Raw genomic sequence first — 57,117 nt, 5'->3', positions numbered from 1 at the left:
AGCCCGAGCCGCAAGCTCCTCCGGCCGCTGCGCCCGTCGCTGACGCGCCCAAGGCGGCGGCTCCCGAGGCCGCGAAGCCCGAGCCGCAAGCTCCTCCGGCCGCTGCGCCCGTCGCTGACGCACCCAAGGCGGCGGCTCCCGAGGCTGTGAAGCCCGAGCCGCAAGCTCCTCCGGCCGCTGCGCCCGTCGCTGACGCACCCAAGGCGGCGGCTCCCGAGGCCGCGAAGCCCGAGCCGCAAGCTCCTCCGGCCGCTGCGCCCGTCGCAGACGCGCCCAAGGCAGCGGCTCCAGCAGCAACGGTAGCCGCTACCAAAGCAGAAGCCCTATTTAAAGATAATTGCATGGCTTGCCACGGTGACCAATTGCAAGGCGGAATGGGACCCAACCTGACAAAAATAGGCTCTAAACGAACAAATGCCGAATTAGTTGCCAAAATTAACGATGGCGGAAAAGTGATGCCGCCTTTCAATGAAATGCTAAAAGCAGATGAAGTCGAAGCCTTAGCCGCTTGGCTCGCCACCAAAAAATAAACCATGGAGGCTCGCATGAGTTTTTTATCCATTCTGAATTATGCCCAGAAGCTGGTCGAACAGCGTCTCCTTCCCGGGGATATAGCCATAGATGCCACCGCTGGTAACGGCGGCGATACTGCCTTCCTCGCCAGGCTGGTAGGCACCCAAGGCGCAGTACATGCCTTTGACATCCAAGAGCAAGCCTTAATAGCAACAGAACAACGCCTCGCACAGACGCAGCCGGACTATTCCCATGTCCGGCTGCATTTGCGCGACCATGCGGAGCTGTATGATGCAGTTCCAGAGGCAGCAGAGCAACGGGTAGGAGCGGCCATGTTTAATTTGGGCTACTTGCCCGGCGGTGACCATCAATCTGTCACTGCCCCCCATTCCACCATCCCTGCACTCCAATCCGCTCTAACGGCTTTACGAAAAGGCGGTATCGTAACCATTGTCTTGTATACGGGGCATCCCGGCGGTACAGAAGAAGCTTCAGCTGTTCAATCATGGGTTGAACAATTGCCACAAAAACAGTATCAAGTGCTGGAATACCGCTTTTTAAATCAAAAAAACCATCCCCCTTACCTGATTGCAGTAGAAAAGCTCTAGCTGGATTGGTATAATTCTATTTAGAGTTATACCAATCTTGGAATAAGCAACCAACTAGAAAGTAGGGAATTTATTGAAACCATATCCTTTATTATTTCAACCGGAATTAAAAGAACGCGTTTGGGGCGGGCGGGCACTGGAACAGTTCGGGTTAGAGCTGCCAGAAGGTCCAATTGGCGAAGCATGGGCAATAGGCGATCATCCGAATGGCACCACGAAGGTCATTAACGGTGCCTTGGCAGGACTAGGCCTGGACGAGGTGCGCGAACAATATGGACAGGATTTTTTTGGAAGCAAGGGCTTTTCCGAGAAGAATGGCCGTTTCCCTTTATTAATTAAGCTGTTGGATTGCCAGGATGATTTATCCGTACAGGTTCATCCAAATGACAATTACCAAGGTTTGCCACAAGGCGAGCTGGGCAAAACAGAGATGTGGTACATCCTCGATGCCAAGCCTGGAGCCAAGATCATTTATGGAACCAATGATGGTGTCACCCGCGAGCAATTGGCGCTAGCCATTGAAGAACACCGAATTATGGATTGCCTCAATGAAATCACTGTAGAGACTGGCGATTCCTTCTACATTCCATCGGGTACTGTGCATGCACTCGGCGCTGGCGTGCTTGTTGCAGAGATCCAGCAAAACTCAGACAGCACATACAGGCTTTACGATTATGACCGGATGGGCCTTGATGGCAAGCCGCGTGATTTGCATATCGAGGATTCCTTGAACGTGATCGCTTATACGAATTCCGGTGCCACTTTTATGAAAACCGATTTGGAATCGACTAACCAATGGCTGACATTGGCCCATTCTCCTTTTTTCATTACGGAAAAAGGCAAGGTTGAGCAAACCTGGAAGCTGCAAACCACTCCGGCCAGCTTTATTATTCATGTCATTTGTGAGGGAACCGGAACGATTGGGTGGGGCGATGGGGAACAGCAGCCTGTCCAGCCAGGTGAATGCTATCTCATTCCAGCTAACCTGGGTGACTATACACTTACCGGATCCATGACAGTGCTTAGAAGCTATTTGCCTTAAGATCATTTAGACTATATCGTTATTGCTTTCTACACAACAAAAGCACCTAAACCCACCATGATGTGGTGGTTAGGTGCTTTTTCATTTTTGTTATATGAAGGATGCCTACCTTACATAGCTGCCGCAGATTCGAGTGAAAGCGTGAAATGCATCGCACGTGTCGAGGTATCCGGCGGGAAATAAATGATCAACAGCTGCTGCGAATCGGCGATAATTTCTGAAGTCTGCAAGTAAACATCCAGCCGGAATGGGACGACCTCAATCATCACATGCTTATGGATGTCCTTCTCGCCGATGCCAAGCGCTGCGTAAGATGCAGACACTTCTTCCGGATTATGGACAAGCCGACGGAAATAGTCGGTTTGGGCAGCCTTATTCAGCGTGAATTGCCACCATATTTTGCGAGGCTTGTACTTATGGTTAAGGAAATAATCCAGCTTCATTAGCCCCTCGATCACATCCATCCGCTTCGTTCCGCGATCGATCAGGAAAGCATGCAGCCTTGTGAATAAATCCTCCAGCTGATGGCCGATTTTTTGCCAACCCCGCGTTTCCCAGAAATCTCCAAACTGCTGGAAGAAATCAAAGGCTGACGGGAAATGCTCACGGATCAAATAAGTGACGGTATGGTCGAGCCGGTGCGAATTCCAATACTTCTCCAGCACATCCTCGACCCGCTTAATGCGAACCAGGTCAGAAAATGGCAAGATGTCATTGCCCAGAATTTCATAAGGCGCATTGTCCATATACATATAGCCATATTTCTCCGCGTCAGCGCGCATGCCCGTGCCACGAAGCATTTTCAGGAACCCGAGCTGAAGCTCCTCCGGACCTAATTCAAACACATCGTTGAAGGTTTTGCGGAAGGAGTTGTAGTCCTCCTCTGGCAAACCGGCGATTAAATCGAGATGCTGGTCGATTTTGCCGCTTTCCTTGACCATCGTGACCGTGCGTGAAAGCTTGGCGAAATTCTGCCTTCGCTTTACGATTCCGTTGGTCAAATCATTCGTCGACTGCACGCCAATCTCAAAGCGGAATACGCCCTTTGGTGCATGCTGCGATAAATACTCCAGTACCTCGGGCCGCATAATATCAGCGGTAATCTCAAACTGGAAGACACAGCCGCGGTGGTTATTAATTAAAAATTCGAAGATTTCCATCGCATAATCACGTTTAATATTAAAGGTGCGATCCACGAATTTAATCAGCTTTGCACCCGAATCGATCAAATAAATGATATCGCTTTTCGTCCGCTCAATGTCAAAATAGCGTACACCCACTTCAATCGACGATAAACAAAATGAGCAGCTGAATGGGCAGCCACGGCTCGTTTCGAAATAAACGACCCGATTCGCCAGGCTTGGGACATCCTCGGCAAATCGGTAAGGTGTCGGAATATCGCTTAGATTTAACTTCGGCCGAGACGGGTTAACGATCACCCTTCCCTCTTTGCGATACGCCGCTCCAAATACGCTGTAATAGGCGCGGTCTCCGCTAATTTCCTTCAACAGATGGTGGAAGGTTTCTTCCCCTTCGCCTACTACGATAAAATCAACCTGCGGTAGCCGATCCATCCAGTACTCCGTATCATAGGAGACTTCCGGACCTCCTAGCAAAATAATAAGCTGCGGGTTAATTTTTTTTAGCATGCTAATAACCGTAATTGTTTCTTCGATATTCCATATATAACAGGAGAAGCCGATCACATCCGGCTGGCGCTGGAATAAATCCGAGACGATATTCATCGCTGGATCCTTGATCGTATACTCCGTAATGTCGATGTCAAAATCATCACCGCAAAATGCTTTTAAATAACGCAAAGCCAGCGAGGTATGAATAAATTTGGCGTTTAAGGTGGATAGTACGATCTTCATGTTAGATGCCCTCATTTGCTTACAGAATCAATGTATCTTATTTTACATGGAAAAGATCGTAAACACAAAAAAAAGAAAATGGAACACCTCGTAAGGTTGATCCATTTTCCGCTACAAGCCTGCTGTATTTTGTTGCATGTCGCCAACCTCAGGAACCATCGTATGCAACATGAATGCATCGTTGCCGTCTTCAACCCAACAGTTAGCCTGTGTCATCAGCTGTGCTTCAACCTGTTCCTTCTGTGTCACTAACTGCTCGGCAACATCACCTTGCGACTGTTCGATCGTATGCTTTAGCTGTTTCCTTTGTTCCATTCGTTTGGCCATTTGATATAAAATCATGATCCTATCCCTCTTTTCCCAAGTTATAAGGTTAACCATACGCTACGAACATGAAGGCAAGATTAACGTAGCATCATTGGTTTGTTAAAAGTGCATGATTTAAATGAATTGGCTACTTTCTACTAGTATATTGCCCCGGTGAAGTTCATTATATGCACGACCTGAACTAATATATGCCAGAAAAAAAGAAAATCGACGGCTGTATTCCCATTGGGAAACCAACCATCGACATCCAATCCATCTTTTACAGCCATTACAGCCATTACAGCCATTACAGCCATTACAAGACCGTTATGAGTCTTGGGTTTGACCATAATTTGTTCTTATCAAGATCTACTCCCACTTAAACGTAAAGCTGGCGATAATAAAGGCGACCACCATCCAGCCCCCCAGCAGTGCCGCCTCGCTCCATACGACCGACAGGTCGGCTCCGACATTCATCACCTGCCGCAAGGCCGTCGTGAGATGGGCAATAGGCAGCAGCTTAATAATCGGCTGCAGAAATTCCGGCATGTTTTGGATCGGGAAAAACACGCCGCCCACGAACAGCATCGGGAACGATATAAACCCGGCGATTGGACCGGCGCTTTCCGGTGTTTTGGCAAGCCCGGCAATAATAAAGCCAATCGACATAAAGGCCAAGGTTCCCAGCACGACAAAGCCCAGCAAAAGCGCCCATGAGCCATTGATTTGTGCGTTAAAGAAGAAATGGCCCACCAGCAGTACGATCAAGGACTGCGATCCATTCAAGATTAGCCGTGCCGTAATTTGCGCAGCGATGAAGGTCGAAGCCTTCAGTGTCGTACTCTGCATCCTTCGCAAGATGCCCCGCTCCCGCCAAGCGGCAATCTGTCCGGCTACCCCGTTGAGATTATTCGACATAATCATCATCGCCAGTATACCGGGCACCAGAAAATCGATATAGGTAAGCTTCAACGATTGGACGCCTTCCGGCTGGATGGTGATAACCGGTACATAATTTACCCGTTTTTTATCGATGCCGTCAATGACCTGCCCCACCGCCACCAGGCCAATCTGCGAGGCCGTTACATTCGTTTCATCATAATACACCTTCAGGCTTGTTGAAGTGGATGCTTTGCCGGTATCCACCGCTTGCCCGTAGCCTTTGGGGATCGCCACGACCATCTGCTGGTCGCCTTTCTTCAAGGCTTCCAAGGAAGCATTCAACTCCCCTGCTGGCTGAAGCTTCAGGATGGGATCCTGCTGCAAGGACTCCGCCAGCGACTGCGAAGCCGGTGATTGGTCCAAATCAATAACCATTCCTTTAAGCGATACATTGCTTCCATTACCGAGAAAGGAGCCCAGCAGCACCATGAAGAAAATCGGAAAGAGCAGCGTCCAGACCAGCACCTGCCGATTACGGATAAACAGCCTTAATTGTGCCAGCGTCAGCTGAATATAAGCATTCATCTTCATGCTTCTCTCAGGCTCCTTCCCGTCATATGAATAAACACATCCTCCAGTGTCGCGGTTCGTGTCTGCAGGTCAACAATCTGCCATTGCTCTGCTTCCCCGCGCTGAATGAGATCAATGAGTGTAGCTTGCAAATAATCGGTGTATAACACGAACACCCCTTGCCGCCAATCGACCTGCTTCACCTTTTGCAACAGCTTCAATTGCTCCAACAACGCCGCTTGATCCGTTTCGGACAGCTTGATCCCTTCAGGGAGCCGAAACTCAATCGCGCTGTCGGACTGCAGGCTGCTGACAAGGTTACGCGGTGTATCCAAAGCGATCACCTCACCGCTGTCCATCAAGCAAATGCGATCACAAAGAATATGTGCTTCTTCCATATAATGTGTGCTGAGCACGACCGTTTTTCCGCGCTTTTTCAGCCCGAGAATAATGTCCCACAGCGTTCTGCGAGCCTGCGGGTCCAAGCCCGTCGTCGGCTCATCCAGAAAAATAACCTGCGGGTCATTGACCAAGGCAAGCGCTATGGCAAGGCGCTGCTTTTGTCCGCCGGATAAATTTTTGACACGATCGTTCATTTTTTCCCGCAAAATCATATCGTCCAGCAACGGCTCAATCGGCACCGAATCAGGATAGAAGCTCGCGTACATCCTCACAATTTCATGCACCTTCAGCAAATCAAACAATGAGGTCGACTGTAGCTGCACACCGATGACCTGCTTGACCTTTTTTAAATCCTTTTGTGTATCATAACCTGCTACACGTGCCGTGCCCCCATCGGGCCGACGCAAGCCTTCGATCATTTCCATGGTCGTCGTTTTCCCGGCTCCGTTGGGACCGAGCAGTCCAAATACCTCGCCTTTGTACACCTCGAAATGAACACCTTTGACTGCCATGAAATCGCCATATTGCTTTTTCAACCCTTTTACTTCAATAATAGCCTGCGGTGCCTCCAACAGCCCCACCTCTTCCTTTTGACAATTCCGTTTTACTTTTAACCGTATAGCCTTGTAAATGCCCTTAAGCAGGTTCTGTGCTGCGTTGCCCCTGTTCTTGTGCTGTTCCCTAGTATAACATTGTACCCAAGCTCATGCACAAATCCAATCGCCAGCCTTCCCACTTCTCCCACCCTCTGGAACATGGTATAGTAAGGGATATCAAAATCTAATTATCGGAGCGTCCTACCTAATGAGCAAATCTAAACCATCTAAACCTTCCAAATCACTTTCGGGCAAGAAACAAGCCCCTAGCAGCAATGCTACGAATCAAAAAAAGGGCAGCGCCTTCCGCCCTCCGGCCAAGCCAACCGTATTTACTGTTAAAGAGCCAGCCGAGCTGCTGACCTTTCTATTGGAACAACTGCCAAGCATGGGCCGCAACTCGGTTAAATCGCTGCTTGCCCGCGGACAAGTATCGGTAAATGACCGTAGTATGACCACGTACAATTACGCACTAAAGCCTGGACAGGTTGTGAGCATCAGCAAAGATAAGTCGTCGGAGCAGCCGCCGATCCTTGGCCTTACGATCCTGCATGAGGATGAAGATGTAATCGTCATTAAAAAGGATTCGGGACTCCTGTCCGTAGCTTCGCCTTCAGAGAACGAAATGACCGCTTACCGCCAATTAACCTCCCATGTCCGTTTAACCAATCCGAAAAACCGGATTTATATCGTCCACCGTCTGGACCGCGATACCTCCGGAGTGATGGTTTTTGCCAAAAGCGAAAACGTCCAGCAAATTTTGCAAAACTCGTGGCAGGATATGGTCAAGGAGCGCTCCTATACGGCTCTGGTGGAAGGAAAGGTCAGGAAAATCGAAGGCACGATATCCTCTTGGCTGAAAGAAAGCAGCACACTCAAAATGTACTCCAGCAGCTACCCCAATGATGGACAGCATGCGGTTACCCACTACAGATTGATTCAAACCAATGGCAATTTCTCTTTGCTGGACATCCATCTTGAAACTGGACGCAAAAACCAGATTCGTGTCCATATGGAGGACATCGGCCATCCCGTGGTTGGTGACAAAAAATACGGCTCCAAATCGAAAATTATTAACCGGCTTGGGCTGCACGCACGTGTACTGGCTTTTATCCACCCTACTAGCGGCGAGCTGCTGCGTTTTGAAACCGAAATTCCCAAAATGTTCATGCACCCTTTCCGCGCCGCGCCTACGAATAACCAATAAGCTTATGATGTGGAGCCCCTGATGGGGTTCTTTTTTTTATGCCGGGACAAAATCGTCCATCCAAATAGACAAATTAAGACATGTACAAACTTTGTTATGAACCTTATTATTGATAAGAAATAATGATAATCATTATCAATAGGATTAGATATGGAGGTTGTACAATGCTGGAAACAACGGGTATACAACGCGCAGGCACCCTGGCTGAATTAATAAAAGCAAGACGCACGGTTCGGTTATTCAAAAGCGACCCCGTTCCGATGGAGCTGTTGGTGGACTTGCTTAATATCGCTGCGTGGGCACCTAATCATGGAGCGAGAGAGCCTTGGAGGTTCATTGTTTATAAAGAGGAAGCGAGAAAAGCCTTGGCCGCGGCGATGGTTGCCACCTACTCTGCTGAAGATAAAGAAAAATATGGAAAGGCAAAATGGGCTTATTTTACGCATGTTCCCCTTCATCTGCTTGTCGTTATGGGTGAGGACCCGAGACAAAAGCAATGGGATGAGGATTATGCCGCTGTCTGCGCCTGGATCCAGACCTTCCAGCTTGCGGCTTGGGAGGAGAACTTAGGTGTCGTATGGAAAACGAACAATTTCGTTTATCATCCTGGCTTCCGCGAAGCCGTGGGCGTGCAACCAGGGGAAAAGATCGTCGGCCTGCTGCATATTGGCTACCCGGAGCAAATTCCCGCTCCGCGTCCACGAACCGATGCCCGGGAATTCCTGACTGTACATGACAAGCTATAATGGAATGACCGCCCGAATTATAAGAATGCTAGCAAATAATGGAGTTGAACAAAGGAGAAAACCATGAAAAAGATACATTTATTAGTCGTGTTGGCCATTTTACTAATCACCGCAGGCTGCGGGACGGCCGGCTCTAATCCAGGAAGCGCTTCGGCACCTGCATCGACTGCACCGGCTACACCAGCTACACCAGCCAAAGAAGGAACAACACCCACAGCTGCCCCTGCTGCATTTAACAAAACGATTACGCATACGATGGGAACCGTTACGCTGACGAAAGTGCCCGAACGTGTCGTTGTATTATTCAACGGAATGGTTGACATTACGGCTGCTTTGAAGGTCAAGCCTGTTGGTGCGGTACAATCCTGGGATGAGTTGCCTTGGTACAAATTTCTAAGAGCCGATATGGAAGGCGTCAAAAATCTCGGTGATGAGGATCAACCGAATATAGAAGCGATCCTGGCGCTGAAGCCTGATCTCATCATTGCAGCCAAAGGACGGCATGAAAAGCTTTATCCACAGTTGAACTCGATTGCCCCAACCATCATGGTTGCCGATTTGTTCACTTGGAAGGAAAATTTGAAAGTTGCTGGAGAAGCACTTAACAAACAGGATGAGGTAACGAAGATTATGAAAGAATGGGATACTCGTGTTGCCACATTTAAGCAAAAAATGGGCGACCGCCTCGGCAAATCGGAAGTATCCATTATCCGCTTTCAAAAGGACAACAGCTCCCGGATTTATGTAACAGGCTTTGCGGGTACGATCTTCCAAGAGTTAGGATTACCGCGGCCAAAGGCGCAGCAAGCCGAAGGCAAATCCGTTCTCAACCTAACCTCGAAAGAGCAAATACCACAGATGGATGGCGACTATATTTTTGACATTACACAATTGAACGACGGAACGAATTCATTAAAAAATTCAGAGGAGTGGCTCTCTCACCCGCTCTGGAAGGACCTCAAGGGTGTCAAGGCTGGCAAGTACTTCAAGGCTGACCCTATTACGTGGAATTTGAGTGGAGGAAGTATAGCGGCCAAGATGCTATTGGACGATCTTTACAAGTACTTCGATATTCAACCATGATCGGACACTTATATAGAGCAGCTGGGCTTGTTGCCGCTGCTCTTTTCCTGCTTATTTGCCTGGGCTCAAGCATCATATTCGGAGCAACGAACTTCGACCTGCACACGGCTTGGGAGGCTTTCATCCACTATGATGAAAGTGTCCGTGAACAGGTCATACTGCGTACGACCCGCATGCCCCGAGCATTTATTGCCGCTGCCATAGGCGCAAGCTTAGGCGTAGCCGGAGCGTTGATGCAAGCGTTAACCCGCAATCCGTTGGCTGCACCAAGTGTGCTTGGTGTTAACGCGGGAGCCACTTTTTTCATCCTCTTAGCATCGATGGTCTTTTCCCTGTCCTCGATGCAGGTGTTGATGTGGATTTCATTCCTGGGCGCAGCTATAGCTGCAGCGATCGTCTACATGCTCGGCTCCATGGGGCGTGACGGATTGACGCCGATCAAAATCATACTCGCAGGCTCGGCGATGACGGCGCTGTTCTCCTCGTTCACCCAAGGCTTGCTGGTGGTCAATCAGCAAGGGCTGAACAGTGTGCTATTCTGGCTGACAGGGTCGATCGCCGGGCGTTCGCCGGACATGCTGCTTGCTGTACTGCCTTATATGGCCGTGTGCTGGATAGCGGCTTTGATCATTGCAAGAGACATCAATTTGCTAATGATGGGCGAGGATACCGCCAAAAGCCTGGGGCAAAGAACGGCCCTCGTTAAGATCGTGTCCGCTATCATCATTGTCGTGCTGGCCGGCAGCTCGGTGTCCATAGCCGGGCCCATCGGTTTTATTGGTATCGTCATTCCCCATGTTTCACGCTTCTTTGTCGGCATGGACTACCGCTGGGTTCTGCCCTACTGCGCCTTGCTTGGTGCCATCCTGCTGATCACCGCTGATCTCGTCGCCCGATTTATTATGATCCCTGAGGAAATGCCCGTAGGTGTTATGACCGCGATTATCGGTGCACCATTTTTCGTTTATATTGCCAGAAAGGGGATTACCAAAACATGAAGTCTTACCTCCCTTTTCGTACCAGCCGCTTGTCTTTTTTAATTCACAAAAAAACCGTGCTTGTCACCGCTGTGCTGCTGGGCGTGTGTGCCGCTTTTGTCATAATTAGCACGGGATCAGGGGAAATGCAGATTTCCCCCATCGATGTAGTCCGTAGCCTATTCGGCATAGGTGCAGAGGACCACACGATGGTGATCCAGAAGCTGCGCCTCCCTCGCATTATAGTTGCGCTGCTGGCTGGCGTTTCGCTGGCTGCCTCGGGAGCGATCCTGCAGGGGATGATCCGCAACCCGATGGCTTCCCCCGATATATTGGGCGTTACGGGAGGCGCCGCCGTAGCAGCCGTTGCCTTCCTCAATTACTTTGCAGGTACGGTAAGCATCCGCTGGCTTCCGGTATCGGCCATGCTTGGTGCGGCAATCGTCGCCAGCATCCTTTACCTGCTTGCCTGGAAGAAAGGCATCACCCCCTTCCGGCTTGTTCTGGTAGGGGTAGGCATCTCCTCACTGATGTCGGCCATGACAACAATGATGCTTATATTCAGTCCCAAAAATGATCCCGGTCAAGCTTACACGTGGCTAACCGGATCTGTGTATGGCACCAATTGGGAGAATGTATGGACGATCCTGCCTTGGAGCGTTTTATTGATTCCGCTTGCCTTCCTCGGAGCCCGCCATATCAATATCCAGCAGTTGGGTGACGAAATAGCCGCCAGCTCTGGAAGCTCCGTCGAATTTAATCGCTTGCTGTTGCTATTGCTAAGCGTTGCTCTAGCCGGATCTGCCGTTTCGGTTGGCGGTGGCATCGGCTTCGTAGGTTTGCTCGCTCCGCATATGGCGCGCAAGCTGGTGGGCTCAAGCTTCGGCAGCGTGCTTCCCGTCGCCGCTCTGCTAGGAGCGATTGTTGTCGTAGCTGCTGATCTCGTAGGCCGGACGTTTTTCCTGCCCTTGGATATTCCTGCAGGGGTATTTACAGCAGCCGTAGGTGCGCCCTTCTTTATCTATTTACTTTATACAAGGCGTAATGCCGTATAATGCTCATTGTACTTTTAGGGCATACAACCGATATAATCTAAATCATTTATAAAAATCTCCGGCGTCCGGCTTCTTTCTATGGAAAGAGGCTTGGCGTCTTTTATTGTTGCTACTTTTGCCAATTAACAGCTCATTAGCGGTCGCTCCTCTCATTGTTGACCGGCCGTTACTGTCCTTAGCCTGTTACTAGATGGATTGACAAATACAACGATCCTTGCTTTAATCATGGTATTGAGAATCATTATCGGCTTTATTATTTTTCGTACCATGGATTGGAGACTCGCTTAATGAAACCTATGCTGGACTCACCTACAAGCTATTCACTTTGCTGCCTCACCTCAATCCGCCATCGACGCCACCACCAACAAAATGTATTGTCCTATACTAAGATTCCTGCCTCCATGCTAATCTTTATTACGGAAGGCACGGGCTCTTTGCTGATCAATAATGAATGCTTTGATTTTGAACCCTTACAGCTTTATTATTTAACGCCGGGAATGCAAATAGATGTATCGTTGGGCTCCGAATGCTTGGCTTATTACTCACTGCAATTGGCGTATTATGGCGGAGCTGCCGGAGAAAGCAATGGCGACTCTATTCATTTACATAACAAGGAGCTGCCCCTTTTTACTTCGGGGCGTGTGCAGGTCACAAATGCCCGCCCTCTCTTGAAGCGTATTGAGCTACTTTATGACAATAGCGTAAGTCAAACGCCGACCTTCCAGCATCACCTGCAATTCCAGGAGTTGCTCTATTTCATTATGCAGGAGGGCTCCAAAAAGCTGGAGGAGTCCTCTTCATTACAGGGCATTCAACAAGCGGCTGCCTACATACAAGCACATTTTCATGAGCAGTTGGAGATGAAAACCTTAGCGGTAATGGCAGGGCTCACCCCCAGCTCATTCTCGCGCTTATTTAAGAAAATGATGGGCGAATCCCCCCTCGCTTACTGGGTTCGATTGCGGATGGAAAGCGCCAAAGAGCTACTGTCGCATAAGGACTGCAGGATTAAAGAGGTTTCTGCCTCCGTCGGCTATGACGACGAATTTTATTTCAGCCGTGTGTTTCACCGTACCGTTGGCATTTCCCCTTCGTTTTATATGAATCGTAAAAAAATGAAAATTGCTGTAGTCTCCTGTACACTTCTGCAGGACAGCTTGCTGTCGCTTGGGATTGAGCCTGTAGCAGCCGTTAATTGCTGTAGATATCCAGGCATGGACGATGCCGAATACGAGCAATTGCTTGCCAACAATTGGGCTGAGCTGCAGCATGCCCAGCCGGACCTTATTATTGGGGATGTCTACCACCAGCCGTTCTACCAGCAATTAAATTGCGTGGCTTCCTCGGTGATTCTGCTTACAGATACCGATTGGCTGGTCAATTATCGCAAAATGGGCGCGATGCTAGGGCAGCACCAGGAAGCAGCGTACACGCTGGGTCAATTGGCCTTACGTATAGCTGCTGCGCGGCGCATTCTAAACCATAGCATGAAAAATAAAACCGTGAGCGTGCTGCAGGTGAACCACCAGCATATAAGAATCCAAGGAACCATCAATCATCCGTTGAATGAATTGATTTACCAGGACCTAGGCTTAAAGCCGGGTCTAAATGTGCCGCTGCATACGAAAATCCTAGACCTCCCACCGGAATGGCTTCCTCCGTTGGAAGCCGATTATGTATTTATGCTCAAAAAAAATGCGGGCGCTGGCAGTGAAGCGATCTATGAGCGGATGCGCAAAACAGAAGCCTGGAAATCCATCCGTGCCGTCCAGAATGGCAAGGTTATGCTTATTCCCCAATGGATCCGGATGAGTTGGACACCTACAGGAAGAACAGCAATTATAGATGAGCTATTGAAAATGACCGACACCCGAAGCTCTCTTGTCAGATAGATCGCAGCCTGACTTTGATTGGTCTTTGGCATCAGGTCAATCGTTGATTCATCGGACTTACATAACAGCACAAAAAAACCTGGCACCCTCCACTCGGAGAAAACCAGGCTTGCTGTTTGCTTGCGCTACATGTGTTAAAAGACCCCGAAGCCAGGACCAAAGCCAGGGCCAAAGCCAGGACCAAAGCCAGGACCGAAGCCAGGACCGAAACCAGGACCGAAGCCAGGACCGAAACCAGGACCGAAGCCTCCAAAACCAGCAAAAGGTGCTGTGCCGATCGCCAATAGATCAAAAAGCACAAGTGGAATCAGCGCCGAAACCTTCACTTTCTTGCCTTTAATCGGAGCTACAATTAAACGATTTCCGCTAATGCGAACGAGCTTGCCGCTTACGGCAGTTCCATCTTTTTTAATTGCATAAATAGTTCGCCCTACTAGCTTCTGGACATCTTTTTTAACAATGGTTTGTCGCATATGCCTCCACCTCCATCCCTACGTTACCTGAGAACAGCTGCTTCACTAACACTCAGGACTACGCTATAGGATATGAGAGCTTACTCTGGATTGCGTGTATAGTTGTCCCTGTTAGACTTTGCGCAACCGCCCTAATTCCATCGTAATGGCTTCCATTTCACTAATGCTGAATTGTGATTTTCCTGCCACCATTTCATATATATCCTTTAAATCCTCATATTTTTCATCGTTTAGCTCCATCGCTTTCAAAGCGGCTCCCGTTGCCATCCGCAGCTTTGTTTTAATGGCTTCCATCATAAATTCTGTATTGGCTAAAGTATTTTCCGATAAATTCATTGCTCTCATCATCCTTTCGCGACAATTTCTGCCGATTGGCTGCATAGCCTATTATAATCATTCCCTTATTGTAACATGTTTTGTGATGATTCCGGCGATATATTATAATAGGATGAACAAGGAGGCGATTGTATTGATTCATACCCTGCATATTCAGACTAACCGTCGCGATGAAATGATCGATATTACCCAGCACATTGTTAAGCTCTTGAAGCAAGCATCGATGGAGGATGGAACCGCTACCATTTATTGCCCGCACACGACCGCAGGCGTCACGATTAATGAGAATGCCGATCCCGATGTGAAAGCGGATGTGCTTATGCGCTTAAATGAGGTTTACCCCTGGGAGCATCCACAGTACCAGCATGCGGAAGGCAACACTGCCGCGCATCTAAAAGCGATTACAGTCGGCTCCTCCCAAACCGTGCTTGTCGCAGGAGGGCGTCTTATTCTCGGACGTTGGCAAGGGATTTATTTCTGCGAGTTTGATGGTCCGCGGCAGCGTAACTGCCTGGTGCAATTTACGCATGGCTAAGTCTTCAACATTAGTGGGTAATCCCTAATAAAGCAAGCCTTCACTCAAAAATTTCACGTGCTGCTCGGCAAGCTTCTTGACATCCTCATAGGATTGCTGGTAGCGAATATTGTAAGAAATAAAGCCATGCATGGACATAAACAAGCTCCAGGGCAACGTGTACATCTTATGCTCATTGCCTGGATTACTCGCAATCACGGAACGCACGACCGTTGCGAATAACTCCAGGCATTGTGCTTGCTCAGTTCGGGAATACAACTGCAATTCCGAATTGTTAATCATGAACATAATCTCATAGTGGTAAGGATTCTCTAAGCCAAAGTGGATAAACTCCTGCATCAGCTTTTGCAATTGCCCCAGATCGCCCATGCGGGTACGGGCCAGCATCTCTCTTTGGCGGTCCAACAGCATATTAAAATCTCGATTGACCAAGGTGTAGAACAGATCCGCTTTTTCTTTAAAATGATAATATAAGGCTCCGTGGCTATAGCCCATGGCTTTTGCAATACTTCGCATCGTCAAAGCTTGATAGCCATGCTCAGCGAAGAGCAGCCTTGCCTCATCCAATATCCTTTCCCGACTCAGTTCCTGTACGACCGCTTTTCTGGCCAATACCATTCACTCGCTTTCCTGGTTTTATTTAAACAAGACCCGTTCGGGTAATTTGGCGTTGTTGCCTACCTCTGCGATATGTTTATGGTTTTGGTATAGGTAGGCGATCCTGGATTTATCACTATTATAGCACCTATGTTCGCTGTAAGGCTGACTTTATTCCTGCTAATTATTGTCTCCATTAGGCTGCCTTTCTGCATGCTCGATGTATTGCTCGGCTCCCAATGAAATCAAGCCCTGGCCTTGCGTAATGTCCCTCATTGCAGCTACAAATAGCTCCGCCTCACCGGCAATCGGCAAACAAACCATTGTTACTTTATCTGTAAACAACGTTTCACCTAGCAGCATCTTACGGCCACGCAGCTCGTTTTCTACTTTGCCATGCCACGTATAATCAATTTCAACAAGCACTTCACGGTGCAGCACCTGGTACACCGGCTCCGCAGCTGCAATGCCTGCAACGGCTGCATCGGTATAGGCACGCACCAATCCGCCAGCTCCTAGCATAATGCCTCCAAAATATCGGGTAACGACAACGGCTATATTTTTCAAGCCCTGGTGCTTAATGACCTCCATGATCGGCCTGCCCGCTGTACCGCTGGGCTCCCCATCATCCGACTGCTTCTGGATTTCGTCACGCTGCCCAACCATATATGCTGAACAATTGTGTGTAGCCGTCTTATGCTGCTGCTTGATGCTTTCAATAAATCGTGCTGCCTCCTCCTCAGTGGCCACCGGCTTGGCATGACCAATAAACCGTGATTTTTTGATGATGATTTCATCACTCCCGAGCCCTTTAACTGTCTTGAACTGATCTAGCATGAGCCGCCTCCTTGCTTATCCATTTGATGCAAAAAAAGCAGCACACCATCAAGATAAGGTGTACCGCTTTGTCTAGCTGCAATTACTTCGTAAGCCTTGCCTCAAGCTCAGCTTTCTCTGTCTCATAACCAGGCTTGCCCAGCAATGCAAACATGTTCTTCTTGTATGCTTCTACACCCGGTTGGTCGAACGGATTAACGCCTAACAAGTAGCCGCTGATTCCGCATGCTTTCTCGAAGAAGTAGACGAGGTAGCCAAACGTATAAGCGCTTGTATCGGGAATGGTCACGATCAGGTTCGGCACGCCGCCGTCTGTGTGTGCCAGCATGGTGCCTTCGAACGCTTTCTTGTTGACGAAATCCATCGTCTTGCCACTCAAGAAATTCAAGCCATCCAAATCGTTAGCGTCGGTTCCAATCGTAATCTGCTCTGCTGCCTCGGAAACCTGGATCACGGTCTCAAACAACGTACGATTGCCTTCTTGAACAAATTGTCCCATGGAATGCAAATCGGTCGAGAAATCGACAGCAGCCGGGAAAATCCCTTTATTGTCCTTGCCTTCACTTTCTCCGAATAACTGCTTCCACCATTCCGATACAAAATGCAGGGAAGGCTCGTAGTTGACCAAAATTTCCGTTGTTTTCCCTTTACGGTACAAGGCATTGCGTACAGCCGCATATTGATAGCTTTCATTTTCTTCAAGCTTAGGATTGCTGTATTCTGCCTTTGCATCTGCAGCACCACGCATAATCGCTTCAATATCGACACCAGCTGCGGCGATGGGCAACAAACCGACCGCTGTCAGCACGGAATAACGACCGCCTACGTCGTCTGGAATGACGAAGGACTCATAGCCTTCTGCGGTAGCCAGCTTCTTAAGAGCACCCTTTGAGTGGTCTGTAGTAGCGTATATCCGTTTGCGCGCTTCCTCGACTCCATATTTCTTCTCTAGCAGCTCACGGAAAATACGGAAGGCGATTGCAGGCTCTGTCGTTGTACCGGATTTGGAGATTACATTGACAGATAAATCTTTGCCTTCAAGCATCTCTAGCAAATGTGTCACATAAGTCGAGCTGATATTGTTGCCGACAAAATAAATCTCAGGCGTCTTGCGCTTGTCCTTAGGCAGCAAATTGTAGAAAGAGTGGGTTAACATCTCAATCGCCGCTCTGGCTCCTAGGTAAGAACCGCCAATACCAATGACGATTAAGACATCGGAATCGGAGCCGATTTTCTTAGCCGCTTTTTGGATGCGTGCAAATTCTTCTTTATCATAATCGACAGGAAGGTCGATCCAGCCCAAATAATCGGAGCCCGTCCCTGTTTTATTATGTAATTGATCATGCGCTAATTGGATGGGTGCCGCCAAATAGTCAACCTCATGCTGTTGTATAAAAGAAAGAGCTTTACTGTAATCAAACTTAAGCTTACTGCTCATTTGTCATCCTCCTGATAATCATTATCATGGCCAGCGCCACACAAACTTAGAATACTTTAATTCTCAACTTAAATGCAAGCCCCTCATTCCCAGTGTCTACCTAAAATGCTACAATAAGAGCAGAGGTGATGCGCTAATGAAGGTAGGATTTATTGGACTGGGCACAATGGGGACGCCTATGGTTATCAATTTGTTGAAGAGAGGGTTTTCTGTAACCGTCTACAACCGTACGGCTAGCAAAGCTGATGCGCTCGTTGTTCTCGGCGCCACTGCTGCAAGTACGCCGACCGAAGCGGCACAAGAAGCCGATGTCCTTATTACGATGCTAAGCGATGATGCCACGGTACAGGAGCTTATCCTAGGCAAGACCGGCATGCTCGATGGCTTGTCCGCAGGACAAACCGTCATCGATTGCAGTACGGTCTCCCCTGAGACGAGCCAACGTATTCACAAGGCGCTGCAGGAGCGCGCTATCGAATTCCTCGATGCCCCCGTCACCGGAAGCAAGCCTGGTGCGGAGAATGGCACCTTGGTATTTATGGTCGGCGGCAGCCAATCCGCACTGGACAAGCAACGGCCCGTATTCGAAGCGATGGGCACGAGAATCGTCCACATGGGCGCTTCCGGTTCCGGATCGGCTGCCAAGCTAGCCCACAATACAATCGCTGCCGTAAACCTGCTTGGCTTTATCGAAGGCCTATCGATGGCTACCAAGGCGGGCTTGGACCCCGAACGCTTTGTTGAGGTGGTGCTTGCCGGTGGAGCCTCCAGCAAGCAGGTGGAATCCAAAGGTGACAAAATCATCAACCGCGATTTCCGCAACCAGTTCTCGCTGCAATTAATGCTGAAGGACTTGCTGCTTGCCGGCGATTTATCCAACAGCTACCAGCTGCCCTTGCCCTTACAAAAAGCGGCGACCAGCATGTTTCAGATCGGGCTCGCCAAAGGGCTCGGTGACCAGGATACGAGCTCAATCATCCGTTGCTATGAGGATTGGATGCACACGGAAGTAACCAAGCAAGCTTCGGGGCAGGAGCGGCGGCGCAATACGCGTCTACACCTTAATATTCCCTTGCTGCTATCGGTTTATCAATGGGAGCAGGAAGGTGCATTTACCGGGCAAACGATCGAAGGCCAGCTGTTTGATTTATCTGAAACCGGCATCCAGATCGTCTCACCATTCCCACTGGCACAGGATATGTTCGTTGTGATCCATTTTCCGCAGGAGGCTGACCTTCCCCCTATAACGGCAAAGGTAATTCGCATCGAGAATGATAATGGCAATTTCCGTTACGGATGCATGCTGTCTGGACTGGCTCCTTATGTGCGCTTGAAGATCGAGGATTATATCGCCATTTATCCATTCATCTCTGGTGAGGACTACGAAACCGCCGAGAACCCCTATTAGAATTCCCTACTTAAGCCTTCAACTGCCTATTAACCTTCAACTAGGCTTAACCCATAATCCGGCAACACTGGCTTAAAGCTAAAAATACCCTGTCAAACCGCGTACATGCGTCCGACAGGGTATTTTCCATTGCAGTTATCCATCCTTAATTAGCTTGAACTGGATGCCTACTCTGCGATATAAGAGCAAATATAATCAGTTGCTGCGGTAACCTCTAGCTTGAACTTGGCATTGGCAGGCACGGTGAATTCTCCTGTACCGTCAATATGTAGCCATTCTTCTGCACCAGGAAGCAATACCTTCAGCTCCCCAGCTTGAATCTCCATAATTTCTTTGACATCCGTACCAAACTCATATTCGCCTGGTAGCATAATGCCCAGTGTTTTTTTCGTGCCATCCGCGAACACGATGGTACGGCTAGTTACTTTACCTTCAAAATATATATTCGCTTTCTTAACGGCCGAAACTTGATCGAACTGGGACATGGCTGTGTGCTCTCCTTTAGAGGAATTAAAAAGCTGATGCATGTTAAGGCGCTGATGCTTATTTCAACAATTGCTTAACGCGGGCTACAACATTTTCAACCGAGAAGCCGTACTCTTTGATGACCGTTGGTCCTGGAGCGGACGCACCAAAACGGTTAATCCCCAAGATGTCGCCTTGGTCGCCTACATAACGTTCCCAACCAAACGGGCTGCCCATTTCAATTGCAAGGCGTGCTTTAACGTCAGGAAGAATAACGGAATCTTTATATTCTTTGGATTGCTTGTCATAAAGCTCCCAGCTTGGCATGCTGATAACACGAACGGCAATGCCTTCTGCATTCAGCTGAGTTTGGGCAGCAATAGCCAGCTGTACTTCTGTGCCTGTAGCGATAATTTGCGCTTGCGGCTTACCGTTACCTGCATCGGACACCACATAAGCGCCACGGCTAAGCAAGGTTTTCGATTCTGCCGAGCCTTCAAGCTTCGCAGCTGATTGACGGGAGAAGATTAAGGCAACAGGGCCTGTCTTGTTCTCAACAGCATAACGCCATGCTGCTGCTGTTTCATTGCCATCAGCCGGACGGATAACCGTGATGCCTGGAATGATACGAAGCGCAGCCAATTGCTCGATCGGCTCATGCGTAGGACCATCTTCACCGACACCAATACTGTCATGGGTAAATACGTAGATCGCAGGAACACCCATAATGGCAGCCAAGCGAATCGCAGGACGCAGGTAATCGGAGAATACGAAGAAGGTTCCGCCGAACACTTTCAAGCCACCGTGCAGCAGCATACCATTAATGGCAGCACCCATACCGAATTCACGTACGCCGAAATAAATATTTTGGCCGTTATAATTTTTAGCTGTTACAACGCCAAGGTCTTTCAAATGCGTCATTGTCGACGATTCCAAATCAGCAGAACCACCCACGAGCCAAGGCACGTTTTTGGCAATTGCGTTCAATACAGTACCGGAAGCTGTACGTGTTCCCTTTTCGGCTGGTGCGCCTTCAGGAATATCCTTGTCCCAGCCTTCTGGAAGGTCGCCGCTAATGGCCAATTGGAATTGTTTAGCCAGCTCTGGATAAGCCACTGCATACTCATCGAACAACTTCTGCCAATTTTCGTTGGTTTGGATCCCTTTTTTCTTAATTTCTGCGAAATGCTCGGTTACTGCGGTTGGCACGAAGAAATCCTCATGGGCATCCCAAGCATAAAATTTCTTTGTCAATAAGACTTCATCAAGACCTAGCGGAGAACCATGGGGACCTAGATGTCCACCCTTGCCGCCTTTATTCGGGCTTCCGTATCCGATCACGGTTTTCACTTCAATTAAAGTAGGGCGATAATCCGTATGGGCTTGGTTAACTGCGTCATGGATCGCTGCCAGATCGTTGCCGTCATCAACACGAAGCACCTGCCAGCCGTAGCCTTCGAAACGGTCCATTACATTTTCCGAGAAGCTTAAATTCAATTCGCCATCCAATGAAATATCATTGGAATCGTACAATACGATCAGCTTGCCCAGCTTCAAATGTCCAGCTAATGAAGCAGCCTCGGAGGATAGCCCTTCCATCAAGTCGCCGTCACCGCAAATAACATAAGTATAGTGGTCAACAATTTCGAATTTTTCTTTATTGTACACGTCACCTAGCTGTGCTTCTGCCAAAGCCATACCTACAGCCATGCCCAAGCCTTGTCCAAGAGGACCAGTTGTAGCGTCTACACCCGCAGTATGTCCAACTTCTGGATGACCAGGTGTTTTGCTTCCCCATTGGCGGAATTTCTTCAATTCCTCCATTGGCAAATCGTAGCCACTCAAATGCAGTAAGCTATATAGCAGCATAGAACCATGTCCCGCCGAAAGTACGAAACGGTCCCGGTTAATCCATGTCGGGTTATCTGGATTATGGTTCATAAATTTCGTGAATAGCTCATAACCCATAGGTGCAGCACCCATTGGCATACCCGGGTGACCGGAATTCGCCTTCTCAATGGCATCGATCGATAGTGTACGAATCGTATCGATAGATAATTGTTCAATCGCTTTATTAATGACCGTCATTGATAGTACCTCCTAAATTTGTTGGGGCAGTTAACATTTCATACCATTTAATAAAAAATACAGGGTTTTGTTAACGTGTGCATTCAAAGCTTTTTCGAACAAAACTCACTTGCACCATTTTACCATTGTCCGTTTCAGTTTGCCAACTTAAAACCTACAATTAATAAAAAAAATCATTTCCTGGTTTATACATCCATCGCAAAGGAATTTCCTATTCTTTGGAGAATATGTATGATTCGGAATCGTTTTGGATCAATAGTCCTGGGACTACTGTAATTAGGATGGGTGGGAGTGGAAGATGAACCTTCTATTATTGGAGTTGGGCAGCAAACGCCACACTTATCGGAAATTGCTAGATTTATATTGGATCACCATCGTGCTCACCCTGCTGCTGGAATTTCTATTGCATCACCCGCAGGCATCGCCTGCTCCGCATTTGTTTTACTATTCGATGGTATTGCAGGCTCTGGGGCTCTCTGCCATCACCGGCATAGCCGAAATGCTCTACCGCTATCGCAAAATACATAATGATGACCTGTTACTTGTCGCTGGCATTATTTATGCTTCAACGATCATCTACATGAATCCGACCATCGGCATCGTACCTGCGATTTATATTTTCCCTATTTTGACGTCCGTGTTATCCTTCAGCAAAAACCGTATTTTTTTTGCTTATTTCCTGGTTATGGCCTGTTTTATGCTGTTATATATGTTTTCTCCGGAACTGCGTATCTCCATGCAGCCCCTTCATATCATAGGCATCCTATTTCTCTACATAGGTGTAACCGTTATTTCTTTGACTGTGACGACAAGTGGCATTGAGCTATTGCATAATCTGAACCAAGCTACCCAAACCAAGCAAGAGCTGCTCGTCCAAACCATTATTATGGACAAGCTCTCCAAGATGGATGCCTTGACCAAGCTTTATAACCATAAAACCTTTCATGAATACCTGGAAAAGCTAATTGAGCAAAATGAACGCAATAACCTGCCTTTGCAGCTAGCCATCATGGACATCGACAATTTCAAAAAAATTAATGATACCTACGGGCATTGGGTCGGTGATATTATTCTTCAGCGGGTGGCTCAAGCCATAAACGAAAGTGTGACCTCCAATGATTTTGTTGCCCGTTATGGGGGCGAGGAATTTGCGGTCATCTTCGCTGACAAAAGCTTGGAGCAATCCTATTTTATCTCCGAGCAAATTCGTGAAAAGCTTGCGCTGACGCTGCATCCGGAGCTGGACTTACAAGCCGCTACCTTAAGCATTGGCTTACAGGACTTTTCCCGGGGTGAAAGCAAGGAAGCACTATTCAAGGGTGCAGACGCTTCGCTCTATCTGGCCAAGCGCTCAGGAAAAAATCAAACTGCGATTAGTGCATAAAAAGCGGCTTCGCCCCGGAACAACCGGTTGGCGAAGCCGCTATTTGTTTTGTGGCAGCCTATGAGCCTGCCCTATAGTTCATGACACACAACTAATTAAACACGACCGTTTTATTGCCATGCACGATCACTCGATCCTCCACATGCCACGAAACCGCCCGAGCCAATACGATCCGCTCAATATGGCGGCCAATCCTCTTGAGGTCATCCACATTGTCGCGATGGCTTACACGCTGCACATCCTGCTCGATAATCGGCCCCCCATCCAGCTCCTCAGTAACGTAATGCGCAGTGGCCCCTATAATTTTCACGCCACGGTTATAGGCTTGCGCATACGGCTTGCCGCCAACGAAGGCGGGGAGAAAGGAATGGTGGATGTTAATGATCCGGTTGGCAAAATGCTCAATAAATTTGGGGGAAATGATTTGCATATACCTTGCCAGCACAACGGCATCCACCTTGTCGACCACAAGCTCTAGCTGGCTGCGCTCCGCTTCCGCTTTGGTATCGGCAGTGACCGGGATATGGTGGTACGGAATGCCGAATGATTCCACCAAGCCGCGCAGGTCATTATGGTTGCTGATTACCATCGCAATTTCCGCTTCCAGGTCTCCAGCCTGCCACTGCCATAGCAGCTCAAGCAGGGCATGGTCCTCCTTGGATACGAAGATCGCCAGGCGCTTCTTGCGTCCTGCCCGATTAATCGTCCATTCCATGCTAAAGCGGTCAGCCACCTTGGCAAACTCCGTTTTCAGCTGATCCCGCCGCGCATCCAGATTATCCAAATCGAATTCAAGCCGGATATAAAACATCCCGCCTTCCGGATCGATCGTATACTGGTCGGACTGGACAATGTTTGCTTCATGCTCAAATAAAAAGCGGGATACCGCGGCAACGATCCCCGGCTGATCCGGGCAAGAGACAAGCATCCTCGCACGGTTTCTTAATTCACTTCGACTGCCTTTTGGCGCTATATTCGGTGTCATGGTGCTGCTGGCTCCTCATCCTTTGAAATCGTGACTTACTTGGCTCCGGCAAACCAGCCTGTTAACCTTTGGTTAATCTCTTCCTCGTTTAACTCCGGGAACAAACCTTCTGCGATAACTGTATCATAAAGCCGCTCCATGGGCTCGCGTGCATCCGCTTTTTTGGCTTTGGCATCGGTCTTCAGCACCTCCCAGGTTTGCAGCACAAAATCACGGTGCTGCACATCCCGTTTGGCGAAAAAATGCTCCAGCCGCTCGATATCCTCCATAAAACCGGCACCAAACCGCTTCTCTGCTGTCCCGCTTAGCAGGGCAATTTCTGCCGCGTACATCGGCCGCTGTGTCCGATCTTCTTTACCAATCCAAGGTGTTTCCAGGATGAATGGCAGATGCTTCAGCTTATCATGGTGCACAATACGGTTCATCGCATCGAAGCCGATCCAGCCCGCACCTACTGGAGCATGGCGGTCCTTGCCGGCGCCTTTGGGATTTTTGCTGTCGTTTAAATGCACAACACCGATCCTGTTCAACCCAACCACCTTGTCAAAATGCTCCAGCACGGCATCCAGATTATTAATAATATCATAACCGGCGTCATGGATGTGGCAGGTGTCCATACATACCGATAGCCGGCCATTATCTTCGACCATTCCAATAATAGCGGCCAGCTCCTCAAAGCTTCGGCCAAGCTCCGTGCCTTTGCCTGCCATCGTCTCAAGGGCAATATTCACTTGCGTATCCTTGACGCCTGCTAAAACTACATTCAGCCCATCAGCAATCCGCTTTAAGCCAAACTCCGCATCCATCTCTGTGAAGGCGCCCGGGTGAAGCACGATCTGCCGAACACCCAAGTAATCCGTGCGGCGAATTTCCTCTTGCAGAAAACGAACCGCCAGCTCAAATGTATCTTCTTTATAGGAGCCCAAATTAATGATATAAGGGGCATGCACAATAATTTCGCCCATGCCATGCTCGTCCATGACGGCTTTACCCTCTTCAACGAACTGCTCCTCGATTGGCTTACGGCGTGTATTCTGGGGGGCACCCGTATAAACCATAAATGTAGAGGAGCCGTAGGAAGCCGCTTCTGTAGCCGCATTTAATAAACCTTTATCTGAAAACGATACGTGGGAACCGATTCTAGGCATCGTAAAACTCATCTCCTTTATTTCAGGCACTTTCTTATTTTACTAGGATTGTGACAATAAATCTAGAACACCTGCAGAAATTCATCACATCCGGTGAAAGCCACTTTTGATGGCTGAGAAAATAAGTTATACTAAGAAAGAGGTGACCAATACAATGAACACTTGGTTTATGTGGTTTATCATATTTTGGGTTTTCTTGCTCATTACTTTTATGTCCATTGGCGGCTTCTTTATGTTCCGCAAATTTATGAAGGTGCTGCCGAAGGCGGATGGCAAGTCCAAGCTCGATTGGCAAAACCACTATGTAGAAACATCCCGGCATTTATGGACGGATGAATCCAAAGAGCTGCTCAACGTACTTGTTGACCCGGTTCCTTCTCCGTTTCGTGATATCGCCCGCCACTCGATTGCCGCAAGAATTGCCCAGGTGGCACTCGAACGCAAGGCCAACTCGATTACGCAGGACCATTGCATCGAAGGCTATATCCTAGCTACGCCCAAACGCGACTACAACAGCCTAACGTCCTATTTGGACAAAAAGCAGATCGATTACAGTGCTTACAAGCATTTGCTGAACTAAAGGCAGCTAATGAGCTTCGCGCAAGGCTCTAAGCCTTCCTGGATAGTCGGTTATGATGCCCGACACACCGGTGGCTAGAGCTTTTTTTAGTTCGTCCTCGGCATTAATCGTATACGGATATACCCGCAGTCCGTTCTGCACGGCGTCCCCTACATCCTCCGCATCTATCAGCCGGTAAGCAGGATGCAACGAGTACACCTCGATTCCTGCCGATGCCGCCATCTGGCGGTGGCTTTGAAAGTTGGCGCTGTAGAGCAGCCCTATTTTAAGCTGCGGCTCCGCGCGCTTTAGCTTAACGAGAATTTTGTGGTTAAACGAAGAAACAACCACGCTATCCAAACGGTTATATTGCTCGATAAGCTGTAGCAAGCGTTGCTGAAGCCGATCACTATAGGCACATTTCACCTCTATATTAATCATAATTTCCGCTGGAACTAAAACGAATATTTCCTCCAAGAGCGGCAGCTTCTCTGCGGAAAAATGCGCAGCAAACCAGCTGCCCGCATCCAGCTTCCGCAGCTCCTCTACGGTCATCAAGCTAATTTCTCCGCTCCCATTAGTCGTCCGGTCTACAGTAGCATCATGGCATACGATAAGCTCGCCATCCGCCGATTCGTGAATATCCAGCTCCAAAGCCTCCGCTTTTTGCTCCAATGCGAGCTGGAACGACCCCAATGTATTCTCAGGCGCTTCTCCCGCAGCACCCCGATGGCCAATAATGATCGTTTTGTATGCATTCTGTTCCATTTATTTATTCCTCCTCGGTTCATATTAATGATGAAAAAGGGCAAAGCTCTGCGCATACAGATGCTTAACCCTACAGGGTGTGGGCTTTCAAATTTTAATATCCAATGTTTTACCCAAATGAGGATGCTGAGCCGCAGCAAAATCCTGCAGTAATGTTGCCGCTTGGGATGCTTGCAAATCCTTGGTTTTACCTAATAAGACAACACCAACCGTTTGCTTCAGCATGTCGGTGCCGCTTATAGCAGCCATAAGGCTAGCGTTGATTTCCATACCCATCACCCTTTTCTATATAGTGATCATGAAGCCCACTCTATACATATCGGTTAGGGGACAACCATATTTTAGCCCCTTTATTCCCTTAGTGCATCCCTCAGCTTGGTCGACATAAGGCTAGCGTCCTTATTGAAAATAAGCTCTCGGAGCCTTACCAGCTCCTGCTTTAATCGGGTATTTTCTTGCGTAAGCCTCTCTACCGTTTCCAGTAGCTGCGGCACATTTGGCGCCTCGTTGCTTGGGCTTGCCTGTAAATCGTCCATGATAACCCTCCCGTCCAATCGATGTTAACTATTATTTCCGTTCTAGCAATAGCTGCTTGATCTCAGCCAATTCGGCTCTCATTTCGCTTTTAAACGCCAAAAGCTCCACTTCAGCAAATCTCTGTTCCAGATGCGCTAAATGCTTTTGAATAGTATGTATCTCTTTCTCAGCTTTATAATTGATCGCATAGTCAATAATCGACTCATGCTTATCACGGGCAGATTGCCTGTTCTGCGACATCATAATAATCGGAGCCTGGAAGCCGGCCAGAAAAGACAGCACCAGATTCAGCAGGATAAACGGCGATTCGTCAAAATGAATGACCTTGGTCAAGGACAAGCTATTAAACACAATCCAAAAAATCAAAATCCCAAAAAATACATTGATGAATCTCCAGCTGCCTCCGAATTGGGCTATTTTATCAGCAAACTTGTCCGACCATTTCGTAGTATTGGCATAATTCTCATTCAAATGGGAAGTGACCTTAGCCTCAAAATCCTTGACAAGCCGATCAATCCTACCCTCACGGCCCCGATCGCTTGCTTCCTCAGGAGCATCGTGTTTGGTCATCGCTCATCTGCCCCTTTACCTGCGACTGAATCGTAGCCGGCAAGGGCTAGGAGCTCTGTGCTGTTTTCAACCTTTAAGGCATAGGCAAGGGAAGCTACAATCTCTCTGGATGGTTGGATTCTGCCATTTTCAATTGAATTCAAGATCGAATAGCTAATGCCCGCTTTCTCCCCGAGTTTACGCAATGAAATGTCTCTTAGCTGCCGCAATTCTTTAAGCTTAGTTCCAAATTCCATCGGTCGGGTCTCCTTTTATTGGCGATTATACAAATGATGATTCAGATGATGATTCAAGCGATGATTCCTATGTATTATACTATAGTTTTCAATGGTTTAAATACCCGTTTCCTTATGCGACAAGACAGATCTCTTCTTGCTTTCACCCATTGGGACTTGCACCCAAAATAGCGCCCCTGCTGGGCGCACCGCAAAAAAGGACCCTTCAGTTACTGAAAGGACCCTGTATCTTACATTGGTCAACCTTTCTTGCATAGACGTCAGCCTTTCACAGACCCAACCATAACCCCTTTGGCAAAATGCTTTTGCAGGAAAGGATAGATGAACAGGATGGGAAGAATCGCGAGGATGATCGCCGCTGAACGGACGGTCTCCGACGGGGGAGCGGAATCGCCAATGGAGGCTTCCATGCCGGAGGTTGAGGCGCGATTATCCAAAACCAATGATTTCACCAGTACCTGCAGCGTCCATTTTTTGGAGTCGGTCAAAAACATTAAGGCATTAAAATAGGTATTCCAATGAGCCACAGCAAAAAACAAGAAAAATGCGGCAAGTGCGGGCTTGCTAAGCGGCAATATAATGCGTCCAAAAACACCGAGGTCCGTACAGCCATCGATTTTGGCGGATTCAATCACTTCTACGGGCAATGAATCCATGAAGCTTTTTACAACAATCAGGCTCCATGCATTCGTCAGTGAAGGTAAAATTAGCGCCCAGTACGAATTCATTAAGCCCAGCTCTTTAACCAGAAAAAAGCTAGGGATTAACCCTGCGCTGAACACCAAGGAAAAAACGACAATCCCGTAAATCCATTTTCGGTGAGGCAATCTTTTCTCGGTCAAGCCGTAAGCCATGGTGAAGGTAAAAACCAAATTTAAAATCGAGCCTACGATTGTAATGAATAGTGTGCTGTTCAAGGCATTCAGGAAGCTATCGGATGATAAAATATAAGAATACGCAGCTAAAGATAATTTTTCTGGAATTAAATGGAACTCATAAGGGATATACACGGCTCTGTCTGTCAAGGACAAGCTGAGTACATATACGAAAGGAAACAGACAGGATACCGAGATGATCGCCAACAATGTATAATTCACAATATCGAATACTGTTATTTTTTTATGCTGCACAAAGCTCAATGTTGATTCCTCCTATCCGTTAGTAAATGCCTTCATGTCCCAGTTTTTTGACAATGTAGTTCGAGGCCATGACAAGCGCTAAACCAACCAGCCCTTTAAAAAATCCTACGGTAACACCCACACTATACATACCGCGTAGGATCCCATTGTTATATACATACGTATCGAACACATCGCCCACATTGCGAACCAATGGGTTCATCATCAGCAGCACCTGCTCGAAATTCACATCCGTAATATGGCCCAGCCGCAGAATTAACAGGATAACGATCGTTGGGCGTATGGCCGGTAAAGTTACATGCCAGATTTGTTTAAACCGGCTTGCCCCATCCACGACGGCGGCCTCATACCTCTCCGGGTTGACTCCGGCAATCGCTGCCAAGAAAATAATCGTGCCCCAACCTGCATCCTTCCATATACTTTGTACCGTGACCATTCCCCAAAATAGCTTGCTGTCATTTAAAAAAGAATACGGTTCGAGCCCAACCGCTCGAATAACCTTATTGATCAAACCAACATCCACGGATAACATGAAAAAGGTCAGGCTCGCGATAACGACCCACGATAAAAAATGCGGCATGTAGATTAAGGATTGATTGATCCTTTTGAATACCTCGTGACGAACCTCATTAAGCATAACCGCCAATAAAATAGGCAACGGGAAAAAGAAGACAAGGCCAAACACATTAATTAATAACGTGTTGCGCAGCATGATATAAAAATGCTCATCGGCAAACATTTCGTTGAAATGCTTCAATCCGACCCAAGGGCTGGCGGCAAATCCGTCGATAGGGCTGTAATCTTTAAAGGCGAGCAGCAGGCCCCACATCGGCACAATCTTAAAGACGGTAAAAAACAAAAATCCGGGTATGACCAGCAGATACATATGCCTGTATTTCACATATGGCGACCAAGGCAAACGCGATCGGGCTCGTTCCCGGGAGCTTGCAGCCTTTTTTAACGTTACCTTTTGAACATCCATCATCATGCTCCTTCCATTAAAAAGGGGAAGCCAACGGGGCAGATCGTAACGGATTGTGACAGTACGAGCAGCCATATAGCCGTACAAGCATCCATCCCATTGGCCTGTGTTAGATCATAAAATTTATTTACCAAAATATTCCTTATAGCTAGCAGCAAGCTCTACGAACGACTTTTTCAATACCGCATTGTTCCTTAAGCCCTCAATATATTGCTTGTATTGGTCCATCGTAATAATGCCCATAATCGCTTCTGTTCGTTTCTTCTCGAATTCATCGGCAAATTTTGGCCATTCCGCTGTCCAAGTGGTCGAACGGATAATCCGGAAAGGATCAACTGTCAGCTCATTATAAAGCGGCTTTACTTTTTCACGATTGGCTAAATCGACCTCAATGGGGGCTAGCGGGCTATCTACTTTATCCCACTCATTTCTTTTGATCGTAAACGGATCGTTGGTAAAGCTTTGAATTTCCTTGAGCCCAATTTCGGTCATGATATATTTTCCGTTCTCTACCTTATGGTGGATGCCTTCATATCCATAAAATAACGCCTTGGAATTCTCGTCGCTGGCTGCCATATTGAATACATCCAGTATTTTTTTCACCTTTTCTTCCGGTACTTTTTTCGAAATGAACAGGCCGCCCGTAAACCCTGGCTCCAGATAAGCGCTATAGCCGCCTGGCCCTTTAAGCGATGGAATGAGCTCTACGCTGGCTTTGGGGTTCACCTTTTTGTTTTCCTGGTCCATCCGGTATTGATGCCAGAAATTTTTGGTGTGGAAGATCGTTTTACCTGAACCGAAGAAATTATCCGGCTCTAGGCCCTTAACTGCGGAAAACTCCTTGGACATCAAGCCATCCTTGTACAATTTGGCATACCAATCCACCATACTCGTGTACGCATCGCTCAGCAAATTCCGGTACATACCGCCTTCTGTATTGTACTGTGGAGTGAACGTACCGAAGGATGAAGCAATCGATTCGAAAAACAACGTTCCGATCAGCTTATTTCCTGTATCCTTAGCTTTAATCTGCTTCAGCGCCGTATACAGCTCATCCGTCGTTTTGGGTAAAGGCAAGCCTACCTCATCCAGCAAATCCTTGCGGATCATCCAGCCTGTATTAATTTGCGAGCGGGCCCTCGGCACGAAGAAATACGTACCTTTATATTTTGAATATTTCCATGCGGCTTCAGGTATATTCTTTTTAAGATTCGGATATTTGCTTAAATCCCCCAGCAGCGGCCCCAAATCCCAAAAAACGCCCTTATCCACTGCGTTTAGGGTGCCGATATCGTGAGGGTTTTGCGCTGATATGACATCCGGTAATTCGCCCGTTGCCATCGCCAAATTCAGCTTGGTTTGAAATTCGACGTCCGGAATCCATTCAATAGCCAATTGCAGGTTGTTATCCTTCTGGAATTTGGTCCAAAACTGATTTTTCATATCGGGAACCGCAGCGAAAGTGGATACCATCGTACTGTAGGCAAAAGGCTTATTGTCCGCTACAGCCGGCTTGCTGTCTGTGCCTTTGGCATCATTGGCTGCTGGAGCGGCGGTACAGGCAGCGAGTGCAGATAAGGCCATACCTAGTGCTAGATACCCGGCTGTCTTTGACAACACTTTACTTGGCATTTTAATCATCCCCTCATTTATAAAAATCTTTGAACAGCATCATCAAAGCTTATACAATTGCTTGGCATTTGTGTTAAAGATCCTCTGCCATAAAGGCTCTGGCAATTTAGGAAATGCCAGCTTCGGGGAATCGAAATCCCAATGCGGGTAATCGCTCGAAAACATCAGCAGATGCTCGGCATCCATCATATCTAGCGTATTCAGCAGATGGCTGTCGTTATCGGGCCGCTCTAAGGGCTGCGAGGTTATCCGAACATGCTCGCGCAGGTATTCGCTTGGGCGTTTCTTCACCCAAGGCACCTCATAGCGCAGCGCTTTATATTCGGCATCAAGCCTCCACATTAATGCGGGCAGCCAGGATACGCCGCCTTCAACCAGCACAATTTTAAAGCCAGGAAAGCGTTCAAAAACCCCTTCTGTAATGAAGCTGACCAGATGCGCCTGAAAACCGAGCGAAAGGCAGGTATGCCATTCGATATAATGGGTCGGGTAGCCAGGTGTAGGCTGGATATTAATGCCCATACCGTCCGTACCTGGATGAATAGCCAAGGGCAATCCCGCTTCCGCGCAGGCCTCATAAATCGGGTAATACTGCCGTTGCCCGAAAGGCGCCCTTGCCCCCGAATCGGTCATCACTTGTACAAAATGAGGATGGCCGGCCCATCTCCTGATCTCTGCTGCTGCCGCTATTGGATCTTGATGGGCAATCGTAATCGATCCCTTGAATACACCGTCGCTATTGTATTTATCGAGCCAGGTATCTGCTAACCAATCGTTAAAGGCAGCAGCTACAGCAGTTGCGAAATCCGGATCGGGAAGCAAATTACAGAAGGCGCGGGGCAGTAAAATACAATGGTCGATCCCATACTTCCGAACATGCTGCTCTCTCAGAAATTCAGGATCAGAGCCGCTCGGTCCCCCTCCAGGCGGCTTGGCATCCTGCCGATCCCCATGCACGGGGTTGCCATAATGCCCTCTTCCCCCACTATTAAATCGTTCCCTCCAAGGCTGCTTCATATAGGACTGAATTTCTTCCTTGTTTTTCGGGTACGGATGCACATCACAATCAATAATACCCGTCTTGATTTGGCGTTTCTCCACGATGATAGAGCCCTCCCTACGACTTAAGCTGCTTGATTATGCACGTGATGTACGATACTTATCGCTTCTGCACGCACCCTTCGCGCACCTTATCTTTGCACGCCTATCTTTGCACGGATACCATGACCCGCTCCTCTTCAACACTAACCGGAAACGTCTCCAGCTTCGGCTGCTCCTCTTCCGGGAGCTCCACCTCGACCTCATAGGTTTTCACCCAGCAACGATTGGGGTCGAACAAAGAGTGACCGTTCGTAAGATCAAATTCCCAGCCATGCCATGGGCAGCGGAGGATTTCTCCCTCACGGCCATATAGAAATTCTCCGGGCTGGGAGGGAAGCGTCGTTCCCGATACTTTGCCTACACATAATGGTGCTTGTTGGTGGGGGCAGCTATTTTTCACAGCGTAGTACGTCCCGTTGACATTAAACACACCCATCGTAATGCCCTCTACCGTAATGATTTTCCTTTGACCGGGTAAAATCTCACTTGTAGCGCCAACCAAATGCTTGCCCATCTGGTATATCTCCCCTCTGTCCTCTAATCATCATCTAAATCTCTAACCCAACTTACTTTAATCCGTAAAACTCTTCCGCATTTTCGAAAAAGATCCGGTTATACAGCTTTTCTGGAAGCTTGGGAAAAGCAGACTTCGGATTGTCAAAATCCCAATGTGGATAATCCGAGGAGAACATCAGCAGATGCTCGGCATCCATCATTCTCAGCATATCCATAAAATCCTCATCGTTGCTGGGCCGCTCCAACGGCTGAGAAGTAATCCGCACATGGTCACGCAAATATTCGCTTGGCATTTTTTTGACCCATGGGATTTCGTGGCGCAACGCTTTATATTCCATATCTAGCCGCCACATCAGCGGTACAAGCCATGTCGAGCTACCCTCGACCAGCACGATCCGTAAATCCGGGAACCGCTCAAACGTTCCTTCTGTCAAGAGGCTGACCAAATGTGCCTGAAAGCTGAGCGACATACAGGTATGCCATTCGATATAATGGCTCGGGTTACCCGGCGACGGCAGGATGTTGATGCCAATCCCGTCTAAACCCGGGTGGAGCGCCAGCGGCAAATTGTGCCGGCAGCAAGCTTCGAATATGGGATGAAAATTCCGGTGTCCCATTAGAAATCTCGCCCCAGAGTCGGTAGTCACCTGGATAAAATGTTTGTGGCCTGCCCAACGGTCTATCTCCTGGGCGGCCGATATCGGATCGCTGTGGTTGATGACAATCGACGACTTGAACACACCGTCATGATTATCGCCAGGGCCGATCCATGTATCCGCGATCCACTCGTTATAGGCGGAAGCAATCGCATTGCCGTAATCCAGATCTGGAAATTGGCAGCTGTTCTCGCGCGGAATCAGGATCGCTGTTTTAATATGGTTGGGCTCAATCAGCTGCTTGCGCATAAAGCTTGGATCAGACCCGGCCGGTCCTCCGTCGGGAGGATGCGAATCCAGACGCATCCCATGTGAGGGATTACCGTAAAACAGCCCCCTTCCTCCCCCACGAAACCTCCCTTTCCAAAATTGGGGTAAGTACTCTCTAATTTGATCCATACTTTTGGGAATCGGATGAACGTCACAATCGATAATTCCGTGCTTCACTTTGTTCCGTTTCGTTCCGGCAATCTCTGAAGGTACAACCACTGTTGAATGCTCATTTGCTGGCATCTTATATCCTCCCTAGCTAAAAATGACTGCGATTGATATCCGCTTAAATGGCTAGCTGCTTACCGTGTCACTTGCTCGGGAGCGTTCTCTTTCAGCCAAACCTTCAGCGGCACTTCTTCATCCGTTGGGGTGTAGTACCCATTGCAATTAATTCCGTCACCTAGCAGCTGCCTCTGAATCGGATCACACTTCGGATACAATTCCTGAACCGTCATATCATCCTTCGTCCTTATCCAGCGGTAGCCGTAACCGTAGAAGAGCACCTTGCGCGTAATGTCCGACCAGTTGGGACTTGCCGCATGCCATAGCCGCCGATCGAAAAACACGGCCGTCCCCGGTTTCACACAAACAGGGATTGCTCCTTCAAGCTGGCCGTTCCCGTCCTCGGGCCTTACCATCGTATTCTTCAGGTGGCTGTTTGGCACGATCCAGAAATTGCCTCTTCCCGGTTCGGAAATATCGGATAAAAAATAGGCTACCTTCAACGACATACGAGGGCGCGGTTCGGATTCCATTTCAATATTCATGCGGCCGCTATCCTGGTGCCAGCCGAACGTTTTATCATTTTGCTGCGCCCCGCTTGGAGGGGTAACAATCATATGCGCATGATACAAATATATATTCCAGCCCATAATTCCCCAGACTTTAGGCAATACCTTCTCATAATCCAATAGGTCCAAGAAAAGCTTGTGGTCTGGAATAAAGTTAGGATGAAACAAAGCTTTAGTGGTATCATGACCAGCCTTTACCTTCGTATCAAATATATGGTCAACCTCTTTAGTAAGCGCTGCCACTTGCTCGGGGGATAGGACATTCTCCAGTATCAAGTACCCCGTCTCATTAAAGGCTTTACGCTCTTCTTCCGTTAACGCATACTGCAAACTCGATGGCTCCATTGATCATTTCCTCCATTCAAATTATCGTTGCCGCTTCGGCTGTTGCCGGCGTGGAAGCTTTCTACTCCCTAATCCAGCATATTCCCTTTCTTCCTTTGGCACCATTAACAATACCCGCCTCTTTGTACGATCTTACGATTGTGGCAAACTTTATTTTAAAAAAGGAAAAAGACACCTGCCGCATTTCTGTGCAGATGCCTTTGGTCGAAGGTCGAATCCTTCACCTATATATTTCTTAATTGGATCTCGCAGTCTTCCATGCCTTCCCTAATTGCTTTCAATCTTTCAATAGTGGCACCATCATAGAACCCATATGCCAGACCGTCAGCCCCACCCAAAGCAACGGTACGGATACCTTTTTTAATCAAATCAGGTGTGGCCTTGGCGCGGGGGGCAATGCTGTCAATAATAATTTTCTCTTCCCCAACCTGACGACGTACATTGGAGAGCCATCTGCCTTTATTGAGCACCCGTTCTTCGTCGCCTGACTGTTCGGCATAATCCATGATTCGGATCGAGTCCACGTATTTCCCAATTTGCGTTAGATCCTGGCCAATAAATTCAGCCTCCGGCCAGCAGGTATTGAAACGGAAGTCCACCTTGGAATTTGCCGCATGAATGGCCTCGGATAATTCCTTAAAGTACCTTGTAATCGATTCACTGCGGAATTTAAGCCAATGGTACAGCTCGGGATGCTCAATAAGGAACATCACTGCTGATGAATTGCCCCTTTGGAGCAAAAGCCAGTCTTCATTGGACTCAAGCGTCGCTCTTTTCATAATATCGGCATAATGCCTGACCGTTTTGCGGACCAGATCCCAATCCATACCTGCCTTGCGGGCTTCCTTTTCGCAGCTTGCACAAAAGCAGCCGCCAAGAGCAACACCGAGGAAGGGATGCAGGTTCAGCTGTCCCTGATTGAGTAGGAACGAGCAGGTTTGGATCATATCGATATCATAATGAGTCACAAGATCGGTAGCAATAGCGCACATATAAGCTCTCGCGTCAGGGCTATTCCAGCAAAGCTGCTGATTGGAAAAATAGCCATGCGCAGGCGGATTTCCATAAATATCACGCTGGATGCAGTCGGCGAATTCGCCTGCACCCCTCACGGAATCAAGCGGCGTGTGGGAGATCTCAGCCCCCGGGCTCATTCCCCGTTTGCGAAGGGCCTGCGTGAATATTTCCAGCCAATCCACGCCTTTAAGAAATTCACGATCGCTTGGCTGCGGCTTGATTCTTGAATTTGTGTACGATTCCGGGTGAATCGTGAAATAGCTTCTGCTATCTTCAGCAAGATACCGCTTGCGCACTGGGTTGTGGTGGTAGTAGTTATCATGGAGCGGTCGTTTTTCGTGATGCATGATTGCCAGCATATAAGCCGCATTATTGCCAGCATACTGCTGCAGATTATCCAAAATTGTTTCAATGCCTTCATCATGCATATCCCAAGGATAAATACCGGTAGTTAGCTCTTTCCAATACATAGTCGGCTTACCTCCAATTATGATATGTTATTACTCCATTTAATGGCTGCCTGTTAACAGCGCCTGCCCCATTCGTTCCGTGAATTGGATCGGTGTAACGCCGTGAAACTTTTTAAAAATTTTACTGAAGTAGTAATAATCATTGTATCCGGTCATATGGCTAACCCTGTCTGCCGTATACTTCCCTGATTCGATAAGCTCTGCGGCGGCCTCCATACGAAGCTTCGTTACATAGTCGCTGAACGTGTAGCCAGCAACCTTCTTGAACAGCTCGCTGCAATAGCTCATATTTAGAAAAAATCGCTCGGCAAGCTCACTCAAGGAAAGCTCACCGGTGTAATTGTTGTTAACATACTCTAGCAAGGCAATAAAATTACCGTTGTAGCTAGGCTGCTTAACCGCTTTGCCGCCCACGGGAGCGCATACCTCCTGTAAAAGCTGCTTGATATATGCACATAATGCAGAGAGGCTTTGGAAGCGACACACGATCTCTTCATAATCAAGAAAATCAATCGTTGTTACCAGAGCGTCAACTTCGATACGTTTTCTGATGACAACCGCAAGCTGGTTCCACAAGCAGGTCACTTGATAGATACCCAGATTGTTCGTTTTAAAAAACTCGGGAATATCATCTATTACTGTGCAGATTTCCGTATAGTTTTGTAGCATGACCAGTTTTTCCAGCTTCCTTGTAATGCTCTCCATTCTGAGGTTGCCGATGGCTGTAAATTGGACAATGGCTGGCTGCTCATCTATAAATGGATGGGCAGCTGCCATATCGGCTTCCTTGACCAACCTGCCAAGATGGCTTAGGTCATGCGAAACGCTGCTGAGCCCGATGCTTCGCTCCTCATGCCCGTCCCAGCCAGCCATCACTGCCATAACATCCTTTTCAAGCGTTGTCGCGCCGTTGACCAGTATCAACCATTTTTCTTCATCAACCTGGAGATGAAAATGGTTGATAGGGGCAAGCAGGGGCAATAGCTCTCGGCTGCCCTTCCCATATTCCCCGTTTACAGCAACAACCTGCCAATACTTGCCCTGAGGGATAAAGCCTCTTGCAAGGAGCGTTTCCAATGGGTTAGGCAAACCGGAAACTAATTCATTCAAGACATTCCTGTTGACTGGAATCGATTTCTTGTCCAAGCAAAGCTTCAGCTTCTTAAGCAGGAGCCCGGCATCGCTGCGGTCAATAGGCTTAAGCTGGTAGTCGAAAGCACCGTACCGCAAAGCCTCCTGGGCATATTCGAATTCGGCAAAACCACTGATGATCACAAATTCGCTTTGCACGCCTTTTTCTCTCGCCATCTGCAGCAATTCAAGGCCTGATATCTCCGGCATTCTAATATCCGTAATTACCACATCGGGTTTGGCGCTGCATATCAGTTCGAAGGCAATGGACGCGTCAGTGGTCTGTGCGATTACGTTAAAGCCATGCTTCTCCCATTCAAATAGCTTTCTGATTCCTTCTAGGGACCAAATCTCGTCGTCTACCAATAATACCCTGTACATTGGATAGGTCTCCCCTCCATACCTGAAACAATCCGCTCCATCTGAATGGTCTAGATTTTCCGTGCAGTGTGGACGAGCGGCAGACCAGGCTATTGTTATTTTCTAATTTCGATTCCGGCTTCGTACATACCCTGTTTAACCGCATCCAGCAGCTCGAAGGTCGCCCCATCATAATGCCCTAACGATAAGCCATCGACACCAAGTGTGCTTAATACTTTGATGCTTTCCCGTATAATTTCCGGCGTTGCGTTGGGCCTCGGCGCGAAGGCTGCGATCAGATCCTTGTCGTAACCGATACCGCGCCTGATCTTAAGCAGCGTATTCCGTTTTCGCTTGAATTTGTCGGGATTGCCGAGCTGTTCCGTATAATCCGAATCTCTGACCGAATCCAGATGATCCTTTACAGCAGCGAAATCCAATCCCGCAAGCTCAGGGTATCTCAGATAGTTGTTGTAGCGGAAATCGATGTTCGGATTCGCTGTCTTGATATAAGCATTAATTTCCTTGAACAGCCTTGAAATTGACTTCATTCGGAAATCCAGGAATTGATATAGAGATGGATATTCCAGCAGCAGCCCCGTTTCCAATAAATCGCTGCCCATCAGCACATGGTTATCCATTACGGAATCTAGGTTATTGTAAGCAGTAGCATGAACGAGCCGCTCCAATCCCTTCAAGTCATCAACAATTTGATCCCAGTCATAGCCTTGATCAATCGCTTTAGTCCGGCAATGGTCGCAGAAGCATCCGCCCTTAAGTGTGCCCAGCAGCGCACCAACCTTGTTCTCGGGGTCATTGTCCATAAACCATGGCGCTTTGACAGGCTCGCCGATTGCGAACAGCATCATGCAGGTTTGGATAAAATCAATATCATGGTTTTTAACGGTATCGTAGAAGATCGCTTTCATATACTCTTTTACATCGTCATTATTGCAGCAATAATGGCGGTCAATGATCCCGCCATGTATATTTTTTTGCAGCACGTCCGGGAATTCTTTTTTGGCGACCTCGCAGTCAAAGAAGGTATGCGATATTTCCGCGCCCGTTTTTAGCCCTCTTTTTCTTCCGTACGTAGTCAGCTCATCCAACCAATCCTTACCCTGTAAAAATTCCCGCTCTGAATATAAAGGCTTAAGCGGTGTATTTTTGAAATTAGCTTCATCCATCCGGTAGTAGATACGGCTGTCCTCGGGCAAATAAAATTTACGTTTGGGGTTGTGGGTGAAAAATAAGTTGGTCAACGGCCTTTTTTCCTTATGCATGATGCCTACCAAATACACACTGTTTACAAGACTGTGCTCAACTACATTATCTACGCAGGTTTCGACGCCCTCATCAGCTAAATCCCATGGGTATAAGCTTGACGCTACTTCTTTAATGTACATGATCCATTTCGCTCCTATCGATTCATATGGTTTTTGCAGTTAGCCGTATTACTTTTTACCGAAAAATTCCTCATAGCTTTTAGTGAATTCCGGCCAAGCCTTCATGAAGTCGGGATTGTCGGCCAGTTTCTTCTGGTATGCCTTGAATTCATCCATCGATATAGCACCGGAGATCGCCTTCGCCTCCATCGAAACAAATTCGTCCTTCACCTTGGACCAGGCAGTGCTCCACGCATCGGACTGAATCACATTGAACAACTCAATTTTGGCATCAATCTTATAGAGCGCTTTCATTTCTTCTCTAACCTTGAGATTATAATCCATTGGTGCCAGAGGGCTGTCAACCTTGGCAAATTCGGCGGTAGAGAAAATAAAGGGTGCATTAAAGGAAGCGTTGACTTCTTTCTTGCCTTGATCCGTCAAGGAAGGGAAGCCATCCTTCAGGGTGTAGTGAACGCCTTCCATACCGAAGTTTACGAAGTTGTAATACTTTTCATCCACTGTGGCATTCAAGAAGTCCAGAATCCGCAGCATCTTCTTCTCATCGACCTTTTTGGAAATCGCCATACCGCCGAAATAACCCAAATCATAAATATGAGCGTAGCCCTTAGGGCCCTTCAGGTAAGGAATGATCGTTACCTTAGCATCCGGCTGCGTTTTCCGATTTTCCTGCTCCATCCGGAATTTATGCCACGCGTTCTTGACGAATGTAGCGGAACGGCCTGTCATGAACATTTCTTCCTGCTGCGTGCCATTGATCAATGCAAATTCTTTCGGGATGGCGCCAGCCTGGTAAAGCTCCCTCATGTAACTGACATAGTCCGCATAATTGGAAGTAAGATTCGCATGAATAATGCCGCCGTTGCTGTCGCGAACAGGCTCTCTTGTGCCAAATGCAGCAGCAAAATATCCGGGCGTAGTTAAAGTTCCGATCGTATCGTTCTTACCATTGCCGTCCGGATCACTTTTGGCGATCACTTTCATCACATTGGCAAATTCCTCTGTGGTCGTCGGCAATTTAAGATTCAGCTTATCGAGCCAATCCTGCCTGATAAACACGGCAGAGTCGAGATTACCGCGAGTCCGGGGCACAAAATAATTTTTCCCGTTGATCTTGCTGAGCACCCATGCATTCTGGTTCGTATATTTCTTAAAGTTCGGATATTTGCTGAAATCGCCGAGATAAGGCGTTAAGTCCCAGAAGGCTCCTGCCTTCGCTGCTTTCAGAACACTAGGTGCAGTCGTATTCGTAATCTGCATAAGCTCCGGTATATCACCTGACGCCAGCACAAGATCCAGCTTCTGCTGATAATTATCAGCGGGCACCCAATCGACGGAGTAGCTAACATTAAATTCGCTCTCCATCTTTTTCCAGAATTCACTATCCTTCGCAGGCGCCTGGCTGTATAGATTAGCTAAGCCTTTAATCGTTAACGGTTCCAATGGCTTGGTGCTTGCCGCAGGCGCAGGTGTCCCCGGCGTACTTGGAGTGCTCGTGCTCGCAGCTGGACTGGCTGAACTACAAGCTGACAAAAGTATAGATCCAATGGTGAGCAGGCTTAAACCGTTGAACAGCATTTTTCTTTGTGTTTGCATGTTGAATCGTACCTCCCTCTAACATTTATTTATGTCAGGCTCAGCCCTTGATCGAACCAAGCATAGCACCTTTGATAAAGTATCTTTGTACGAAAGGGTATACGGCCATAATAGGCAGCATAGCCAGAATGACCGTAGCCATGCGTACGGTCTCCGACGGCAAATTGAGCAAATCCACAGAGCCTGTGCTTCCCGCTCCACTCGTGGAGGCATCTACCAGTAACGATTTCACATAGACCTGAAGTGTCCTTTTATCCGAATCCGTCAGGTAGATAAGCGCGGTAAAATAAGTATTCCAATGGCCAACCGCGAAGAAAAGAGTCAGCGTGGCAATAGACGCTTTGGAAAGCGGGATGATAATTCTAAAGAAAATCCCGAGGTCGGTGCATCCATCGATCTTGGCGGATTCCTCAAGCTCCTCAGGCAATGCATCGATGAAGCTCTTGGCAACGATCAAGCTCCAAGAGTTGGTTAGCACCGGGAGAATCAGCGCCCAGAGGCTGTTCATCAAGCCAAGATTTTTAACCAACAAGTAATTGGGAACAATACCCGCATTGAACAGCAAGGCAAAGATAACAACTCCCAGAAATAAGTTTCTATGTGGCATCTGCTTTTTGGTCAATGCGTACGCCATCGTGTAAGTAAAGGCGATATTAAGAGCGGTTCCCACTATCGTTACAAACAAGGTGTTTTTGATCGCGCTAATAAAACTCGGTGTGGAGAGAATGTACGCATAGGAGGCGAATGATATTTTATCGGGTATGAGGTACAGCTTGAAAGGGACATAGACCGATGGATCGGTCAGTGAAACGCTTACGATATAAATGAAAGGAGCAATGCAAATCAATGAAATCAGAGCTGTAACTATATAAATCATAATATCCGCGAATGAATGTCCCTTTGTATACATATCGTTAACTCCTTTTCACTCACAATGAGATTCAGTAGATGCCGCTATGTCCCATCCTCTTAACGATACGGTCTGAAATCACTACCATAAATAGACCAACAATGCTCTTGAAAATGCCAACCGTGATAGCAATACTGAAGTTGCCTTGATTGATACCTTGATTGTACGAATAGGTGTCAAACACCTCCGCGACATCTCTTACAAACGGATTGGCCATCAGCAGCACTTGCTCGAAGCCTACATCCATGATGTGGCCCAGCCTTAGAATAAACAGGACGATAATCGTGGGCAGTATCGAAGGTATCGTAATGTTCATAATCTTCTGCATGCGGGAGGCGCCATCCATGGTCGCCGCTTCATACTGGGAGGGGTCCACCTGGGACATCGCAGCCAGGAAAAGTATCGTTCCCCAGCCAATTTCCTTCCACGTATTTTGCAGCAGCAGCACCCACCAAAATAACTTCGGATTGGAAAGAAATGCTATAGGCTCCCCCCCTGTGTTAACAATGATCTTGTTAACAAGTCCTACATCCGAGGAAAGCATAAAAAACGTGACTCCCGCTATGACGACCCAAGAAAGAAAGTGGGGCATATAAATGATCGACTGATTTAAGCGTTTAAACTTTTCAATCCGGATTTCATTAAGGAGCAATGCAAGGATGATCGGCGCTGGAAAAAAGAAGATGAGGTTCATCATGCTGATCACGATTGTATTGCGAAACATTAAATAAAAATAAGGGTTGGAGAAAAATTCAGCGAAATACTTGAAGCCCACCCATTCACTGGCCCAGAAGCCTGCAAACGGACTGAATTCCTTAAAGGCAATCAGTAACCCCCACATCGGAGCCAGCTTGAAAATAAGGAAATAAATAAAGCCCGGAATCGCCAGCAAATAGGCATAGCGATAATTGACATACAATTTTTTGCGTCTTTGCCATTTATGCAGCAAGGTCGACTTTCCGACGACTAAAGTGGTCTGGTCCATTTAGGTTCTACCTCCTAAAAGTTTTCGTAGAAAAACGTACTTCGTAAGCATTCGCTGAGTTTTCGTAGAAAACTTACTTCGTAAGCGCTCTCAATCTCTTTGTTCTATTTTACTTGAGTATGCCGAACCTTTAGAATGGACTGTTTTCGGAATATTTAGACTATTTTCGGTTCCTGTGCTCCATTGGCAATGTGATGACTACATTCGTGCCCTCCTGCTTGCTGCTATTGATGGAAAGTCCATAATGAATGCCATACAATAATTTAATACGCCTGTCGATGTTAATGATTCCTATGCTTTTCTTTTCCAAGACCATAGGTGTATCCTCCAACATATCCCATGCCGTAATATTATCCTTCAGTAGCTGGACGACCTCCGTCGACATGCCTTTGCCATCATCTTTAATTTCGAACAGGATTGTACGGTTGTCGACCGCATATCCGCTTATGCTAATGGTACCTGGCCCTTTTTTCTGTTCAAGTCCATGGAATACGGCATTTTCTACAATGGGCTGCAGGATCATCTTGGGGATGATACAATTCAGGATGGTTTCCTCTATCTCGCATACCATAGTAAATCGGTTGCTCTGCCTAATTTGGATGATTTTAAAGTAATCTTGAATACAGCCGATTTCATCACCCACCCCTACATAATTGTTTTCCTTGATACTGTACCTGAATATCTTCGCCATTGCGGTTGTAATCTCGAAAATTTCCGGCACCTCTCGGGCTAGAGCAATACTTCTAATGCAATCCAATGTATTATATAGAAAATGCGGGTTGACCTGGCTCTGAAAAGCGGAAAACTGTGCATGCTTTTTGGCAAGCTCTGCCTTATGGAGCTTCTCCTGGGAGGCCACCGCCTCGGTGGTCATCTGGTCAATATTGTCCAGCATCTTATTCATAACTCTGGCCAATAAGCTGATCTCATTGGCATTATGTATAACCAGCCTACGGGTACTATAGTTCGGCCCAAGCGAATTCATAAAGTGTGCCATCTTCGTAATAGGTGCCGTAATGCTCTTGTTTATGATGAGCCCGAACCCTAACAGCAATACGATCACGATCACCCCCATCAGGATACCGAACTGCTTTAATGCAGATAAGTCCTTGGCAATCTCCACATCAGGCGTGATCCCTATGACCCTCCAGTTCAGGTTGTCCACAAAGCTCTGGTGTACCAGTGATGTCCCATCACCTTTCCACTCTTCCATCAAGCTTGTTTCCCTCGCTTTAACCAATGCTGTATTTATCCATCCTACATCGATACCCATCTGGTTGGCCGCCACAATATGGTTTTTGGCATCCATAATAAGGAACAATGAATTATCATTTGGCTTTATACTTGAAACGATATTCACAAAATCGTCCGCATTATAAATGATTATCGTAATAAAATCACTATTCGTTTCTTGTGAGCGGAACGACTTCGTTATACATACATAAAAAGGCCTGCCGCTCTCATGGCCATCCAATAAATAATGGGTAGGTCCATCAATTTGAATCGCACCATTTTTATACAATCTATTTATTTCATTCAAAGCCCAAAAGCTCTCTCTTCTATAAACTCCGATATTAATCATGCCAAGATCTGTGATAATAATGTCATTGATGCTTTTATTAGACAGCATGATCGATTCTATCATGACCTGCATATTATTCCTGAGCTTGAGCCTATCCTCAATGTTCTGTGTGTTTACGAATTGGTACGTAATGTCATTGAACGATATGATATTGGCTATATTCTTAATGTCTGTAGAAAAAGTTACAGCTTTTATTTCTAGCTGCTTAGAGGTATCTTTCAAAAACTGCGAATAGTTTTTGGTGTTAATGGATGCAAACCAGCTTAAAAAGATAACCTGGAGTAAGACGACAATGCCGATGGAAATGCATATGAGGATGAGTAGCTGGGACTTGAGCTTGATTTGTTCTATTCTTTTCAACACAATTTGCCTCACCTCCAGGAGCGGCGCGAGTTTATAAGATACAAAAAAGAAGAACCTCCCCAAATCTTAAGTGTGTAGTACCTCTACCAGACACTGAAAAAGGATGTTCTCCTGATCTATACATAACCAAGTATTGGGATGGCAGACCTTCTATCCGTATTTTTCATTCAAAAAATCGGTCGGCGAATAGCCGGTTACCTTTTTAAAAACACGATGAAAATAAGCCTGGTCACAAAATCCGGTCTGCTCGGCAATTTCACGGACCGTTATTGATTTACTGAGCATCATATCCTTGGCAATCGAGATCCGCACATCATGCAAATATTCGATAGGCGTGAAGCCGGTCACTTGTTTAAACAGACAGGAGATATAATTGGGGGTTTTGCCACTATAATCGGACAAATCCTGCAGCTTGATGGATTCCTGGTGATGCTTGAGGATGTAAGCTTGAATATCGGTAACGAGCTTCAATTTCCGAGTGCCAAGCTCCCTATGGTCCAGGTCGCTGTTAATCATACTCAGCATCTCCAATAAAATCGCGTAACAGGTCGTATCGAGATAAGGTCCCTTCATCTGCCAATGATGCGTTAATTGGGAGAATCTCAGCTTAAAGTAGGCGGAGTTTTGAATTTTCATCTTGAAGGTCTTTTTCTTGTCCAGAATCGGAAGTAGCCCTTGATCAGCCCCTGTCGAGCTAAACACCGTTGCATACCTTTGATGGTATTCAAGAGCTGCACCGCTACGCAACGAACCCTCTGGAATATACAAAATATCGCCTTGCTGCAGCGGAATTTTCTCATTATCGACCCAATAAATCAATTTACCGCTTGTAATAAAAATAAGCAAATCATTGGTGGTTATCGTGCGATCCATCCTCCAGCTGCTATCAAGCTCTTTCACATAACATGAGTGCAGGTTAAACATCCGTATCCGGCCTCCTCTTATTATCAATGGTATAGAGCTATAGAGTTGGGCATTGGTGACTTAAAACATAAGCCTATAGCTTTCCGCAAATTCCTGGAACGCTTGCTTGTATACGGGCTGCTCTCTTAGCCTTTGCACATAGCTCTCATAATCGTTCATCGAAATGATACCCATAATGGCCTGTGTTCTTATCGAAATATAATCATCCTGTGCTTTAGGCCACTCCCTTAGCCACGTTTCCGAACGAATAACACGGAAAGGATCAATAGCGTAATGGGCATCATACAACGTTTCCGCGTTTTTTTTCATTTGCTCGTTCCATTCCTGGGGTGCCGCATTGTTTATGACCTTTTGCCATTCGTCCTCGGAGTTAGGGAAAATTTGCATAACGGCATTGCTCATTTCCTTTTTCGCAAGCTCCAAGGGTATACGTTCCCCATTTACGATCTGGTAATGAAGTCCCTCGAAGCCTCTTAACAACAATTGAGTGACCTCGGGTGCCATCGCTTGGTCATACATTTGGAGAATCCTTGTAGCTTTCTCCTTGGGTACTTTCTTTGAAATAACAAACCCGCCTGTAAAGCCAGTTCCGTATTCTCCGGTATGCCCCAGCGGTCCATTCAAATAAGTAATCACACCTGTTTTATAGCTTGTGTCTACCCGCTTCAAGTCTTGTTCATAGGTATAGCTGTGATACATATTGCGTATATAAGTTAATGATTTGTCGGAACGAAACATATTTTCTTTATCACTCCCTTTCAGTACGGCAAACTCTTTAGACATGAGGCCCAAGCTGTAAACGTGTCGGTACCACCGGATAAATTCCGTGTAGTTATCGGTCAAATATTTATGGACCAGCCCCCCTTCATTGTTATAGCTCGCCTCAAATCCACCAAAAGCATTAAAAAAGCTTTCCTCAAAATGCAAACCGATATATCCCTTGAGCGGATTGGCGTCGACCACTTGCTTCAAACCCGATATATATGCATCCAGCGTCTTGGGCTGGGGCAATTCCAGCTTTCCGAAAATATCCGGGCGCCAATGTATACCAGCATCAAGTATAGGGCGAATCCGCGGAATGATATAGCTTTTCCCCTCAATCCTTGTATATTTCCACACAGCGTCTGGAATAGAACGTTGTAAATTGGGGAAATCGGTGAAGTCGCCGGCCAGCTCTTCCAGATCCCAGAAGAGACCTTGTTTGACCGCTTTATTGAACACACTGTCATCCAGTGTATTAATGACCATCGCTTCCGGCAAATCCCCTGAGGCGAGCACCAATCGCACTTTAGTATCATATCCATCCAGTGGAACAAACTCTGCATTCAGTTGCACTTTAAATAGATCCTTTATTTTAGTCCAAAAATGATTATTAAGATCGGGTGCTTCCCGGGGGGTATTCGAAAGTGCATGCAAGGTGAAAAATTCCGAAGGAAGCTCCTCATTTTCTAGTTGGTCTGAATTTGGCATATTTTTAATACCGACTGTCTCTTGCATGGCAGGGTTCCATATTTCGCTACATCCAGATATCCCGAAGTGCACTACAGCTACTACGAGCCCAGATAGGAGCCTTCTTTTAGAGCTTGCCAAGTTCATTCATATTCGCCTCTCCATCTGCTTAGTTTAATTGTAACCGCTTTCTTAAATAATTCTAGGGGTTCGTTTCGGATGATAAGGTAATAAATTCGGAACTTGGAATTTGCAGGCTTACTTGAGTTCCTTCATTCTCGCTGCTGTTGATTTCGATGCCGTACTGCTCGCCGAAAGCCAGCTTGATTCTGCGATGAATATTAAACAAGCCCAGCCCTTTCTCCGAGGAAAAGCTCTGGTTCATATCTGTTACTTTCAAGCGATGCTGGAGCTTGTAAAGCTCCTCGGCATGAATCCCCTTGCCATTGTCGGAAATTTCAAAGCGAACGATCTGCTCATCCGTTACCCAGCCCTTAATGGTCAGGATTCCTTTGCCGCTTTTACGTTCTAGTCCGTGATAGATCGCATTTTCAACAATCGGCTGCAGGATCATCCGGGGAATTTTCATCGCCATAACACGCTCATCAATGCTTATTCGCTCACTAAACTTATCCATAAATCGGATCGACATGATACGCAAATAATCCTGAATGCAATCCACCTCATTTTTGATTTGGACAAAATGGTCCTCTTTAATGCTGTACCTGAATATTTGGGCCATCGATGTAGCGATCTCCACAATTTCCATCACTCGGTTCGCAAGCCCGATACTCCGTACGCATTCCAATGTATTGTACAGAAAATGAGGGTTGATCTGGCTTTGCAAGGAGGCTAGCTCGGCCTGTTTCTTGGCTAGTTCCATCTGGTACAATGAAGTGCTGGCATCGAGCAATTGTTCGTTCGCTTCGTCAATCCTGTCCAGCATCCTATTGATTTCGACGGCTAAAAACCCCATTTCATTGCCAACCGACATTTTCAATCTTTGCTTCCCGCCATTATTCCCGATAAAATTAACAAAACGGACGATCCTTCCAAAGGGGAGTGTCACGCTTCGGATAAACAATAAACCCATAATCAAAATCAGCAGCGTCATCGCCGTGCCGATCATAAAACCACTATTGCGGATGGCCCGCAGTTCATCGGTCATTTCGTTGATGGGAACCAAGCTCACTATTCTCCAATCCAAAAGGCTAACCTCGTTGATTTGAACGTGGTTTAGCTTTTCGTTGTACTCTACCTGTTGCCCACTACTGTTGTTGTCCCCTCCTTTGAAAATCGATTGGTCAAAAAGGGTTCCATTCAGCGCGCTTTCATCCGCCGTGACAATATAGGATTCATGATCGAGAATCATCAGCAAAGAATTCGGCGTTGTCTTACTATTCATGATATGCTGGTCCAAAACATCCGTTTTGTAAATGACAATACATTTCCCCAAATCGGAAGCTTCACTTTCGCTGTTAAGCGTGGAGGAAATCGAATGAAAAAAGAAGTAGGCTGGCCGCTCCATTTTTTCACTATTGAATACCTTTCCAAAAAACTTCGTTTGCTCATGATACTCAGGCGACTTGTACCTTTTCTCGAACTCCTCAAGGACTACATAATCCTCGGGATTTAAGGCCCCAATAATATTGTTATTTTTATCGACGATCATAATCGATTGAATATTTTTATTGGAAGCTTTAATCCCGGACATAATTTCGACAACAATCTTATTTAAGCGAAGCCTGTAAATCGGATCATCCGAGCTTAAATAGTCATGGGTCATCGTATTGTAGGATGAGGCCAAGGCAGCATCCTTGATATCCTGCGCGAAGGAAGCTACCTTCTCCTCCACCTGCTTCATCATTTTGGAGGTGTGTACACTTTCTTTGTCTTCCGTTAGCCCATAAAATTTCGAATAGTAAAATATTTGCAGAGAAAATATCATCAAGGTTGAAATGCCAACGATCAGCAGCAGCTTATGCCTTAAAGTCATTTTCGATAACAAGCCCATATCTTATCCCCCTGTTCGCCAAAATTCGCAAAGCAAGCTACATGTATACCAAGTTTGGTTTTTCCTCGAAGAGGCTTCGATTTATTTGTTCTTGTTCCATGGTGCCGCTTGGTTTTTACGATAGCTCGTCGATGTAAGCCCAAACCATTTTTTAAATACTTTATTAAAGTAGTTACAGTCTTTATAGCCTACAATCCGTGATACCTCGTCAATGGATAGCTGGCTTTCCTTGAGCATCTGTTCGGCTTTATTCATGCGCAGACGAGTTACATAATCGGTAAAGGTTGATTTCGTAACCTTTTGAAATAAATCACAGCAATAGGTATAGTTAATAAAAAATTTATTGGACAGCTCCCTTAAATACAACTCATCCTCATAATGTTGATTGACATAGTCCAACAGCTCCTTGAAGTTCTCATTAATGGACGGGCTGAGTATGGAGCTTCCAGCTTGCAGCTCGCTTTCTTCTGCCGTCTCATTTATAGACAGTACGGTAGCGTCCAGATGAAGGCTTAACCTTTCCAGCAGGGCATCCGCTTCTGCGAATTGAAGCGGTTTCAACATATAATCAAAGCAGCCCAAACGAATCGATTCCTGGGCATAATGAAAATCCGCGGCGCCGCTAATAATAACGAACTCTGCTTTGACCCCCTGCTCGCGGCTTAGCTTCATCAAGTCTATTCCCGTTAGCTCAGGCATCCTTATATCCGTCATGACCACCTCAGGCTGCTGTTTAAGAATCATTTCATAAGCAAGCACAGGATCCGTTGTATCCGCTATAACTTGAAAACCAAAATCATCCCATTTGAACGTGTTGAGAATACCCTTAAGCACCCAAGGCTCATCATCGACAATTAAAACGCGATACATAGCTTTCTCCTTTCGTATACAAGAGGTACACAATCAAGTGGCATTTTTTAACAAGCTTAGGCTAATTCTACTTGAAAAATCGCAAAAACGTAAAGGACCTTATCAGACTTTAATTATTATTACAGCTTAAGGGCATGTTTAGGTTTGGGTTACATAAAGGTAAGTAATTGTATAATAAGTCAGTTCTTAAAAAATACCGTATAATCTTGTATGATTGAGGTCAGGAACAAGCTTTATAAATTTGTCCTTCAAGGAGGAATTACCAATGGAAGCTATAGCCAAGGTGGTCGTCATCACGGGAGCAACGAGAGGCATCGGGAAGAACATGGCGCTGCATTTTGCGAAGCATGGCTATACGGTTATTGGAACGGGCAGAGATGAACAGCTTCTGAATGAGCTTGAGCCGCAGCTCCGGCAATTCTCGCCGCGGAGCCACTGTCTGCACCTGGATGTACAAAAGCACGATTCCGTGCAAAAGGCGGCTGGCCAGATGCGCGATATTGTCGGCAGCGTCGATGTGTGGATCAACAATGCGGGTGCGTTTGCCGCCATCGGCCCCACATGGGAGGTCGATCCGCAGGTATGGCTCAACGACGTGAGTACCAACCTATTCGGGGTGTTCCACTGCGTGCAGGCGGCTGTTCCCCTGATGCTGGAGCAAGGCTCGGGAAGGATTATTAATGTCGTGGGCGGCGGGACGATCGGGGAGTTCAAATACGGTAACGGCTACGGCACTTCGAAAACGGCGATCGCCCGTTTTACCGAAAACTTGAATGCGGAGCTGCAGGACACCGGCTTGATGGCCTTTGCCTTGGATCCCGGTCTCAACGACACCGATATGACCAAGTACCAGCGGGAAACCGAAGCTGGGCAAAAATATTTCCCGCGCATTTCCCAAGCCTTTGCGGAGCATAGGGACGCTCCGGCCCATCTGGCCCCGACGCTGGCTTATCTGCTGGCCGAAGGCAAGCTGGACGCTTACAACGGTCGCATTGTTTCCATCCACGAGGATGCAGACAAGCTGCAGGAGAAGGCTGCGGAGCTGCAAGTCGCCGACTATTTCAAGCTGCGGATGAAAAAGCTGGAGGATTTGGGGCGGAGCTGATTGGGCGATAGCTTAATCTGGCTGGCATAGTGCGCAATAAGAAAACCCTTACGTTGGTAAGGGTTTTTTGTCTTTGTAATCGGTAGGTGATGGGCTATTCGCGGTACTGGATCATAAAATAATCCGTATAGCCTTCTTCACTTTCAATGACTTTCCATTCAATTTTAATAATTACATCTTCCGAAAGCTCTGCAAGAAATTCATTAAATTCATCCACATCAGCAAACGTGTTTACCTGAATCATTGTTCTCAAGCTCCTCTTACAATTAGTTTGGTAAGTCCCTAATCTACTTGAATGTACATTCTACTAATTCGCGGAGATTAGACCTATTATATCTCACTCTCCATTGCCAATCAAACCTTTTCGCAGCAATAGTTCCTCATCATTCGTCGGGAGGTTTGGTACATTTCATAATCCTTGTAGCGGGAAGAAAAGCTGTTCTCCAACTGCTGGTTCTAATATTATGAAATATTAGTATGATCAAGGGTCTACTAGTTTAGTTCCAGTTTTTCAACAACAAGTAGTTTCAGATTTACCAATAATAATTTAGCTAATTAATCAAATGTGGTAACAGAAATTGATGCTCAATGTCCTGCCTTACAAAGTTTTTGGACAATATTATTTTGGAAATACTATATTAACTCTTGCTGGATATAAACATATGTAAACCATATTTTCTACAGAAGGAGCCTATAATTGGCTTATTTTTTTGAATGAATCAAGCAATGTTTTGAGCAAGGTTATCGTATTGCTCCATCGAAATTTCTTTCATACATACCTTCCGAATTAATTCCTTTTCTTGCGGACTAAATACTACGTCATCTAATTCCCACGATGATAATATCTCATCAAAATTTTGCTCAAATTCTTCTCTTGTCATATTCCGCCCCTCCTCTGTTATTTTCTTGGATTTAGCTGAAATGGGTCTTGTGGACTTAATTGTTGTTTTTGAAGGTGTTTCAATGCATACGTAATATAATATTTCGAAATGAAAACAAATTATCTGTGGGTATATGTACACAAAATGCAGGAAAAACCATAATAGCACCGGTGAGCGTAAGGTTTCCAAACCTTTGGAGCCGAATAGGTTATAGACACGTTCAGCGGGTGCATGCCAAAAATTCCGAGTCCCAGTCCGAGTCCTTTCATATGTCTTCCGAAGCACTTGCAATATCAAGAAAGGACATGCTAATGTGCTTATAATACAAGAGGGTGGCTCTCGCCATTAAGATCGTGGCTCTTTGACATTAAAATATCCAAAATTTCCACTAACTCCTAGTTGGTTAATAACTGAACTCAAAATAACCTCAGGATTAAGTTCAATCGATTATAAATTTGTATTATAAGGAGTAAGGCTCCAAATTCTTTTACAAAGCAGGTTGATGATATTAAAATCGATAGATCCCTAATTGTATTTTTCAATAGCTTTATTCATTGTTATCCAATGACTGCACAGTCTTTTTGCTCGTTCAAATGTAGTTACTTCTTGTGATTGCATAAAAACATTCGTTCCCCAGCTAAAATGGACGGCTTTGTTGTAACTGCTGATAAATCCATGTGTAGAAATTCGTATTGTGCTTTGAAATAAGGATTCAGAACAGAATCTTACTTTGCTTGAAATATACACGGCACAAAGAATATTAATATCAAAAAATTCTTCATTTAGTTGTATCCAGATTCGCTCATTATCCTTTGCAAATTTGATTAAATTAGTTACTTTATTCAAAATTTGTTCCCTCATGAAATCCTTTTCCTTTCTATATAAATGAAGCTTAAAAGTGTATCTGGCGTTTTTGGAAACACTATCAGATACGCTAGTTACTAAAATAGAGGGCGTAAGGGATGTGATGTGTATTCTCAAATGATCGATCAAACAAAATAAGCCATCCCTGATGGAATGGCCACATCAAATATTACCCACAATATTGCAATAACGATGTAGAAGGGCTAAATTAGGCCAATGTTTCCCTAGCTAAAAGCTGTTGTTGCATTGCTTATCTTCAATTCTTCAAAGGTACCATAGTTTCAATTAATTACTTGGTTAATTGTTTTGTTTTCTAGAATATCCCGCAATATGTGCTGGACTCGTGCTATAGATGCCCGTTTGCTTTTCGGAGAAACCTGCTGGTCAAAGTAAAGGTACCCACACTTCCTATCCATAAGTGTTACTTTTTTCAATTGAACATAATTGATGGAATCTGTGTATTCAAACCCTAGATTGGATAGCATTTTGCTGTCTTCTAAATCCACCAATTGAGTGATCTGTTTGTATTGTTTCTCCCCAATGTTATATACAGGGACTTTTCCATGAAGGTGAATGAAATCCACTTCGTTGAGTTCAATACTACAGATCTCACGGCAATCATCAAGGACAGTCACTTTCCCACGAATCGGTAAATACGTATGATTGTTCAGAAGTATTTCAAAGCTTGTTGTATCTCGATATGATATCGGAAACTGAGATCCACTATTAAAAAGGATAATGTTCTTTTTCGAATCAAAGCTTTTCATTTGTGCCAGATTAATTAAAATTTTTGATGAATATGATTGGAATCCTAGTTTTTGAATGTCTTTTAAATTAACCAAAGAATAAAGAACCTCTTGTCCTAAATGCCAAATAATCCTATTTTTTTTAAAGCTAATAAAATCTATATCTGTAACATTCACAGAGACTATATCCTCTAAGTTTTCTTTAAAAAGTATTTGTTCATACACCATTATTTCACCAACTTCTTTATTGATGATCAATTTAACATTCTCTTCTATTAAATGATATACCATTTTATACCAATATGTAACGACGGATATTAGTACTAAAATCGGTTATTTACATTATTAGTAAATATGATATAATGATTTTTCTCAATAAAAATACCCCTCAAGAGAGGGGCAACATAGATTTTACTTTAGCATACCCAGAACGAGAACAACTTGCTGTTTTGCTGCTCCCATGAAAAAAAACTTGGATGGAATACGCTGTCTTTTCTATATAATTTATTTTGTTTAAATTCACCAAATTACAACTGTCCGATTTTACAAATCCAAATGATGAGAACAGAATTTCAATGGCATCTAATGAAGCGGAAATCTTACAAAAATGCTTGTCATGTATGGTATGGACAACAATTTTGGTATTTCCTTTAACGTATACTAGTTCTATGTAGATAATATCTTCCACATCAACAACGATATCTTGACACGGTACTTTCATGAATAACCTACTTCATAGCTTTTAATTCGCTAGGTGCTTCTTTATCTCCGATAGGGAATTTATTTGTAGAAAAAAGTATAAGTGCCGCGATACCAAGCAAATTTGAAGCATGCTTCGCAGTGAATTTGGCTATTCTTTTCATTTGTCTCACCTCCTCCAGTTAATTAATGTTAACGCTTGCCCAAAACAACCCATAATCAATGCATGATCTTGAAACACTAAAAAAAGAAGAATGATGCCGGAACATAATATCTTTGATTTAAGCTCGGCTGGCGACTTCAGGAAAATTAACAGGATACAAATAAAAGAGATGAAGAACATACCATAGGATGAAATTTGTACATGAGAGAGGATCGTGATGAGGGAGGTTGTAACAACTACACAAAGAGTTAGAGACTTAAGATGAATGCCCTTAGCAATCACTCTAAGGATGGCGAAAGCCATTAAGACCTTCGCTGTTTCTTGCATCATATCAGTAAAGTAGCCAATTAACAAAATTAGTAATGTCGTAAGCATCATGTTAATGATTAGACTCAATGCGTAGGACATAACAGCCACACTAGTTAAGGCTTCGCTGGGATTTGTGTTTTTGATAGAGAGGGAAAGTCGGTCTGCTACAACATCAATAGGATCTCTCAAAAGCTATAATCCTCCTTCTGTGCGAGGTACAAAAGAACAAGAAGTGCAAGAAAGTCCCCAATCATAAGGATGTTTACGCCTACCATTCCATAGTTCATTAACCAAAACATCGCAGTAGATACGATCAAGACACATCCGAAATTAATTATCAACTTTGACTGTTCATAGTTGCTTAAAGTCCTTTTAGGGTCATGTGGTGGGACAGCTACGAAAGAGAAGCCTAAATTAAATTTATAGAGAATCCAACTAACAGCTATACCCATACATTCTGATAAAATTTGTGTAGCAAATACACCAAAACCAATTGATTCTGAAGCTTCATTATTAGTTGTGATGCCGATGTAATTAAGAATGTTGAAGACTGTATATGCAATCTCTGAATAGGCCAATGTTCCAATAACGGTAAGCGTTAATGCATGATAGTAGTTTACTCTTAATAGGTATCGCAACGAAAAAATAAGGATAATTACTTGTAGTATTAGATCCCATTGAGGAATATTCATTACCATTCTGGCTATGTATGACTCAATAGAACATATAAACGCAATAAAAAATAACTCTTTAATATATGTCAGAAAGGGCCATCGAAAGATTTTAAATATAAGGAGTAATATAACCAAAATATCTGTTGTTCCAAGCAAAATATATATAATAGATTGCATAGACAACACTCCATTCTCGTTAATATAATATTAACTAAAGATGTAGAAAAATGCTATATTTTTCTAATTTAAATTGAAGATAATAAAGAAATCTTTAACATTTACTTGCGATACCACGAAATTGTTAAATCGGATAAAAAAATAACTGCATCATCAGCGTGTTTGATTAGGCTGGACGATTTATCTACTCCGTTCAAAAGCAATAATTTAATGGAGAGCTAACGCTGAATAAACTATATACCGATCACTAGAGGCCCCAAATAACTATATAAATTCCTACTCTCATGGGATAACTCCTAGTTGACTTCGTCTTTGCTCAGGATCGATTGAAGAATGAACGGGATCTTTGTAGAATTTTTCATGGAGTCGCCACCTTTAGGGAGTTTGTAGGGGTACAAACATTTTAACGATTTGGCGACTCTTTTTCTACCATATAGTGGTTATTCAACAGGCGTGCTGCCAAAAGCTAGTATAGACGAACTAGCAGAGGACGGAAGTTTCGATCCTAACAGCAGACAGACACATCTATAGTTACTGTGGCTAAAGCGTATCTGGAAAATAATAATCGCCAGTGGAGTCGTCTTCCAAGAATACGCAGTGTCAGTTTTGGTCTGCACGATTTATGACTTGAATTGGACGGCGCAAAAAAATGAGTATTCATTTAATATAGTTTTGGATGAAACCATGAGTGCCAGTAAATAGATAGAAAAAAATCCTTAAGACATGTAGTCTTAAGGATTTTTAAATTGCTTGGCAACGTCCTACTCTCCCAGAACCCTGCGGTTCAAGTACCATTGGCGCTGGAGGGCTTAACGGCCGTGTTCGAGATGGGAACGCGTGGTTCCCCTCCGCCATCATCACCAAACATCA

Annotated in this window: 60 protein-coding genes and 1 rRNA gene (1 of these 61 only partly in view); 15 read left to right on the top strand and 46 right to left on the bottom strand. The window is 46.1% G+C overall.

Going from position 1 to position 57,117, the window contains the following annotated elements; translation table 11 throughout:
* The 3 genes from G9U52_RS24250 to G9U52_RS24240 form a co-directional block, all read left to right on the top strand.
* Positions 1–530: the 3' portion of a c-type cytochrome gene (locus tag G9U52_RS24250; RefSeq protein ID WP_166153239.1), read on the top strand. 259 nt of this gene lie to the left of the window's left edge; only the last 530 of its 789 coding nucleotides appear in the window; its start codon lies beyond the left edge, outside the window; its stop codon occupies positions 528–530.
* 15 nt (positions 531–545) lie between these two features.
* The gene (gene mnmM, locus G9U52_RS24245; RefSeq protein ID WP_166153238.1) at positions 546–1,121 is read left to right on the top strand and encodes a tRNA 5-(aminomethyl)-2-thiouridylate-methyltransferase MnmM; all 576 of its coding nucleotides are present in this window, start codon (positions 546–548) and stop codon (positions 1,119–1,121) included.
* A gap of 73 nt (positions 1,122–1,194) precedes the next feature.
* Entirely contained in the window at positions 1,195–2,163 is a 969-nt protein-coding gene (locus G9U52_RS24240; RefSeq protein ID WP_166153237.1) for a type I phosphomannose isomerase catalytic subunit, read from the top strand.
* 110 nt (positions 2,164–2,273) lie between these two features.
* On the opposite strand, the gene G9U52_RS24235 is transcribed toward G9U52_RS24240, so the two are convergent.
* The 5 genes from G9U52_RS24235 to G9U52_RS24215 all read right to left on the bottom strand — a co-directional run bounded on the left by G9U52_RS24235 (position 2,274) and on the right by G9U52_RS24215 (position 6,709).
* A complete protein-coding gene (locus G9U52_RS24235; RefSeq protein ID WP_166153236.1) occupies positions 2,274–4,037 on the bottom strand; it encodes a B12-binding domain-containing radical SAM protein in 1,764 nt (587 codons plus the stop codon).
* Positions 4,038–4,148: 111 nt separating this feature from the next.
* Positions 4,149–4,379, bottom strand: a complete 231-nt coding sequence (locus G9U52_RS24230; RefSeq protein WP_166153235.1) for a hypothetical protein — start codon at positions 4,377–4,379, stop codon at positions 4,149–4,151.
* Between the two features lie 122 nt (positions 4,380–4,501).
* Entirely contained in the window at positions 4,502–4,693 is a 192-nt protein-coding gene (locus G9U52_RS24225) for a hypothetical protein (RefSeq protein ID WP_166153234.1), read from the bottom strand.
* 19 nt (positions 4,694–4,712) lie between these two features.
* A complete protein-coding gene (locus G9U52_RS24220) occupies positions 4,713–5,810 on the bottom strand; it encodes an ABC transporter permease (RefSeq protein WP_166153414.1) in 1,098 nt (365 codons plus the stop codon).
* A gap of 2 nt (positions 5,811–5,812) precedes the next feature.
* Entirely contained in the window at positions 5,813–6,709 is an 897-nt protein-coding gene (locus tag G9U52_RS24215; RefSeq protein WP_166153413.1) for an ABC transporter ATP-binding protein, read from the bottom strand.
* A gap of 292 nt (positions 6,710–7,001) precedes the next feature.
* Here G9U52_RS24215 and G9U52_RS24210 point away from each other — a divergent pair, with 292 nt between their 5' ends.
* From G9U52_RS24210 to G9U52_RS24185, 6 genes are all read left to right on the top strand, one after another.
* Positions 7,002–8,000: an RluA family pseudouridine synthase gene (locus G9U52_RS24210; RefSeq protein WP_166153233.1), complete on the top strand. Its 999-nt coding sequence runs from the start codon at positions 7,002–7,004 to the stop codon at positions 7,998–8,000.
* A gap of 164 nt (positions 8,001–8,164) precedes the next feature.
* The gene (locus G9U52_RS24205) at positions 8,165–8,746 is read left to right on the top strand and encodes a nitroreductase family protein (protein WP_166153232.1); all 582 of its coding nucleotides are present in this window, start codon (positions 8,165–8,167) and stop codon (positions 8,744–8,746) included.
* A gap of 63 nt (positions 8,747–8,809) precedes the next feature.
* Positions 8,810–9,829, top strand: coding sequence for an ABC transporter substrate-binding protein (locus G9U52_RS24200; protein WP_166153231.1), 1,020 nt, complete (start codon positions 8,810–8,812; stop codon positions 9,827–9,829).
* Positions 9,826–10,827, top strand: a complete 1,002-nt coding sequence (locus G9U52_RS24195) for a FecCD family ABC transporter permease (RefSeq protein ID WP_166153230.1) — start codon at positions 9,826–9,828, stop codon at positions 10,825–10,827. The genes G9U52_RS24200 and G9U52_RS24195 overlap by 4 nt, the downstream gene beginning before the upstream one ends.
* The gene (locus G9U52_RS24190) at positions 10,824–11,861 is read left to right on the top strand and encodes a FecCD family ABC transporter permease (RefSeq protein WP_166153229.1); all 1,038 of its coding nucleotides are present in this window, start codon (positions 10,824–10,826) and stop codon (positions 11,859–11,861) included. Before G9U52_RS24195 ends, G9U52_RS24190 begins: the two co-directional genes overlap by 4 nt.
* Before the next feature lie 287 nt (positions 11,862–12,148).
* A complete protein-coding gene (locus G9U52_RS24185) occupies positions 12,149–13,753 on the top strand; it encodes an AraC family transcriptional regulator (RefSeq protein WP_166153228.1) in 1,605 nt (534 codons plus the stop codon).
* Between the two features lie 134 nt (positions 13,754–13,887).
* Here the strand turns inward: G9U52_RS24185 and G9U52_RS24180 are convergent, their stop codons facing one another.
* Positions 13,888–14,226, bottom strand: a complete 339-nt coding sequence (locus tag G9U52_RS24180; RefSeq protein ID WP_166153227.1) for a hypothetical protein — start codon at positions 14,224–14,226, stop codon at positions 13,888–13,890.
* Positions 14,227–14,337: 111 nt separating this feature from the next.
* Positions 14,338–14,562, bottom strand: a complete 225-nt coding sequence (locus tag G9U52_RS24175; protein WP_166153226.1) for a DUF1128 domain-containing protein — start codon at positions 14,560–14,562, stop codon at positions 14,338–14,340.
* A 133-nt stretch (positions 14,563–14,695) separates the two neighbouring features.
* Here G9U52_RS24175 and G9U52_RS24170 point away from each other — a divergent pair, with 133 nt between their 5' ends.
* The gene (locus G9U52_RS24170; protein WP_166153225.1) at positions 14,696–15,097 is read left to right on the top strand and encodes a secondary thiamine-phosphate synthase enzyme YjbQ; all 402 of its coding nucleotides are present in this window, start codon (positions 14,696–14,698) and stop codon (positions 15,095–15,097) included.
* Between the two features lie 24 nt (positions 15,098–15,121).
* On the opposite strand, the gene G9U52_RS24165 is transcribed toward G9U52_RS24170, so the two are convergent.
* From G9U52_RS24165 to G9U52_RS24155, 3 genes are all read right to left on the bottom strand, one after another.
* On the bottom strand, positions 15,122–15,709 hold the full coding sequence (locus G9U52_RS24165; RefSeq protein ID WP_166153412.1) for a TetR/AcrR family transcriptional regulator: 588 nt from the start codon (positions 15,707–15,709) through the stop codon (positions 15,122–15,124).
* A 165-nt stretch (positions 15,710–15,874) separates the two neighbouring features.
* Positions 15,875–16,531 (bottom strand): YigZ family protein, encoded by a 657-nt coding sequence (locus tag G9U52_RS24160; protein ID WP_166153224.1) that lies wholly within the window; start codon positions 16,529–16,531, stop codon positions 15,875–15,877.
* Positions 16,532–16,613: 82 nt separating this feature from the next.
* A complete protein-coding gene (locus G9U52_RS24155; protein ID WP_166153223.1) occupies positions 16,614–17,969 on the bottom strand; it encodes a glucose-6-phosphate isomerase in 1,356 nt (451 codons plus the stop codon).
* A gap of 136 nt (positions 17,970–18,105) precedes the next feature.
* Here G9U52_RS24155 and G9U52_RS24150 point away from each other — a divergent pair, with 136 nt between their 5' ends.
* Entirely contained in the window at positions 18,106–19,377 is a 1,272-nt protein-coding gene (locus tag G9U52_RS24150; RefSeq protein WP_166153222.1) for an NAD(P)-binding domain-containing protein, read from the top strand.
* Positions 19,378–19,544: 167 nt separating this feature from the next.
* Here G9U52_RS24150 and ppnP read toward each other — a convergent pair whose 3' ends face one another.
* Both ppnP and tkt read right to left on the bottom strand, forming a co-directional pair.
* Positions 19,545–19,862, bottom strand: coding sequence for a pyrimidine/purine nucleoside phosphorylase (gene ppnP / locus G9U52_RS24145; RefSeq protein ID WP_166153221.1), 318 nt, complete (start codon positions 19,860–19,862; stop codon positions 19,545–19,547).
* A gap of 58 nt (positions 19,863–19,920) precedes the next feature.
* Positions 19,921–21,930, bottom strand: a complete 2,010-nt coding sequence (tkt, locus tag G9U52_RS24140; protein WP_166153220.1) for a transketolase — start codon at positions 21,928–21,930, stop codon at positions 19,921–19,923.
* Between the two features lie 298 nt (positions 21,931–22,228).
* Between tkt and G9U52_RS24135 the strand changes: the two genes are divergently transcribed.
* Positions 22,229–23,314 (top strand): GGDEF domain-containing protein, encoded by a 1,086-nt coding sequence (locus G9U52_RS24135; protein WP_166153219.1) that lies wholly within the window; start codon positions 22,229–22,231, stop codon positions 23,312–23,314.
* Positions 23,315–23,405: 91 nt separating this feature from the next.
* Here the strand turns inward: G9U52_RS24135 and purU are convergent, their stop codons facing one another.
* Together purU and G9U52_RS24125 are read right to left on the bottom strand one after the other, a co-directional pair.
* Positions 23,406–24,299: a formyltetrahydrofolate deformylase gene (gene purU, locus G9U52_RS24130; protein WP_166153218.1), complete on the bottom strand. Its 894-nt coding sequence runs from the start codon at positions 24,297–24,299 to the stop codon at positions 23,406–23,408.
* A gap of 35 nt (positions 24,300–24,334) precedes the next feature.
* Positions 24,335–25,447, bottom strand: a complete 1,113-nt coding sequence (locus tag G9U52_RS24125) for a deoxyribonuclease IV (protein ID WP_166153217.1) — start codon at positions 25,445–25,447, stop codon at positions 24,335–24,337.
* A gap of 154 nt (positions 25,448–25,601) precedes the next feature.
* Here G9U52_RS24125 and G9U52_RS24120 point away from each other — a divergent pair, with 154 nt between their 5' ends.
* On the top strand, positions 25,602–26,027 hold the full coding sequence (locus G9U52_RS24120) for a DUF2621 domain-containing protein (RefSeq protein ID WP_166153216.1): 426 nt from the start codon (positions 25,602–25,604) through the stop codon (positions 26,025–26,027).
* Between the two features lie 6 nt (positions 26,028–26,033).
* On the opposite strand, the gene G9U52_RS24115 is transcribed toward G9U52_RS24120, so the two are convergent.
* The 12 genes from G9U52_RS24115 to G9U52_RS24060 all read right to left on the bottom strand — a co-directional run bounded on the left by G9U52_RS24115 (position 26,034) and on the right by G9U52_RS24060 (position 35,552).
* Positions 26,034–26,774, bottom strand: coding sequence for a glycerophosphodiester phosphodiesterase (locus G9U52_RS24115; RefSeq protein ID WP_166153215.1), 741 nt, complete (start codon positions 26,772–26,774; stop codon positions 26,034–26,036).
* An 87-nt stretch (positions 26,775–26,861) separates the two neighbouring features.
* Positions 26,862–27,044 (bottom strand): YjfB family protein, encoded by a 183-nt coding sequence (locus tag G9U52_RS24110; protein WP_166153214.1) that lies wholly within the window; start codon positions 27,042–27,044, stop codon positions 26,862–26,864.
* Positions 27,045–27,124: 80 nt separating this feature from the next.
* On the bottom strand, positions 27,125–27,310 hold the full coding sequence (locus G9U52_RS24105) for a hypothetical protein (RefSeq protein ID WP_166153213.1): 186 nt from the start codon (positions 27,308–27,310) through the stop codon (positions 27,125–27,127).
* 31 nt (positions 27,311–27,341) lie between these two features.
* Positions 27,342–27,881, bottom strand: coding sequence for a DUF1003 domain-containing protein (locus tag G9U52_RS24100; RefSeq protein ID WP_166153212.1), 540 nt, complete (start codon positions 27,879–27,881; stop codon positions 27,342–27,344).
* The gene (locus G9U52_RS24095; protein WP_166153211.1) at positions 27,878–28,117 is read right to left on the bottom strand and encodes a helix-turn-helix domain-containing protein; all 240 of its coding nucleotides are present in this window, start codon (positions 28,115–28,117) and stop codon (positions 27,878–27,880) included. The genes G9U52_RS24100 and G9U52_RS24095 overlap by 4 nt, the downstream gene beginning before the upstream one ends.
* Positions 28,118–28,377: 260 nt before the next feature.
* Positions 28,378–29,247: a carbohydrate ABC transporter permease gene (locus tag G9U52_RS24090; protein WP_311764922.1), complete on the bottom strand. Its 870-nt coding sequence runs from the start codon at positions 29,245–29,247 to the stop codon at positions 28,378–28,380.
* Positions 29,248–29,275: 28 nt separating this feature from the next.
* On the bottom strand, positions 29,276–30,244 hold the full coding sequence (locus tag G9U52_RS24085; RefSeq protein WP_375790281.1) for an ABC transporter permease: 969 nt from the start codon (positions 30,242–30,244) through the stop codon (positions 29,276–29,278).
* A 117-nt stretch (positions 30,245–30,361) separates the two neighbouring features.
* Positions 30,362–31,870, bottom strand: coding sequence for an extracellular solute-binding protein (locus tag G9U52_RS24080; RefSeq protein ID WP_166153209.1), 1,509 nt, complete (start codon positions 31,868–31,870; stop codon positions 30,362–30,364).
* Positions 31,871–31,912: 42 nt separating this feature from the next.
* Positions 31,913–32,971, bottom strand: a complete 1,059-nt coding sequence (locus G9U52_RS24075; RefSeq protein ID WP_311764918.1) for an amidohydrolase family protein — start codon at positions 32,969–32,971, stop codon at positions 31,913–31,915.
* 103 nt (positions 32,972–33,074) lie between these two features.
* Positions 33,075–33,485 (bottom strand): Rieske (2Fe-2S) protein, encoded by a 411-nt coding sequence (locus G9U52_RS24070; protein WP_166153208.1) that lies wholly within the window; start codon positions 33,483–33,485, stop codon positions 33,075–33,077.
* Positions 33,486–33,537: 52 nt separating this feature from the next.
* Complete coding sequence (locus G9U52_RS24065) at positions 33,538–34,656, bottom strand: amidohydrolase family protein (protein ID WP_166153207.1); 1,119 nt, start codon at positions 34,654–34,656, stop codon at positions 33,538–33,540.
* Positions 34,657–34,715: 59 nt separating this feature from the next.
* Positions 34,716–35,552, bottom strand: a complete 837-nt coding sequence (locus G9U52_RS24060) for a phytanoyl-CoA dioxygenase family protein (protein ID WP_166153206.1) — start codon at positions 35,550–35,552, stop codon at positions 34,716–34,718.
* Here G9U52_RS24060 and G9U52_RS39355 point away from each other — a divergent pair.
* Positions 35,543–35,791 carry a hypothetical protein gene (locus tag G9U52_RS39355; RefSeq protein ID WP_207953175.1) on the top strand — a complete coding sequence of 83 codons (249 nt, stop codon included), beginning with the start codon at positions 35,543–35,545 and terminating at the stop codon, positions 35,789–35,791. The genes G9U52_RS24060 and G9U52_RS39355 overlap by 10 nt on opposite strands.
* Here the strand turns inward: G9U52_RS39355 and G9U52_RS24055 are convergent.
* The 11 genes from G9U52_RS24055 to G9U52_RS24005 form a co-directional block, all read right to left on the bottom strand.
* Positions 35,777–37,039, bottom strand: coding sequence for a beta/alpha barrel domain-containing protein (locus G9U52_RS24055; protein WP_166153205.1), 1,263 nt, complete (start codon positions 37,037–37,039; stop codon positions 35,777–35,779). The two genes, G9U52_RS39355 and G9U52_RS24055, sit on opposite strands and share 15 nt — an antisense overlap.
* A 39-nt stretch (positions 37,040–37,078) precedes the next feature.
* Positions 37,079–38,551, bottom strand: a complete 1,473-nt coding sequence (locus G9U52_RS24050) for a response regulator transcription factor (protein WP_166153204.1) — start codon at positions 38,549–38,551, stop codon at positions 37,079–37,081.
* A gap of 95 nt (positions 38,552–38,646) precedes the next feature.
* Entirely contained in the window at positions 38,647–39,936 is a 1,290-nt protein-coding gene (locus G9U52_RS24045) for a hypothetical protein (protein ID WP_166153203.1), read from the bottom strand.
* Between the two features lie 48 nt (positions 39,937–39,984).
* Positions 39,985–41,532, bottom strand: coding sequence for a type 2 periplasmic-binding domain-containing protein (locus tag G9U52_RS24040; protein ID WP_166153202.1), 1,548 nt, complete (start codon positions 41,530–41,532; stop codon positions 39,985–39,987).
* 40 nt (positions 41,533–41,572) lie between these two features.
* Complete coding sequence (locus G9U52_RS24035; RefSeq protein WP_166153201.1) at positions 41,573–42,442, bottom strand: carbohydrate ABC transporter permease; 870 nt, start codon at positions 42,440–42,442, stop codon at positions 41,573–41,575.
* A gap of 31 nt (positions 42,443–42,473) precedes the next feature.
* Positions 42,474–43,427, bottom strand: coding sequence for an ABC transporter permease (locus tag G9U52_RS24030; RefSeq protein WP_166153200.1), 954 nt, complete (start codon positions 43,425–43,427; stop codon positions 42,474–42,476).
* 160 nt (positions 43,428–43,587) lie between these two features.
* A complete protein-coding gene (locus G9U52_RS24025; protein WP_166153199.1) occupies positions 43,588–45,372 on the bottom strand; it encodes a cache domain-containing sensor histidine kinase in 1,785 nt (594 codons plus the stop codon).
* A 150-nt stretch (positions 45,373–45,522) separates the two neighbouring features.
* Positions 45,523–46,296 (bottom strand): AraC family transcriptional regulator, encoded by a 774-nt coding sequence (locus G9U52_RS24020; RefSeq protein ID WP_166153198.1) that lies wholly within the window; start codon positions 46,294–46,296, stop codon positions 45,523–45,525.
* A 60-nt stretch (positions 46,297–46,356) separates the two neighbouring features.
* Positions 46,357–47,793, bottom strand: coding sequence for an extracellular solute-binding protein (locus G9U52_RS24015; RefSeq protein WP_207953174.1), 1,437 nt, complete (start codon positions 47,791–47,793; stop codon positions 46,357–46,359).
* A gap of 154 nt (positions 47,794–47,947) precedes the next feature.
* Positions 47,948–49,759 carry a sensor histidine kinase gene (locus G9U52_RS24010; RefSeq protein WP_166153196.1) on the bottom strand — a complete coding sequence of 604 codons (1,812 nt, stop codon included), beginning with the start codon at positions 49,757–49,759 and terminating at the stop codon, positions 47,948–47,950.
* An 81-nt stretch (positions 49,760–49,840) separates the two neighbouring features.
* A complete protein-coding gene (locus G9U52_RS24005; RefSeq protein WP_166153195.1) occupies positions 49,841–50,629 on the bottom strand; it encodes a response regulator transcription factor in 789 nt (262 codons plus the stop codon).
* A 265-nt stretch (positions 50,630–50,894) separates the two neighbouring features.
* Between G9U52_RS24005 and G9U52_RS24000 the strand changes: the two genes are divergently transcribed.
* Positions 50,895–51,734: an SDR family NAD(P)-dependent oxidoreductase gene (locus tag G9U52_RS24000; protein WP_166153194.1), complete on the top strand. Its 840-nt coding sequence runs from the start codon at positions 50,895–50,897 to the stop codon at positions 51,732–51,734.
* Between the two features lie 94 nt (positions 51,735–51,828).
* Here G9U52_RS24000 and G9U52_RS23995 read toward each other — a convergent pair whose 3' ends face one another.
* From G9U52_RS23995 to rrf, 9 genes are all read right to left on the bottom strand, one after another.
* Positions 51,829–51,978 (bottom strand): hypothetical protein, encoded by a 150-nt coding sequence (locus tag G9U52_RS23995; protein WP_166153193.1) that lies wholly within the window; start codon positions 51,976–51,978, stop codon positions 51,829–51,831.
* 475 nt (positions 51,979–52,453) lie between these two features.
* Positions 52,454–52,615, bottom strand: a complete 162-nt coding sequence (locus G9U52_RS23990; RefSeq protein WP_166153192.1) for a hypothetical protein — start codon at positions 52,613–52,615, stop codon at positions 52,454–52,456.
* Between the two features lie 525 nt (positions 52,616–53,140).
* Positions 53,141–53,461 (bottom strand): hypothetical protein, encoded by a 321-nt coding sequence (locus tag G9U52_RS23985; RefSeq protein WP_166153191.1) that lies wholly within the window; start codon positions 53,459–53,461, stop codon positions 53,141–53,143.
* 299 nt (positions 53,462–53,760) lie between these two features.
* Positions 53,761–54,483, bottom strand: a complete 723-nt coding sequence (locus tag G9U52_RS23980) for a LytTR family transcriptional regulator DNA-binding domain-containing protein (RefSeq protein WP_166153190.1) — start codon at positions 54,481–54,483, stop codon at positions 53,761–53,763.
* A 130-nt stretch (positions 54,484–54,613) separates the two neighbouring features.
* Positions 54,614–54,946, bottom strand: a complete 333-nt coding sequence (locus G9U52_RS23975; RefSeq protein WP_166153189.1) for a LytTR family transcriptional regulator DNA-binding domain-containing protein — start codon at positions 54,944–54,946, stop codon at positions 54,614–54,616.
* Positions 54,947–54,953: 7 nt separating this feature from the next.
* The gene (locus G9U52_RS40995) at positions 54,954–55,088 is read right to left on the bottom strand and encodes a hypothetical protein (RefSeq protein ID WP_279538727.1); all 135 of its coding nucleotides are present in this window, start codon (positions 55,086–55,088) and stop codon (positions 54,954–54,956) included.
* 5 nt (positions 55,089–55,093) lie between these two features.
* Positions 55,094–55,585 (bottom strand): accessory gene regulator B family protein, encoded by a 492-nt coding sequence (locus tag G9U52_RS23970; protein WP_166153188.1) that lies wholly within the window; start codon positions 55,583–55,585, stop codon positions 55,094–55,096.
* Entirely contained in the window at positions 55,582–56,247 is a 666-nt protein-coding gene (locus tag G9U52_RS23965) for a hypothetical protein (RefSeq protein WP_166153187.1), read from the bottom strand. Before G9U52_RS23965 ends, G9U52_RS23970 begins: the two co-directional genes overlap by 4 nt.
* Positions 56,248–56,995: 748 nt before the next feature.
* Positions 56,996–57,112: ribosomal RNA gene (gene rrf / locus G9U52_RS23960) — 5S ribosomal RNA — on the bottom strand.
* Positions 57,113–57,117 lie beyond the last annotated feature (5 nt).

The sequence above is a fragment of the Paenibacillus agricola genome (assembly GCF_011440305.1).
Classification (GTDB): domain Bacteria; phylum Bacillota; class Bacilli; order Paenibacillales; family NBRC-103111; genus Paenibacillus_S; species Paenibacillus_S agricola.
Note: the sequence above shows the minus strand (reverse complement) of the source record. Positions and strands in the feature narration are given on the sequence as shown.

What these genes read in the sequence shown, in the direction of transcription:
- mnmM (WP_166153238.1), top strand. Translation starts at nt 546, where the DNA reads ATGAGTTTTTTATCCATTCTGAATTATGCCCAGAAGCTGGTCGAACAG.
- G9U52_RS24235 (WP_166153236.1), bottom strand. Translation starts at nt 4,037, where the DNA reads ATGAAGATCGTACTATCCACCTTAAACGCCAAATTTATTCATACCTCG.
- G9U52_RS24230 (WP_166153235.1), bottom strand. Translation starts at nt 4,379, where the DNA reads ATGATTTTATATCAAATGGCCAAACGAATGGAACAAAGGAAACAGCTA.
- G9U52_RS24225 (WP_166153234.1), bottom strand. Translation starts at nt 4,693, where the DNA reads ATGGTCAAACCCAAGACTCATAACGGTCTTGTAATGGCTGTAATGGCT.
- G9U52_RS24220 (WP_166153414.1), bottom strand. Translation starts at nt 5,810, where the DNA reads ATGAATGCTTATATTCAGCTGACGCTGGCACAATTAAGGCTGTTTATC.
- G9U52_RS24215 (WP_166153413.1), bottom strand. Translation starts at nt 6,709, where the DNA reads ATGGCAGTCAAAGGTGTTCATTTCGAGGTGTACAAAGGCGAGGTATTT.
- G9U52_RS24210 (WP_166153233.1), top strand. Translation starts at nt 7,002, where the DNA reads ATGAGCAAATCTAAACCATCTAAACCTTCCAAATCACTTTCGGGCAAG.
- G9U52_RS24205 (WP_166153232.1), top strand. Translation starts at nt 8,165, where the DNA reads ATGCTGGAAACAACGGGTATACAACGCGCAGGCACCCTGGCTGAATTA.
- G9U52_RS24200 (WP_166153231.1), top strand. Translation starts at nt 8,810, where the DNA reads ATGAAAAAGATACATTTATTAGTCGTGTTGGCCATTTTACTAATCACC.
- G9U52_RS24195 (WP_166153230.1), top strand. Translation starts at nt 9,826, where the DNA reads ATGATCGGACACTTATATAGAGCAGCTGGGCTTGTTGCCGCTGCTCTT.
- G9U52_RS24190 (WP_166153229.1), top strand. Translation starts at nt 10,824, where the DNA reads ATGAAGTCTTACCTCCCTTTTCGTACCAGCCGCTTGTCTTTTTTAATT.
- G9U52_RS24185 (WP_166153228.1), top strand. Translation starts at nt 12,149, where the DNA reads ATGAAACCTATGCTGGACTCACCTACAAGCTATTCACTTTGCTGCCTC.
- G9U52_RS24180 (WP_166153227.1), bottom strand. Translation starts at nt 14,226, where the DNA reads ATGCGACAAACCATTGTTAAAAAAGATGTCCAGAAGCTAGTAGGGCGA.
- G9U52_RS24175 (WP_166153226.1), bottom strand. Translation starts at nt 14,562, where the DNA reads ATGAATTTATCGGAAAATACTTTAGCCAATACAGAATTTATGATGGAA.
- G9U52_RS24160 (WP_166153224.1), bottom strand. Translation starts at nt 16,531, where the DNA reads ATGCTAGATCAGTTCAAGACAGTTAAAGGGCTCGGGAGTGATGAAATC.
- G9U52_RS24155 (WP_166153223.1), bottom strand. Translation starts at nt 17,969, where the DNA reads ATGAGCAGTAAGCTTAAGTTTGATTACAGTAAAGCTCTTTCTTTTATA.
- G9U52_RS24150 (WP_166153222.1), top strand. Translation starts at nt 18,106, where the DNA reads ATGAAGGTAGGATTTATTGGACTGGGCACAATGGGGACGCCTATGGTT.
- ppnP (WP_166153221.1), bottom strand. Translation starts at nt 19,862, where the DNA reads ATGTCCCAGTTCGATCAAGTTTCGGCCGTTAAGAAAGCGAATATATAT.
- tkt (WP_166153220.1), bottom strand. Translation starts at nt 21,930, where the DNA reads ATGACGGTCATTAATAAAGCGATTGAACAATTATCTATCGATACGATT.
- G9U52_RS24135 (WP_166153219.1), top strand. Translation starts at nt 22,229, where the DNA reads ATGAACCTTCTATTATTGGAGTTGGGCAGCAAACGCCACACTTATCGG.
- purU (WP_166153218.1), bottom strand. Translation starts at nt 24,299, where the DNA reads ATGACACCGAATATAGCGCCAAAAGGCAGTCGAAGTGAATTAAGAAAC.
- G9U52_RS24125 (WP_166153217.1), bottom strand. Translation starts at nt 25,447, where the DNA reads ATGCCTAGAATCGGTTCCCACGTATCGTTTTCAGATAAAGGTTTATTA.
- G9U52_RS24120 (WP_166153216.1), top strand. Translation starts at nt 25,602, where the DNA reads ATGAACACTTGGTTTATGTGGTTTATCATATTTTGGGTTTTCTTGCTC.
- G9U52_RS24115 (WP_166153215.1), bottom strand. Translation starts at nt 26,774, where the DNA reads ATGGAACAGAATGCATACAAAACGATCATTATTGGCCATCGGGGTGCT.
- G9U52_RS24110 (WP_166153214.1), bottom strand. Translation starts at nt 27,044, where the DNA reads ATGGAAATCAACGCTAGCCTTATGGCTGCTATAAGCGGCACCGACATG.
- G9U52_RS24105 (WP_166153213.1), bottom strand. Translation starts at nt 27,310, where the DNA reads ATGGACGATTTACAGGCAAGCCCAAGCAACGAGGCGCCAAATGTGCCG.
- G9U52_RS24100 (WP_166153212.1), bottom strand. Translation starts at nt 27,881, where the DNA reads ATGACCAAACACGATGCTCCTGAGGAAGCAAGCGATCGGGGCCGTGAG.
- G9U52_RS24095 (WP_166153211.1), bottom strand. Translation starts at nt 28,117, where the DNA reads ATGGAATTTGGAACTAAGCTTAAAGAATTGCGGCAGCTAAGAGACATT.
- G9U52_RS24085 (WP_375790281.1), bottom strand. Translation starts at nt 30,244, where the DNA reads ATGATGATGGATGTTCAAAAGGTAACGTTAAAAAAGGCTGCAAGCTCC.
- G9U52_RS24080 (WP_166153209.1), bottom strand. Translation starts at nt 31,870, where the DNA reads ATGCCAAGTAAAGTGTTGTCAAAGACAGCCGGGTATCTAGCACTAGGT.
- G9U52_RS24070 (WP_166153208.1), bottom strand. Translation starts at nt 33,485, where the DNA reads ATGGGCAAGCATTTGGTTGGCGCTACAAGTGAGATTTTACCCGGTCAA.
- G9U52_RS24065 (WP_166153207.1), bottom strand. Translation starts at nt 34,656, where the DNA reads ATGCCAGCAAATGAGCATTCAACAGTGGTTGTACCTTCAGAGATTGCC.
- G9U52_RS39355 (WP_207953175.1), top strand. Translation starts at nt 35,543, where the DNA reads ATGGCTCCATTGATCATTTCCTCCATTCAAATTATCGTTGCCGCTTCG.
- G9U52_RS24060 (WP_166153206.1), bottom strand. Translation starts at nt 35,552, where the DNA reads ATGGAGCCATCGAGTTTGCAGTATGCGTTAACGGAAGAAGAGCGTAAA.
- G9U52_RS24055 (WP_166153205.1), bottom strand. Translation starts at nt 37,039, where the DNA reads ATGTATTGGAAAGAGCTAACTACCGGTATTTATCCTTGGGATATGCAT.
- G9U52_RS24050 (WP_166153204.1), bottom strand. Translation starts at nt 38,551, where the DNA reads ATGTACAGGGTATTATTGGTAGACGACGAGATTTGGTCCCTAGAAGGA.
- G9U52_RS24045 (WP_166153203.1), bottom strand. Translation starts at nt 39,936, where the DNA reads ATGTACATTAAAGAAGTAGCGTCAAGCTTATACCCATGGGATTTAGCT.
- G9U52_RS24040 (WP_166153202.1), bottom strand. Translation starts at nt 41,532, where the DNA reads ATGCAAACACAAAGAAAAATGCTGTTCAACGGTTTAAGCCTGCTCACC.
- G9U52_RS24035 (WP_166153201.1), bottom strand. Translation starts at nt 42,442, where the DNA reads ATGTATACAAAGGGACATTCATTCGCGGATATTATGATTTATATAGTT.
- G9U52_RS24030 (WP_166153200.1), bottom strand. Translation starts at nt 43,427, where the DNA reads ATGGACCAGACCACTTTAGTCGTCGGAAAGTCGACCTTGCTGCATAAA.
- G9U52_RS24020 (WP_166153198.1), bottom strand. Translation starts at nt 46,296, where the DNA reads ATGTTTAACCTGCACTCATGTTATGTGAAAGAGCTTGATAGCAGCTGG.
- G9U52_RS24015 (WP_207953174.1), bottom strand. Translation starts at nt 47,793, where the DNA reads ATGCAAGAGACAGTCGGTATTAAAAATATGCCAAATTCAGACCAACTA.
- G9U52_RS24010 (WP_166153196.1), bottom strand. Translation starts at nt 49,759, where the DNA reads ATGGGCTTGTTATCGAAAATGACTTTAAGGCATAAGCTGCTGCTGATC.
- G9U52_RS24005 (WP_166153195.1), bottom strand. Translation starts at nt 50,629, where the DNA reads ATGTATCGCGTTTTAATTGTCGATGATGAGCCTTGGGTGCTTAAGGGT.
- G9U52_RS24000 (WP_166153194.1), top strand. Translation starts at nt 50,895, where the DNA reads ATGGAAGCTATAGCCAAGGTGGTCGTCATCACGGGAGCAACGAGAGGC.
- G9U52_RS23995 (WP_166153193.1), bottom strand. Translation starts at nt 51,978, where the DNA reads ATGATTCAGGTAAACACGTTTGCTGATGTGGATGAATTTAATGAATTT.
- G9U52_RS23990 (WP_166153192.1), bottom strand. Translation starts at nt 52,615, where the DNA reads ATGACAAGAGAAGAATTTGAGCAAAATTTTGATGAGATATTATCATCG.
- G9U52_RS23975 (WP_166153189.1), bottom strand. Translation starts at nt 54,946, where the DNA reads ATGAAAGTACCGTGTCAAGATATCGTTGTTGATGTGGAAGATATTATC.
- G9U52_RS40995 (WP_279538727.1), bottom strand. Translation starts at nt 55,088, where the DNA reads ATGAAAAGAATAGCCAAATTCACTGCGAAGCATGCTTCAAATTTGCTT.
- G9U52_RS23965 (WP_166153187.1), bottom strand. Translation starts at nt 56,247, where the DNA reads ATGCAATCTATTATATATATTTTGCTTGGAACAACAGATATTTTGGTT.